Raw genomic sequence first — 57,166 nt, 5'->3', positions numbered from 1 at the left:
GATCGTTGTCTGTGTGAAGCACGTGCCCGACGCGACGGCGGACCGCACCTTCACCGAGGGCGGCACCACCGACCGCGCGTCGGTCGACTCACTGCTGTCCGAGCTCGACGAGTACGCGGTCGAACAGGCCCTGCGGATCGCCGAGTCGGACGCCGGCACCGAGATCAGCTATCTCACCGTCGGCCCCGACGACGCCAGGGACGCGCTGCGCAAGGCGCTGGCCATGGGCGGCGACTCGGCGATCCATGTCAACGACGCGGACATCGAGGGCAGCGACGCGTTCGGTACGTCGCTCGTCCTGGCCAGGGCGATCGAGCGGCACGGCTTCGATCTCGTGCTGTGCGGGATGGCCTCGACGGACGGCACCATGGGCGTCGTACCGGCACTGCTGGCCGAGCGGCTCGGCGTCCGGGCCGTCACCCATCTCGAAGAGGTCGCGGTCGAGGACGGAACGGTGACGGGCCGGCGCGAGGGCGACGGCGCGACCGTACGGATCCAGGGCGACCTGCCGGCCGTCGTGTCGGTGACCGACCGCTCCGGGGACGCCCGTTACCCGTCCTTCAAGGGGATCATGGCCGCGAAGAAGAAGCCGCTGGAGACCCTCGACCTGGCCGACCTCGGGATCGAGGCCGCGCAGGTGGGCCGGGCCGGCGCACGCTCGGCCGTGGACAGTGCGGCCAGGCGTCCGCCGCGCACCAAGGGCGAGATCGTCGTCGACGAGGGCACGGGCGCCGCCGGACTGGCCGTGTTCCTCACCGCCCAGAAGTTCATCTGACGCCGCTCAGCCCTGCCCCGACCCACCGCTGCCCCTTCCCCCGTTCCCGTTCCTGTTCCCGTTCCCCGGCAAGAGGAGTGCACCCCCGTGGCCGAAGTCCTCGTCCTCGTCGACCACACCGACGGCGTGGTCCGCAAACCGACCCTCGAACTGCTCACCCTGGCCCGCCGGTTGGGCGAACCCTCGGCCGTCTTCCTGGGGCCGGGAGCTGACACCGCGACCGAGACCCTCGGCCGGTTCGGCGCGCGGAAGATCTACGTCGTGGACGCCCCCGAGGTCGACGAGTACCTCGTGACCCCCGTCGTCGACGCCCTCACCCAGATCGCCGAGCGCACCGACCCGGCGGCGATCCTGCTGCCGTCCGGACCGGACGGCAAGGAGGCCGCCGCCCGGATCGCGCTCCGGCTCGACTCGGGCCTGATCACCGACGCCGTCGACGTCACCGCCGGGCCGGAAGGACCGGTGACCGAGCAGTCGGCGTTCGCGGCGACGCACCAGGTCACCGCCCACGTCACGCGAGGCGTACCGGTGATCACCGTCAAGCCGAACGCCACCGCGCCCGAGCCCGCCCCCGCAGAACCCGTCGTCGAGAAGCAGGACATCGTCTTCGGCCCGGCCTCCGCCGGTGTCCAGGTCCTGTCCCGCACCCGGCGGGAGCGCGGCGACCGTCCCGAGCTGACCGAGGCGGACATCGTGGTCTCCGGCGGCCGGGGCGTTAACGGGGCCGAGAACTTCGCCCTCGTCGAGCGGGTCGCCGACGCCCTGGGCGGAGCGGTCGGGGCGTCGCGTGCCGCCGTGGACGCGGGCTGGTACCCGCACAGCCACCAGGTCGGCCAGACGGGCACGCAGGTGTCTCCGCAGCTCTATCTCGCCGCCGGTATCTCCGGCGCGATCCAGCACCGGGCGGGCATGCAGACGTCCAGGACCATCGTCGCCGTCAACAAGGACCCCGACGCCCCCATCTTCGAGCTGGCCGACCACGGCGTCGTCGGGGACCTCTTCGAGGTGCTGCCCGCGCTGGTGGACGAGATCGAGCGGCGCCGAAGCTGATCTCTCACCCTTCCGGCCTTCCTTTCAGCCCGCCATACAACTAAAATCGCTAACTGATTACATCTATTGGCCCGAAGGAGCGTCATGTCGAAGATCTGGGTCAACTCCGGGGACTCCCACGTGATGGAGCCCGCCGACGTATGGACCGAGCGGCTGCCCGCACGGCTCGGGGCCCGCGCCCCCCGCAGTGAGCGCGGCGAGAAGTACGAGATGCTCTACATCGACGGCGAGCGCATCGACCGCCAGCTCGGCGACTTCATGGACGCCATGCGTCCGCCGGGCGCCTGGGACCTGAAGGTCCGCCTCAAGGACCTCGACCAGGAGGGCGTCTGGTCCCAACTGGCCTTCCCCTCCATGGGGTTCTGGCTCGTGTCGATCACCGACCGCGAACTCGCCCGGGAGACCGTCCGCGCCTGGAACGACTGGGCGCACGAGGAGATCCTCAGCAAGAACAAGCGGGTCATCACCACCGCCTGTGTCTCGACGGCCGACGTCGGCGACGCGGTCGCCGAGCTGGAGCGGGCGGCGGAACTGGGCTTCAAGGCGATCTTCCTGCCGTGCTCGACTCGGGAGGGCGAGGAGTACGCGCTCGACCGCTGGGAGCCACTGTGGACGGCAGCCGAGCGGGCCGGGATGGTGCTCGGCTTCCACATCGGCACAGGTGCCCAGAACGTCGTCTTCCGCGGACCCGGCGGCGCGGTCGTCAACTACATGGAGACGACCTATCCGGGGATGCGCGTGGTGTCCCACATGGTCGCGGGCGGCGCTCTGGACCGCCATCCCGACCTCAAGATCCTCATCGCCGAGGGCGGCGCCGGCTGGGTGCCGGTCATCGGCGACCGGATGGACGAGGCGTACCGCCAGCACGGCATGTTCGTCCGGCCGAAGCTGAGCCGACTGCCCAGCGAGATCGTCCGGCAGCAGGTGTACGCATCCTTCCAGCACGACCGCAGCTCGGTGGAGATCGTCGAGGCGACCGGCTACCGCAATGTGATGTGGGGCGACGACTACCCCCACCTGGAGGGCACCTACGGCCACACCCAGTCCACGCTCCGCGAGCTGTTCGACGGTGTGTCCGACGAGACCCGTGACCGTGTCACGCGCGGCACCTTCAACGAACTCTTCAAGCTGCCGGAGCAGACTCCCCAGGAGGCGGCCGTCTGAACGGCGCCGACGGCGGCCCTCCGGTGACCACTCCCCCGTACCCCGAAGACCCGCACGCCGGGGACTCCTACCCCGAGGACCTTGAACGGCCCGGGCTCGTCAGGACCGGGCGGTCGACCTTCGTCCGGCCGATCCGGCCGGAGGACGCCGACCGGCTGGTCGCGTTCGTCGGCGGGCTGTCCCGGGCCACCCTGGCCTACCGCTCGCTCGGCCCGGTGGTCCGCGCCCGCGACGACGTCATCCGGCGCGGCGCCCACGTGGACTATCTCAACGAGCTGGCCCTCGTCGCCCTGGCCGGTGACGAGATCGCCGGCCTGGTGCGCTACGTCCGCGACCCGGAGGAACCGGAGCACGCCGAGGTCACGTTCACCATCCGGGACGACCACCAGAGCGAGGGGTTCGGCCGGCTGCTCCTGGAGCACATCGCCGCCGCCGCCCGTGCCCGGGGCATCCGGGTGCTGGAGGCCGACGTCCTCGCCGACAACACTCGGATGATCAACGTCTTCCTCGGCTCCGGCTACCGGATCGAGGCCGGGCCGCCCGGTCAGATCATCCACTTCGAGATCGCCATCGACCCGCAGGCCCTGGCCGTGGCCCGCGCCGAGCGCCGCGAGCACACGGCCGTACGACGGTCGCTCAGGCCCTTGCTTGAGCCGGGGTCGGTCGCCGTGATCGGCGCCAACCGCGATCCGCTGACGATCGGCCACGAGATCGTCGCCAACCTGCTGCGGGGCGGCTTCGGCGGCGGCGTGTTCCCGGTGAACCCGCGGGCGGAACGGATCGCCGGGGTACGGGCGTACGCGAGCGTCCGGGACCTTCCCGAGCCGCCGGACCTGGCGCTGGTGGCCGTACGGGCGGGGGCGGTCCCCGATGTCGTACGGGAGTGCGCGGACGCCGGTGTCAGGGCGGTGGTCGTCGTCTCGACCGGCTTCGGGGAGACCGGGGCCGAGGGGCGGGCGACCGAACTGGAGCTGGCCCGCTTCGCCCGGGCCTCCGGGATGCGGCTGGTGGGCCCCAACTGCATGGGCGTGGTCAACACAACGCCCGCCGCGCGGCTGGCCGCGACCTTCTCGCCCGCTCTGCCGATGCCCGGCCGGGTGGCGATGTCCAGTCAGTCCGGGCCGTTGGGGCTCGCGGTGCTCGACTTCGCCAAGCGGCTGCGGCTCGGATTCTCCGGGTTCGTGTCGGTGGGGCACGCCGTGGACGTGTCCACCAACGACCTGCTCCAGTGGTGGGAGGAGGACCCGGGGACCTCGGTGATCCTGCTGCACGTCGAGACCTTCGGCAATCCGCGCCGGTTCGCCCGCGTCGCCCGCCGGATCGCCCCGCGCAAGCCGATCGTCGCGGTGCATCCGGGCCACGCGGACTCGGCGGTGAGTTCGCTGTTCGCCCAGTCCGGGGTGATCCGTACCCGGGGTCTCCAGGAGTTGTTCGACGTCGCCCTGCTGCTCGCCCATCAGCCTCCGCCGCCCGGCGACCGGGTCGCCGTCGTCACCAACGCGGGCGGACCGGCGGCGCTGACGGTCGGGGCGTGCGCGGCGAGCGGTCTGCGCGTACCCGCGCTCGCTGAGCGCACGCGAGCGACGCTCCGTTCGGCCCTGGCGCCCGGCGCGGACGTGGCCAACCCGGTCGACCTGACCCCGACGGCCACCGCCGCGCACTACCGGCAGGCCCTGGACGCCGTCCTGGCCGACGACGGCATCGACGCGGCCGTCGTCCTGTTCATGCCGCCGCTGGCCGACAAGCCCGACGAGGTGGCGTCGGCGATTCTCGACGCGGCCTCGGCCCGCCCCGACAAACCGGTGGTGGCCAGCTTCCTGGGCGACGCGGGCGTCGCCGACCTCCTGCACCGGGGCGACCTGGTGGTGCCGACGTACACGTTCCCCGAGGCGGCGGCCGTCTCCCTCGGACACGCGGCGGCGTACCAGGCCTGGCGCAGCACCCCTGCGGGCGTCATCCCGGACCTCGCGGGCGTCGACACCGAGCGCGCCCGCTCGCTGATCGCTGCCTGCACTCCCGGCCCGCTCCCTCCGGCGGTCGCCGCCGAACTCCTGGACGCGTACGGAATCGCCGTACGCGAGACCGAGCCACACCCAGATCCGCGACCCGGCCCGGACGCGTTCCTCTCCGTCCGTGCCGATCCGGTCTTCGGTCCGGTGGTCGCCTTCGGGCTCACCGGGGACTACGCCGACCTGATGGCGGATGTCGCGCACCGCGTCACCCCGCTCAGCGACCGCGACGCGCGGGAGATGGTCCGCTCGCTGCGGGCGGCTCCGCTGCTGGACGGCCGGGCGGGCGGCCCGGGGGTGGATCTGGCGGCGCTGGAGGAAACCGTCCTGCGGATCTCGGCGATGGTCGAGGACCTCCCCGAGATCGAGGCACTGGAACTGCGCCCGGTACGGCTGCTGCCGCCCGGGGACGGCGTGAGCGTCGCCCGCGCGACGGTCCGCCTGGCCGACGACAACACCAAGGGAGGTGGCCGCTCATGAGAGTCGGCATCTACTTCGACCTGCGCAATCCCCCGCCCTGGCAACAGAGTTGGTCCCGGGTGTACGGGTTCGCCCTGGAGATGTGCGAGGAGGCGGACCGCCTCGGCCTCGACTCGGTCTGGTTCTCCGAGCACCACGGCTTCGAGGACGGCTATCTCCCCCAGCCGCTCACCATGGCGGCCGCGGCGGCGGCCCGCACGCACCGGGTGCGTCTGGGCACCGCCGTCATCCCCGCACCGCTGCACGCGGCCCCGGAGATCGCCGAACAGGCCGCGATCGTGGACATCATCAGCGACGGCCGTCTGGATCTCGGCCTCGGCACCGGCTACCGGGTGCCCGAGTACCGGCTGTACGGCGGCGACCTCACCAGGCGCTACACGACGACCGACCAGCGGGTACGGGAGATCCGCGGCCTGTGGGCCGAGTCCCTGGTCACCCCCGGCCCGGTCCAGGATCCGCTGCCGATCTGGCTCGGCTACCAGGGCCCGCAGGGCGCCCGACGGGCCGGCCGGCTGGGCACGGGCCTGCTGTCGCTCAACCCCGCGCTGCTGACGCCTTACCGGGAAGGGCTCGCCGAGAGCGGGTACGACGTGTCGGCGGGCCGGATGCAGGGCTCGTTCACGACGTTCGTCACCGAGGACCCCGACGGCGACTGGCCGGTGGTCCGCAAGCACCTGGCGTACCAGTGGGACAGCTACCGCCGGTACATGGTGGAGGGCACCGACCAGCCCGCACCCCGGCCGATCGACCCCGAGCGATGGCGGGAGACGGGGCTGAGCGCGACCGGCGTCGGCCAGTTCCTGTACGGCACCCCGCAGACCGTCGCGGACGCCATCAAGGAGTATGTGGCAGGGCTGCCCGTCGAGGGTGTGTTCCTGTGGGCCTCCCTGGCCGGGATGCCGGAGGAGATGGTCGCCCGCCAAGTGCAGCTGATCGCGGGGAAGTTGCGCCCGCTGCTCGCCGACGCGTGACGGACAGACAGATGGACGGACAGACAGGCACCGAGGAGCACATCATGTCGACGACGGGATCCGGCGGGACCGGAGTGACGGCACCGAACGGGCACTGGGCGGGGACGGGCATGCCGGAGCCGCCCCGGACCGCCGAGGGCGTGACCCTCTGCGGTGGGTGCCGTGCCCTCGGGGCCTGCCGGCTCGGAGTGGAACGCGAGCGGCTCGACGAGGACGGCGTGGCGTGGTTCGAGCTGAGCTGCCCGCGCTCCCACGAGGGCGGGCCCGATGTCGCGCACGGCGGCTGGACGGCGGCCGTCCTGGACGACTGTCTCGGCCACCTCCCGCTGCTGCACGGAGTGATGAGCGTGACGGCCGAGCTGACGGTGAAGTTCGTGAAGCCGGTGCCGGTGGAACGGCCGCTGGAGCTGCGGGTGTGGGCCGACCGGCGTGAGGGGTCGCGCTGGTACATCACGGGTGAGCTGACGCTCGCGCCGGGCGGGGCCGTACTGGCCCGGGCCTCCGGGATCTGGGTGACCCGCGACCAGAGCCACTACGCGCGGCACGCGAAGTGGCTGGCCGGACAGGCGGAGGACTCCACAAGCGACACCGCGGGTCAGTAGGAGCGCAGCCCCATGCTCCGGGCGATCCCGTTGCGCTGGATCTGGCTGGTGCCCCCGGAGATGGTGGCGACGATCGACTCCCGGTAGCGGAAGCTCATCACGCTCTCCGTCGAAAAGCCGTGCCCCGCGCAGACCTGCATCCCGAGCCGGGCGGCGGCCACGTACGTCTCCGAACCCTTGAGTTTCGCCATCGACCCTTCGCGCGTGCAGGGCTTGCCCTGGGCCAGCAGCCAGGCGGCGCGGTAGGCGAGGAGCCGGGCGGAGTCGATCTCGGTCTGCAGATCGGCCATGGCGTGGGCGAGCGCCTGGAAGTTGCCGATCGGACGGCCGAAGGCGTGCCGGGTTCGGGAGTATTCGAGCATCTCGTCGAGCGTGGCCTGGGCGGCCCCCAGATAGCCGCCGCTGATGATCACCTTCTCCAGTTCGATATTGGTGAGCATCACCTTCCAGCCCTCGTCGCGCGGACCCACGAGGTTCTCCTTGGCCACCAGGGCGTCGTTGAAGAACACCTCGTTGGTGCCCAGGATGTGCCGGGCCAGCGTCGGCGTCCGGCGCACCTCGACACCCTCCGTCGACGGATCGACGAGCAGCAGGCTGATACCGCCGTGCTTGGGCTCGCGCGGCCCCGTGCGCACATAGGTGGCGATGGTCGTGTCGGGCAGTCCGCCGCCCGTGCACCACGCCTTCTGCCCCCGGACGAGAAAGTGGTCCCCGTGGTCCTCGGCGGTGGTACGCAGCGCGGCGGCGTCGGACCCGCTGTCCGGCTCGCTGAGTCCGACGGCGAGCCGATGGCGCCCCGTCATCACTTCGGCCCGGATGAAGTCGCGCTGTGCCTCGTTGCCCCAGCGGAACACCGTGAGCCCGGGGATGAGCACCCCGATGTAGCACATGGCGACATCGAAACTGGCCCGTCCCAGCTCCTCGGCGATGAGGACGAGTTCGAGCGGTCCGCCCCCGTCGCCGCCCTCCTCCTCGCTGAACGGCAGCGAGAACCAACCGAGTTCGGCCATCCCACGAAACAGCTCGGGCGGTACGGCGCTCTCCTCGTCCCACTGCTTGGCCTTCTCGGCCGGGCACACGTCGGCGACGAACTGCCGTGCCGTCGCGCGCAACAGGTCCTGCTCGTCGGTCAGCCCGAAGTCCACGGCCACTCCTCGCCAGCATCAGCCCATTCATCTACCTAATTATTCTATGTTAGCGGATAGAGGCAAGGCTGTCTCCGACCAGTCGCGCCACCGGCTGGGACATACCTGGCCATTCTTAACGGAGTCTTGACGCCCTCGGAGCGCTCTCCCGTGGGCCAAGACGTCACTCTCTGCTTACGCTGGTGCGGCCGTCCGCGTGATGGCCCGAACCCCGCGCCGAACCACGCACCAGGAGCACGCCGATGGCCATCACCGAACGACCACAGCGGCGTCTACGTGCATGGATGCTGGAAGGCCTGTCCGACATGGGCAAGCCGGCCGGCCACACCGGACCGCACGCCCAGCCGGCCCCCGTCCACAAGGGCCAGCCCTGGTACCGGGTCATGTGCCTCACCGGTGTCGACTACTTCTCCACTCTCGGCTACCAGCCGGGCATCGCGGCCCTCGCGGCCGGGCTGCTGTCGCCGATCGCCACCATCGTGCTGGTGATCGTCACTCTGGCCGGCGCTCTGCCCGTCTACCGGCGCGTGGCCGAGGAGAGTCCGCACGGCGAGGGCTCGATCGCGATGCTGGAGCGGCTGCTCTCCTTCTGGCAGGGCAAGCTGTTCGTCCTGACGCTGCTGGGCTTCGCCGCCACGGACTTCCTGATCACCATCACACTGTCGGCCGCCGACGCCTCGACCCACCTGGTCGAGAACCCGCATCTGACCAGTGCGCTGCACGACAAGCAGGTGCTGATCACCATGGTCCTGGTCGCGCTGCTCGGCGCGGTCTTCCTCAAGGGCTTTCTGGAGGCCATCGGCGTCGCGGTGGCCCTGGTCGCCGTCTACCTCGGGCTGAACGTCGTGGTGATCGCCGTCGGCCTGTGGCACGTCGTCACCGAGGGCCATGTGATCACCGACTGGTCCACCGCCCTGACCGCCGAGCACGGCAACGTCTTCGTGATGGTCGGCGTGGCGCTGATCGTCTTCCCGAAGCTCGCGCTCGGTCTGTCGGGCTTCGAGACCGGTGTCGCGGTGATGCCGCACGTCAGGGGCGACGACAGCGACACGGAGGAGAGCCCCAAGGGCCGTATCCGGGACACCAAGAAGCTGCTGACGGCCGCCGCGGTCATCATGAGCGTCTTCCTGATCGCCACCAGCTTCATCACCACCCTGCTGATCCCGGAGAAGGAGTTCGAGTCGGGCGGCCAGGCCAACGGCCGTGCGCTCGCCTTCCTCGCGCACGAGTACCTGGGCAGCGCCTTCGGCACGGTCTACGACGTGTCGACGATCGCCATCCTCTGGTTCGCGGGCGCCTCGGCGATGGCCGGCCTCCTCAACCTGATGCCGCGCTACCTCCCCCGCTACGGCATGGCCCCGCACTGGGCCCGCGCCGTGCGCCCGATGGTCATCGTCTTCACCCTCATCGGCTTCCTCGTCACCTGGATCTTCGACGCGGACGTCGACGCCCAGGGCGGCGCGTACGCCACCGGCGTGCTGGTGCTCATCAGCTCGGCGGCGATCGCCGTGACCATCGCCGCCCGCAAGGCCGGCCAGCGCAACTGGACCATCGGCTTCGCCGTCATCTCGGCCGTCTTCCTCTACGTCACCGTCGTGAACGTCATCGAACGCCCCGACGGTGTGAAGATCGGCGCCTGCTTCATCGCGGGCATCATCCTGGTCTCCCTGCTCTCCCGGCTGGCCCGCGCCTTCGAGCTGCGCGTGACACATGTCGAACTGGACGACATGGCGGAACGTTTCATCCGGGACATGGCCAGCCGCAAGATCCGCTTCATCGCGAACGAGCCCGACCAGCGCGACAAGGCCGAGTACCGCGACAAGATCGAGCAGATCCGGCAGGACAACGACATGCCGGACCAGGAGGACTTCGTCTTCGTCGAGGTCACGGTCACCGACCCCTCCGAGTTCGAGGCGGGTCTGACCGTACGCGGCGAAGTGCTCCACAACCGCTACCGCGTCCTGACCCTGGAGTCCGCCTCCATCCCCAACGCCCTGGCCGCACTGCTCCTGCACGTCCGCGACACGACCGGCTGCACGCCGCACATGTACTTCGAGTGGACCGAGGGAAACCCGTTCGCCAACTTCCTCCGCTTCTTCCTCTTCGGCCAGGGCGAGGTCGCCCCCGTCACCCGCGAGGTCCTGCGCGAGGCGGAACCGGACCGGGCCCGCCGACCGCGCGTGCACACCGGCTGAGGCGCCGGCCCGCGTCAGCGGTCGGCCGGCTCGGCCTCCCGGTCCAGGGCGAGTGGCTGGGCCGCGTAGGTGATGCGGACGACGCCATCGGGATGCTGCTCCGTGTCGCCCCGTACGCCGAAGACGCCCCGGAGGAGGTCCGGGGTCAGGACCTCCAGTACGGGTCCTGCCGCGACCACTTCACCTTCGTGCAGGACGACGAGGTGGTCGCAGAGCCGGGCGGCGAGGTCGAGGTCGTGCAGGACGGCCAGGGTGGTGATCCCGGTGGAGCGGATCAGGTCCAGGAGTTCGAACCGGGCCCGGATATCGAGGTGGTTGGTGAGTTCGTCCAGGACCAGCAGCTGAGGGCGTTGGGCCAACGCCCGGGCAAGCAGGACGCGTTGGCGTTCGCCGCCGGAGAGGGTCCTGTAGTCGCGGTGCGCGAACGGGGTGACGCCGCAGCGGGCGACCGCCTCGGCCACGGCCTCGCGGTCCTCGGCGCCGTCCCGGCCCATGAGGCCGTGGTGGGGCGTACGGCCGAGGGCGACGATCTCGGTGACCGTCAGGCCGGCCGTGGTACCGGAGTCCTGGAGGACGGCGGCCGTACGGCGGGCGGCGGTGCGGGCGGACAGCTCCCACACGTCGTCGCCGCCCACCCTGACCGCGCCGTCGGCCGGACGCAGCGAGCGGTAGACAGTGCGGAGCAGGGTGGACTTGCCGCTGCCGTTGGGGCCCACGAGCCCGACGATGTCCCCTTTGGCGGCCTCCAGGTTCACCTCACGGAGGATCGGCCGGCGGTCGAGGGTGATGTGGAGCTGGTCGACGGTCAGTTTCATATGGGTGTCTGTTTCATACGGAGTCCAGACCCTTGTCGCGGCGCAGCAGCCACAGGAAGAAGGGGGCGCCGAGCAGGGCGGTGAGGATGCCCAGCGGCAGTTCGTTGGGGCGGGTGAGGGTGCGGGAGAGCAGGTCGACGAGGACCAGGTAGATCGCGCCCAGGAGTGCGGTCAGGGGCAGCAGTCTGCGGTGGTCGGCGCCGGTGGTGAGGCGGACCAGGTGGGGGATCATCAGGCCGACGAAGCCGACACCGCCCGCGACGGCGATGACGGTTCCGGTGAGCAGCGCGCTGACGACCAACAGGATCGCGCGCAGCCGGTCGACGTCCACACCGAGCGCGGTCGCCGACTCGTCGCCGGCCAGCAGGGCGTTGAGCCGCCGTCCGAACAGGGTCAGCACGACGGTGCCTGTCAGGACCACCACGGCGACGATGGGCAGTTGGTCCCACTGGGCGCCGGCGACGCTGCCGAGCATCCAGAACATCACGGTCCGCAGTTCGGTGGGCGTCGCCAGCAGCTGGACGAAGCTGGTCATCGAGAGGAGGACGTAGCCGACGGCGACTCCGGCCAGGACCAGCCGCGTGGGGGCCAGTCGGCCCCGCCGCTGTCCCAGGGCGAACACCAGGACACCGGCCGCCAGCGCGCCGACGAACGCCGCGCCCGACACTCCGAGGCCGCCGAGTCCGCCGAGCGCCGCGCCGCCGAGGGTGATGACCAGTACGGCGCCCAGGGATGCGCCGTACGAGAAGCCCAGGACGACCGGGTCGGCGAGCGGATTGGAGACCAGGGTCTGGAGTACCGCGCCCACCACGGCGAGGCCCGCGCCGACCAGGGCGGCCAGGAGGACTCGGGGGGCGCGGAAGGTCCACACGATCTGGTCCAGCGCCGGATCGTCGACAGATTCCCCGCCGGTGAGGTGGTGCAGGAGGATCCCCCACACGTCCCCCACCGGAATGTTCACCGCGCCGATGCTCACCGCCACCACCATGACGGCGACGAGAACCAGGAGCAGCCCGGTGACCGCGAGCGGCAGGCGCGGACCGCTCAGAACTTGTCGGGGTGCAGTGCCTTGGCGATCTTCTCCACGGCCAGGTCGTTGCTCGGGCCGAGGTACATCGAGTCCGACAGCGCCACGTACGTGTTGTTCTTCGCGGCCGGCCACTGGGGGAACTCCTTCAGCAGTTTCCTGGCGTAGGCCGCCGGGTTCGGGTCGTTGTAGCCGATGACGACGAGCGCGTCGACGTCGGTGGCGGCCACCTTCTCCTTGCTCAGGTCGGCGAAGGAGGTCTTCGAGGCGTTCTCGAAGGCGTTGCTGCCACCGGCCTTGGCGAGGATGTCGTTGTAGATGCCCTTGGCGACGACCGAGCTGAAGTCGTTGCCGCCCATGGCCATGTTGGAGAACAGGACCATGACCTTCGGCGCCTTCTCGCCCTTCACCTTGGCGGCGACGGCGGCGATGCTCTGCTCCGACGCGGCGATGAGCTTCTCGGCCTCAGCGCTCTTGCCGAAGATCTTCCCCATGTCCCGCAGCAGCGTGTAGCTGTCGGCGATGGTCATCTTGGAGGTGTCCTGGTCGCAACCCTGCGGCGAGACATAGGAGTTGGCGCCCACCTCCGTGAGCTGCTCACGGGTGGCGAAGCCGTTCTTCTCGTCGAAGCCGTACGACGTCGTGGAGAGCACCAGGTCGGGGCGCAGCCCGATCATCGCCTCACGCGGGATGTCGTAGGCGTCGTTGAGTTTGACGTCACCGGTGGGCAGGGCCTTGATGGCTGCGGCTCGGCCCGCGACCTCGGACATGCCGTAGGTCTGCTGGTTGGCGACGATCCTGTCACCGACGCCGAGGGCGAGCAGGGTGGAGACCTCGGCGACCGAGGCGCCGTTCATGACGACGACCCGGCTGGGCGCCCCGGTGAACTTCTCGGACGTTCCGCAGTTCTCGAGGGTCACCGGGTAGCCGGAGGTACCCGCCTGCGCGGACGCCTTGCCGCTCGTCGCGGCGGTCTTCTCCGTCGAGTCGGCGCACGCCGTGGTGACCAGACAGAGAGCGCCGGCCAGGGCGAGGGCGACCGGCCGTTTCTTCGGCATTGCGGGCTCCTTGTTGCGGGGTGTTCGTGACGCGACGGGTTCCGTTGCAGTAGTCGGGGGGTGGTGTCCGTGAGTTCCCGGATGTGCCCAACTACTTTGCGGGGATGGGGAGATGAGCCTGTTGTCCAGCCGGTGCGGGGAGCGTTCCGGTGGCGACGCAGTGGTCGAGGTAGCGGAAGACGAGGTCCCGGTCGACGGGCGGACACGTGATGCCGCTGCCACGCAGGCCGTTCACGACGTTGTCGGTGCGGATGTGTCCCAGGCGCAGATCGGGCCCGGCGGTGTCGTCGGGGCCCGTGTCCCAGGAGTCGAGGAAGGCGAGCGTGGTCGCCGCGACGCCGGAAGCCGCCCGTGGAAGCTCGGCCCGCCACTGGGCCAAGGGCAGGCGACGCAGCCGATAGCCGTACTCCCCCACCCAGTCGTAGATGTCTCTCAGTCGTACGGGCGCGGTCGCGGCGTGGTTGAAGACCGTCGCGATGGGCGGCTGCTGCCCCAGGCTGAGGTGTACGAGGGCCTTGGCGACGTGATCGACCGGCGTCCAGGTCTCCTTCTCGAACAGTTCGGGGACGACGCCTGCGGGGACTCCGGCGCGCAGGACGCTCCACAGGAAGTCCCGCTCATTGACGTATCCGGTGGTGTGCGGGCCGACGATCCGGCCGAGCCGGTGCACGGTGACCGGCAGCCCCCGCTCGGCGGCCTGTTCGAGCAGGCGCTCGGCGGCCCACTTGGACTGCTGGTAGCCGTAGCGCAGTCCGAGGTGGGGCGGGAGGAAGCCCTCCGGTACCTCGGGGGCGAGGCCGAGGGGCGGGGCGACGGACAGGGTCGACACGAAGTGGAGGGGGATGGAGCGTACGGCCGCCAGGCGCAGCAGGTCCCGGGTGGACTCGGTGTTGGCGGCGCGGAGGGTGGCGTACTCGCGCATGATGCTGACGGTCGCCGCGTTGTGGAGGATCGCCGTGCAGGTGCGGGCGAGGTCGGCGAACGTCCCGTCGGCCAGCCCGAGTTGGGGGCGGGCGAGGTCGGCGGGGATGGTGGTGATGCGGGCGCGTGCCGTGTCCGGGAGGTCGAGTCGGTGGGTTTTCAGGGCCTGTTGGAGGCGTGCGGTGGCCTCGGCGGGGCTCGGGGCGCGGACGAGACAGACGATCTCCGCCGTGGTGCTCGCGAGGAGTTCGGCCAGGAGGTGTACGCCGACGAAGCCGGTGGCGCCGGTCAGCAGGATTCTGTGCGGTGCACTGTCCGCTCGGGGGTTGACGTCGCCGGGGCGGATGTCCGCGTCGAGGACGGTGTCGGCGAGGAGGGTCGCCGGGAAGGCGCGGGCCTCCGGCCGTGCGGGCGCCCGTTGTTGGAGGAAGGCGGCCAGTTCGGCGGGGGTCGGGTGCTGGAAGAGCCAGGCGACCTTCACCTCTCGGCGCAGTTCGACACCGAGTCGGTTGGCGACCTGGATGGCCTGGAGCGACTGGGCGCCCAGGTCGAACACGTCGTCGTGCGCGGAGACGGCGGCCACGCCCAGGACCCGCTGCCAGACGGCGGCGATGACGCGCTCCAGCGAGCTGCCGTTCGGGGCCTTCTGTGTACGGGGTTCAGGGACCATCGCCGTCCTGGCGAGCGCGTTCCTGTCGATCTTTCCTGAGCCGGTCAAGGGCAGTCGGGCCAGGAACTCGAAGGCCGAGGGGATCATCGCTGCGGGCAGGGTGGCCCTCAAGTGGGCCCGGAGCAGGGCGAGTTCCGGGGCGGGCCCGACCGGCACGACGTGGGCGACCAGGCGGCGCGTCCCGCCGGCGAGCACCTGTCCGACGACAGCGGCATCGCGGACTCCCGGGTGGGTCAGGAGGGCGCTCTCGATCTCGGCGGGATGGACGCGGTGTCCGCTGATCTTGAACTCTGTGTCCGAGCGTCCCAGGTGGCGCAGTTGCCCGTCGTCGCCGATCCGGACCAGGTCGCCGGTGCGGTAGGCGCGGGGTGCTCCGGGCAGCGCGTCGAGGGGAGCGAAGCGGGCGGCGTCGGGTGCGTGCGCTCCCCGGTAGCGGTAGCCGAGGGCCAAGTTGTCGCCCAGGAGGTGGAGTTCACCGTCGACGACGGCGGCGCGGGTGCCGGGCAGCGGGAGCCCGATGGGGACGTCTCCCGGGGCGAGGGCCGGATCGTGGAGGTCGGCGACGGTGGCGACCACGGTGGCCTCGGTCGGGCCGTACGTGTTCAGCAGCCGCACCGACGTACCGACGGACTCGCGCCAGCGGTTCACCCGTTCGGGGAGGGCCACTTCGCCACCGATGACGACGGTGTGCACTCCGGCAGGCAGGCTGGCCGCGCCGGTCGAGACGGCGTACGCCAGTTCGTGCCAGTAGGCGGTGGGCAGGTCGAGATAGCTGATCCGGAGGCGTGCGCAGGCGTCCAGGAAGCCGGGGACCGACTCGGTCATGTCGTCGGGGCGGACGACGAGGGTGGCGCCCGCGCAGAGGGTGAGGAAGATTTCCTCGACGCTGGTGTCGAAGTGCGGGGCGGCGAACTGCAGGACGCGGTCCTCGTGTTGGGGGCCGTAGCGGTGTGCGGCACCGGCGACGAAGTGCGCGAGGGCACGATGGCTGATCTCGACACCCTTGGGGCGTCCGGTGGAGCCCGAAGTGTGGATGACATAGGCGAGGTCGTCCGGCATGGGTGCGGTCGGTGGGGCTGGGGTGGTGTACGGCTCGTCGGGGGTCAGCACCGGAAGGTCCCCGAAGCCGCCGGCGTGCGCGTCGGTCGTCAGGACGAGGGCGGGACCGGCGTCGGCCAGCAGCTCTGTCCTCCGTGCCGGGGGTGCCGTCGGGTCGAGTGGGCAGTAGGCGGCGCCGGACAGGAGTACGCCCAGGATGGCGGTGATCGCGTCGATGCCCCGGGGTAGGGCGACGGCCACCAGTTCGCCGGGGCCGATCCGGCGGGCGGCCAGTCGTCCGGCGAGTGCACGAGCCGAGCCGAAGAGCTGGGCGTACGTGATGTGGCGTCCGTCGTGTTCGACGGCGACGGAACCGCCGCGTCGGGCTGCGTGGTCGGCGATCAGGGCGAGGACCGGGCGGGCCGGGGCGGGCAGCGGGCCTCCGTCCAGGACTGCGGTGGGCGGTACGGGCTCGTCGGGGCGCAAGTCGCCGAGGGGCCGGTCGGGTTCGGCGAGGGCCTGGCCTAGGAGGGTGAGCAGGTCGTCCCGCAACCCGGCGACGTCCGACTCCTCGTAGAGGTCGGGGTTGGCATCCACGGCGATGCGCAGGCCCGCGCCCTCGGAACGGTCGTACACGTTGACGGACAGGTCGTCGACGGGGCCCGCCGAGACGTTGTGGACGGTGCTGCGGTGTCCGGCGAAGCGCAGGTCGTACGCGAAGGGCATGATGTTGACGCCGGGACCCGACAACCGGCGCTGTCCGCCGACGAGTCGGAGGTCGCGCCGCAGCTGCTCGTAGCGGTAACGCTGGTGCGGCAGGCCTGCGCGCAGTTCACGGGAGATCCGGGTCGCGAGGTCGCGCAGACTGTCCGCGCCGGTGACCGTGACGCGCAGGGGCAGGATGTTGCGGACCGTGCAGGGGACGCGCAGCGATACGGAGCCCAGGCGCCCCATCGTCGGCAGGCTGAGGACGATCTCCGGTGCGCCGGTCGCGTGGTGCAGTTGGGCCACGGTCACCGCCAGCAGCACCTCCGACCACGTCACCCCGAGGTCTCGGGCGACCGTGCGCATGGTCTGCGTCCGCGCCGGGTCGAGGTCGGCCACCCGCCGGTGGAACGTGCGTGCGGGCAGCGCCGTACGGCCGACGGATGTCGCCACGGGCGGACGGTCCGCGAACCGTTCCGTCCAGTGGGCGCGGTCCTTGGCGAAGCGGGGCGACTCCCGGTAGGCATGTTCCTCGTCCCGTACCGATGCGAGGGTGCCGAAGCCGCTGTCGCCCACCGGATCGCCCGCCATCAGGGCCGTGTAGACATCGGCGACGCGGCGGGCGACCAGCGACAGGCCGTAGCCGTCGAGGGCGATGTGGTGCACGCGGTGGTACCAGAGGTATTCCTGCGGTGCGATCCGCAGCAGGGCGTGGCCGAAGACGGGGCCACGTGCGAGGTCGACGGGACGGACCATGTCCTGGTCCATCCAGGCCAGGGCCACCGCGTGCGGGTCGGGCTCGGCGGTGAGGTCGGCCGTGTGCAGTACCCAGTCGTCCGCCGGGGCTGCCGTCTCCCACGGCCGGCCCGTGTCGTCGACGACGTAGGCGACGTTCAAGGCCTCCGTCTCCGCGACCACGTGCTGCAGGGCGGCATCGAAGACGGCCGTGTCCACCGGGCCGTGGATGTGCGCGTACTCGGCCGTGTTGTACGCGGGACTGTCCACGTCGAACTGCTGGCCGGCCCAGATGCCTTCCTGGGCGGCCAGTAGCGGTTGACGCGCCGTCACGTGGTTCCCCCTCGACGTGATTGGTGTGCTTGGCGTGCGTCGAGCAGCTGCCACCACTGGGCGAACGACGTGCACTCGGCGAGTTCGACGAAGGTCACCTCCACGCCGGTCTCCCGCCAGCGTTCGATGAGGGTGACGATGCGCAGGGAGTCGATGCCCGCGTAGAGGGGGTTCTCGTCGAGGTCGACCTCGTCGGGCAGCTGATACAAGTACTCCGCCAGGTCCGCGCGGAAGCCGTCCAGCGTGAGGGGAGCAGGCATCTGGTTCTCTCAATCGGGCCTGTTTGAGGGGCAGTTCGAGGGTCAATTGACCTTGCGCGTGGAGTCGTCCCAGAAGCGGTCGCGCAGTTCGCGGCGGAGGATCTTGCCGCTGGGGTTGCGCGGGACGCTGTCGATGAACTCGTAGCGGGCGGGCAACTTGAAGCTCGCGAGCTGCGGGACGAGGAAGGTGTGCAGGTCCCGGGGGCTGGGCCGCTGCCCGGGTACGGGGACGACGAAGGCGTGCACGTACTCGCCCCAGCGTTCGTCGGGGGCGCCGACGACGACGGCCTCGGCGACGCCTGGGTGGCCTTCCAGGACGTTCTCGATCTCGGCCGGGTAGACGTTCTCACCGGCGACGAGGACGGCGTCCTTGATGCGGTCGCGGATGAAGACGTACCCGTCCTCGTCGATGTAGCCGGCGTCCCCGGTGTGGATCCAGCCGTCGACGAGGGTCTCGGCGGTCTTGTCGGGCAGCCCCCAGTACTCGACCATGCGGGCGGGCGTGGCCAGGCAGACCTCCCCGACGGCGCCCGGCGGGAGTTCGCGACCCTCGCCGTCGATCACCTTGCTGCGTACGCCCGGATAGGGGTGCCCGGCCGCCTGCATGAGGGGGCCGCCGGGGACATGGGCGGCGGGCGGCAGACAGACGGCGGTGTTGCCGGTCTCGGTGAGGCCGTAGATCTGGGCGAACTCGCAGTCCAGGACGGCGAGGCTCTCCTCCAGCAGGGCCTCGGAGATCGGGGAGCCGCCGTAGACCGTCTTGCGGAGCGTGGTGAAGTCCTTGGCGCCGACGCCGGGTTCGGTCAGCATCATGCGGAGCATGGCGGGGACCACGCAGGCGGTGGTGATGCCGAGGTCGCGGATGAGGTCGACGGCCTGACGGGCGGCGAAGGCGCGCATAGCGACGACGGTGGTTCCGGCGTTGAGGTTCTGGGTGGCCCACCACAGGCCGCCAATGTGGAATCCGGGGATACCGATCAGCGCGATGTCACCGGCCCGCCAGTCGATCCAGTCGAGCCCCTCGCTCGCCAGGGCGTCCCGGATCGCGAAGAAGCTGCGGTGGGCCAGGACCACGCCCTTGGGCAGTCCGGTGGTGCCGCTGGTGTAGAGCTGGGCGACGGGGGTGTCCTGGGTCGGGTCGAACTCCGTTTCCCCGTCGGCGTGTTGGGCACGCCACTCCCGTATCGACCCGAGAGGCACGACCGTCTCCGGGGGCGCGGTAGGCATCTTGTCGACGATCGGCCCGAACTCGTCCTCCAGGAACAGGAGTCGGGTGCCGGAGTCCTGGAGGATGTGGCCGACCTCGGGCGCGGTGAGCCGCCAGTTGACGGGGACGAGCACGGTGCCGCTCTTGGCACAGCCGAAGAGGATCTCGTAGTAGTGCTCGGACTCCTTGCCGAGGTAGGCGACCCGGTCGCCCGGTACGAGTCCGGCGGCCCGGAGTGCGTGGGCAACGCGGTTGCTCTCGCGGTGCAGTTGCCCGTACGTCAGGGTGCGGCCCTCGCAGAGGACGGCAGGGAGGTCGGGTTGGCGCTCGGCATGGTGGCGGGTGGTCTGGGCGAGGGTCTTCATGGGCGAACCCTTCGATGGTCAGAGGATGTTGACGAATGCAAGGGTCGCCTCGCCGTCGCAGCGGCCGGAGGCGGTGTCCCAGTAACGGAAGGCGGTGTCGGCGTACAGGAACGGACTGCCGTCGGGCGGGGTACGGCGGCTGACGGACCGGAACTCCATCTCCCCGGAGAACGCACGGGGGTCGACCGGTCGCCGGAAGTTCGACGTGAACCGGGCGATGAGAATGTCCGGGAGCTGGTGCTTGAAGAAGTCGTCCAGCGTCCAGTCGGCGAATCCCGAGCCGAGACCGTCCTGCACGGTTTTGGCGACCAGGAAATACATCATCTGGTTGTAGCAGATGTTCACCTCGACGGAATTCAGATGGCCGGTGTCGTCGATGTAGCACGACTCGGAAATCTCGAATTCGCAGCGGACGGAAACACGACCGTCGTTTTCGTTCACGACGGCCGAACGCAGGTATCTGCAGTGCGCCTTGTAAGGCGTGAGCACTCGCGCCAGCAGGGCTTCGTCCGTCATGTCCGTCATGCCGCCCGGATCCCGTCGTGGAGTTTGCGTTCGTCGTGGACGGTGACGCGGTAGGAGACGGTCGGCTCGGGCGTGGTCGTGTGCCGGGCACGGTGGATGAGGCTGCGGTTGTCCCAGACCAGCAGGTCGCCCTTTTCGAAGCTCTGCAGATGGATGTTCTCGTGCTCGAAACTCTCGTCGAGCTGGCCGGTGACGTCGAACAGCCGCTTGAGCAGCTCCTCGTCGAGCGGCCGGCCGTCCCGGTCCTCGATGCCGACCGTGAAGCCCTCGCTGATGTAGAGGACCGTCTCGCCGGTCATGGGGTGGGTGAAGGTGGTCGGCTGGACGACGGCGGGGGTCTTCCGCTCGACCTCCTCGATGATCTCGGAGAGGGGCCGGTAGACGTCGTGGGGCCGGATCTTGAAGTACTTGCGCACGGAGTGCCGGCAGTACGTCCCGCCGATCTCCTTCTTGAGCTCCTCGGGCAGCTTCTCGTACGCCCGGCCCATGTCGATGAAGTACGTGCCGCGGTTCTTCTCGGGAACGACCTGGGGGAGGATGAGGGTGATCCCGAAGGGGTCCGGCATGAACTGGTAGTCGGCGTGCCAGAACTTGCCCGTCTTGGGGACACCTATCTGCTTGCCGTTCTCCGGCACGTTGGAGGACACGAACACCTCCGGGACCTCCGGGTGCTTGTACATCGGCTCGTAGTACGTCTCCGGGCGGCCGAGCAGCCTGCCGAGTGCGAGGAACTCCTGAGGTGAGAGGTGCTGGCCCTTCAGGACGGCGATCTTCTTCGTGTAGACGGTGTTCTTGAGGGCCGCTACGTCGGCGTCCGTGGCGGTGGTGTGGTCGAATCCCTCGACCGTCGCGCCGATCGCGTTGCCGGGCTGTTCCTTGATCTGCATGGGTGTTGTTTCCTTCCGGGGGTCGGACGGCGTGGGGCAGACGGTCGTTCGGCGGGTGTCTCGGCGGGTGTCCACGAGTCCGGCGAGGTCGCCGAGGGTGAGGTCGGGCCGGAGTTCGTCGTCGCCGACGCGCACTCCGAGGTCGCGCTCGATGCGGATGCTGATCTCGACCGTGGTCAGGGAGTCGACGTCCAGTTCGCCGAGGGTCGCCTCGGGGCGGAGCCGGTCGGCGGGGGCGTCGTGGAGTCTCGCGAGGATCTCGACCAGTTGGCCGTACGTGGTGGTCATGGTGACGTCGTCCGTTCCTGTTGAGGGAGTGAGGGCCAGGTGAGGAGGCAGGAGCCCCAGGTGAGGCCGCCGCCGAAGGCGGTGAGCAGCAGCCGGTCGCCGGGGCCGACCGTCTGCCGGGCGGCGGCGTCGGCGAGGGCGAGCGGGATGGACGCGGCGCCCGTGTTGCCGACGGACTCGACATGGGTCACGCACCGCTCCCGTGGGAGGCCCAGGTCGTCGGCGACCGAGTGCAGGATCCGCAGATTGGCCTGGTGCGGTACGAAGTGGTCGACGTCGTCGATCTTCCATCCGGCCCGGGACAGCGTGGCCCGCGCGGACTCGGCCACACGGGTCACCGCGTGGCGGTAGACCTCCTTGCCGCGCATGGCGAAGTGCCGTTCCTCGCGGCTGGGTTCGCCCGGCGTGGAGCGCTGCCGGGAGCCACCTGCGGCGACCGTGATCAGGTCCTCGTGGACTCCGTCGCTGCCGAGGTCGAAGTGGCCGACGGCGCCGGGTTCGTCGGAGTGCCCGGCACGCAGGACGACGGCTCCGGCGCCGTCGCCGAAGATGATCGCGTTGGCCCGGTCCAGCGGGTCCACGATCGTGGAGTAGGTGTCCGCCCCGATGAGCAGGACCCGTTGGGCCACCCCGGCCGCGATCAGTCCGGCGGCCGAGGCGAGCCCGTACACGAACCCCGTGCACACGGCGCCGATATCGAAGGCCGCAGCCCCTGTCAGCCCTAGCCGTGCGGCAACCGCGGGCGCGGTGGCCGGGCAGGGACGGTCCGGGGTCGCCGTGGCGACGACGACGGCGTCCACCCGGTCCGTCGCGGCGGCGGCGAGAGCACGGCGGCCGGCCTCGACGGCCAGGTCCGAGGTGGCCTGGCCGGGGTCGACGACGTGCCGCCGGCGGATCCCGGTCCGGGACCGGATCCACGCGTCGTCGGTGTCGAGCCGACGCGCGAGCTGCTCGTTGGTCACCACCCGGGACGGCACCCATCCGCCCAGCCCGCACAGGACGGCGGCGGGAGGGGCGTGGAGACCGGCGGCGGTAGTGGACATGGGGGTTCTCCTGGCATGACGGAGGACGGACCGGGGGCCCGGACACGGGAACGGAGGTCGGGAAGGGAGGTCAGGAAGGGAAGGGGGCGAGCACGGGAGGCGGTCGGGAAGGCGGGAGGGGCAAGCGGGGCGGCGGGAGGGCAAGCGGGCGAGGTGAGCGGGCAAGTGGGGCGGGGCGGGCGAGGCAACCAAGCGGGCGGGCAAGTGGGGCGGGCGAGCGGGCAAGTGGGGCGAGGCCATCGAGCGGGGCAGGCGGGCGAAGTAGGCGAGCGGGCAAGGCAGGCGAGCAGGGAGGTCGGTCGGGAGGGGGGTGAGCGGGGCGGGCAAGCGGGCGAAACAGACGAGCGGGGAAGCGGAGCGGGGGCGAAGCAAGCAGGGCGGGCGGGATAGGCAAGCGGGCAAGCGAGGCAAGCAAGCGGGGCGAGCGGTAAGCGGGCGAGGCAGACGGACAGACGGGCAGACGGGCAGACGGGCAGACGGGCAGACGGGCAGACGGGCAGACGGGAAAGTCGAGCAGGGCGGTCGGGAAGGCAGGGCCTAAGGCCCGCTGGTCCGGGAAGTCTTGGCAGCCCGGCCACCCCGCCCAACCCGGGCACTCCGGCCGACCCGGCCGCCCCGCGCACCCCGGCCACCCCGGCCACCCCGGCCACCCCGGCCACCCCGGCCACCCCGGCCACCCCAGGCCGTACCCCCGAACACGCCCAACGCGATCGCCCCGCAACCGATGCCCGCCGCCGTCGCGAAGACGGCGGTACGGATGCCGTCGAGGAGCTCAGCCCCCGTGGCGCTCTGCCCCACTCCCCCGGCGACCGCCACGAGTAGCGCGAGGCCCACCGCGCCGCCCACCTGCAGGGTCGTCGATGCCAGTCCCGAGGCGATGCCCTGGTCGCCGGCTGCCACCCCGGCGGACGCGGCGATCCACATCCCCGTCCACACGGCGCCCTGGCCGAGGCTCAGCAGCACGATCCCCGGCAGCAGTGCGGGATACGAGCCGTCCGAGGTGAGGCCCAGACCGAGGGCTCCGGCTCCGGCGGCGCCCAGCGCCATGCCGCCGACCAGCATGCGGCGCACGCCGAACGCGGACACGGCCCGTTCGCCGGCCTGCGTACCGGCGGCCACCACCACGGCGGGCACGAGGAACGCGAGCCCGGTCGCGACAGCGCTGTAGCCGTGGACGGTCTGGAAGTACAGCGTCAGGAAGTACGGCACCGAACTGAACGTGGCACTGAACAGCGCGGTCACCCCCATCGCCACCAGCAGGCCCCGGTGGGCGAACAGCCGTGCCGGTACGAGTGGTTCACGGGAGCGGCGCTCCACGACGGCGAAGAGCGTCAGCAGGCAGACGGACAGCCCCGCGCTGGTGAGGGCCACCGGTGTGCCCCAGCCCTCGGCGGGAGCCTGGACCAGCAGGAACACCAGGAGTGTGGTTCCACCGGTCGCGGTCAGCGCGCCCGCCGCGTCGAAGTGCCGCGTACGGTCCCACGGTCCGTCCGCCGGGAAGAGCAGCCACCCGGCCACCGCGAGGACTCCGGCGATCGGCACGTTGACGAAGAACACCGACGGCCAGCCGAACGCCTCCACCAGGACCCCGCCGAGGAGGGACCCGAAGCAGAGGCCGCCGGCCCCGGCAGCGCCCCACACCGCCAACGCCCGGTTCCTGTCGGGCCCTTCGTCGTACAAGGTGGTGATCAGGGACAGCGTCGCCGGGAACAGCAGGGACCCGCCGATGCCCTGGACCGCCCTGACGGCGACCAGGAGGCCGGGCGTCTGGGACAGTCCGCCCACCAGGGACGACCCCGCGTACAGCAGCGCCGCCAGGACGAACATACGGCGTCGTCCGAGCAGGTCCGCCGCTCGGCCGCCCAGCAGCAGGAAACCTCCGGTGGCCACGACGTAGGCGCTCACCACCCACTGCAGGTCGTGGTCGGAGAACCCCAGTCCGGCGCCGATGTCGGGCAGGGCGACATACACGATGTTGTAGTCGAGCGAGATGACCAGCTGCGCCGATGCCAGAACGAGCAGAGGAAGACCGAGCGGCTTTCGGAGCGAGGCCTTTTCCGGATCTGTCGCGGACATCATCGATCACCTCCTCGGGAGCACAGAATTCGGAATTCCGGGTGACGGAATTCAACAGGTCGATAATTTCGAGTCACCGTAGCAGCACGGATCGGGCTTGGGAATGCCCAACTTCTCGACGCACTACGGGCGTTCACGATAATTCAGGGCAGCACTGAAATCCGACAGTCGGCGACCACCGAATGGCGACTGACGAAAAGCGGACTTCAGGAATACCGGGCAAAGTCGCGGCTATTTTCCGGGCATTGTCCAGAACCTTCCTCTTGCACACGGTGGCCGGCGGGTGACAGGACGCCCTGCCGAACCAGTAGTCGGCCGCGAGCGGGTTCGAGTTCCCGCGTCCACGGCCCATTTTCCTTTGCTGCGACGGCACTTGACGGGAACCAGCCAGGACCGTGGGCGAACATTGAGGCCGGGAACCGGAGTTACGCCCCGTCCTCGCCCGGGCGGACCACCACCGCCAGCGTCCTCACCGCTCCGCTGTGCTCGAAGTGCAGGGTGAAGGAGACGAGGTCACCGGGTTGCCAGCCGGCCCTGACCGGCACGATCACGTCGAGGCCGTCCGGGGACATGGCGAGGCGGTCTCCGGCGGGGATCTCGGCCGAGGTCACCGTCTCCGCGGAAGCGGTGCGCGCGCCGGTCATCAGGTGGCGGCTGAGGGTGAGGGCCCCCTTCCCGACCCCGGCGGACGTCACCTTCAGCAACCGGTCGGCCGATCCCCCGCTGTTGACGATCCGGAAGAAGGCCGCCGTCTCCGGGGTGTCTCCGGTGGGCAGGAACATCCGGCCCTCGGTGACCGCGACGCGCGGCGGGGTGCCGGCGTTGCCGTACGCCGTCCAGGTGCTCAGACCGCCGAGGGCGAGGCCGCACACGCCGACGGGCGCGAGCGCGGCGAGCAGGGCGTCGGTGAGCCGACGGCGCGTCGGCCGCCAAGGGGATCGGTCGCTCATGGGGTGTGTCTCCGGGAGGCGGGTGAGGGCTGCCAGGCGCGCAGCCGCAGGCTGTTGGCGACGACGAGCACCGAGCTGGCGGACATGGCGGCCGCGGCGAGCATCGGGTTGAGCAGACCGACCATGGCCAGCGGGACGGTGACGACGTTGTAGCCGAAGGCCCACACCAGGTTGACGCGGATCGTGCCCAGCGTGCGCCGGGCGAGCCGGACCGCGTCCGCGAGGGCCTCGATGTCTCCGCGCACCAGCGTGACGTCGGCGGCCCCGATGGCGACGTCCGTACCGCTGCCCATCGCGATCCCGAGGTCGGCGCCGGCCAGCGCGGCGGCGTCGTTCACGCCGTCCCCGACGACCGCGACCCGGTAGCCCTGTTCCTGGAGGTCCAGGACGAGTTCGGCCTTGCCCTCGGGTGTGAGGCGGGTGTGCACCTCGTCGATGCCCAGGGCGGACGCGACGGCACGGGCGGGCGCCTCGCGGTCGCCGGTGGCGAGCACGGGGTGCACACCGAGGCGCCGCAACCGTTCGACGGCACGGTAGCTGCCGGGTCGTACGACGTCACCGATCTCGATCAGCGCCTCGGACGTACCGTCCACCCGGACCAGCACGGGGGTGTGGGCGGCGGCTTCGGCCACGGCCAGAGCATCGGCGAGCGCGGCGGGCAACTCGTCGTCCGGCGCGAGGACTTCGACCAGCCGGTCCTCGACCCGGCCGCGGACACCCCGCCCCGGCAGGGCACCGAAGTCACTCACCTCCGGCAGCCATTGCTCACCCGACTCCCGCCGGGAGTACGCGGTGACAGCCCGGCCCAGCGGGTGTTCCGAGCCCGACTCGACGGCCCCCGCCAGGCGCAGCAACTCGTCGCGTCCGAGCCCGTCCGGTACGGCGGTGACCCGGGCGACGGTCATGTGTCCCGAGGTCAGCGTGCCGGTCTTGTCGAGGACGACGGCGTCGATGTGCTGAAGCCCCTCCAGCGCCTGCGGACCGGTGACGAGGACACCCAGCTGAGCGCCCCGGCCGGTCGCGGCCATCAGCGCGGTCGGGGTCGCGAGGCCCAGCGCGCACGGGCAGGCCACGACCAGGACGGCCACGCACGCGGTGATCGCCGCCTGCGGATCGGCCCCGGCGCCCAGCCAGAACCCGAGCACGGTCGCGGCCAGCGCCAGCACGACGGGCACGAAGACACCGGCCACCGTGTCGGCCAGCCGCTGGGCACGCGCCTTGCCGGCCTGAGCCTCTGTCACCAGCCGGGTGATGCGGGCGAGTTGGGTGTCGGCGCCGACGGCCGTTGCGCGTACGAGCAGCAGCCCGCCCGCGTTGACGGCACCGCCGACCACGGCCGAGCCGGGCCCGACCTCGACCGGTTCGCTCTCCCCCGTGACCAGGGACAGGTCCACGGCCGAACTTCCCTCGGCCACCTCGCCGTCGGTGGCGACCCGCTCCCCCGGCCGCACGACGAAGACCTGACTGACCGTCAACTCCTCGATGGGGACGAGCCGTTCGGAGCCGCCGTCCTCCCGGACCGACACCTCCTTGGCGGCGAGCCTGGCCAGCGACCGCAGTGCCGCCCCGGTCCCGTGCCGGGCCCGCGCCTCCAGGAAGCGGCCCGCGAGCACGAACAGCGGTACGCCGACAGCCGCTTCGAGGTAGATGTGGGCGACGCCGTCGGAGGCGGACGGCAGGAGCGTGAACGGCATCCGCATGCCGGGGGCGCCGGCACCACCGAGGAAGAGCGCGTACGCCGACCAGGCGAAGGACGCCACGACGCCCAGCGAGACCAGGGTGTCCATGGTCGCGGCGGAGTGCCGCAGTCCCCGTACCGCCCGCTCGTGGAAGGGCCAGGCGCCCCACACGGCGACGGGCGCGGCCAGTACGAAGCACAGCCACTGCCAGTTGCTGAACTGGAGCGCGGGCACCATCGACAGGACCAGCACGGGCACCGCGAGCAGGGCCGTCACGGCCAGCCGGTCCCGTTCGCGCGTCGTCTCCTCTGGCTCACCGTCGTCCGTGGCCTGCCGTTTCCTGGGCGGTTCGGGGAGGGCGGCCGTGTAGCCGGCCTTCTCCACGGTCGCGACGAGTTCGTCGGGGCTGACGTCCGCAGGGTGGCTCACCCGGGCCCGCCCGGTGGCGAGATTCACGGTGGCCGTGACGCCGTCCAGCCTGCCGAGCTTCTTCTCGACGCGGGTGACGCAGGCCGCGCAGGTCATGCCGCCGACGGTCAGATCGGTGGTCACCAGGACGGTCGTGGGTTCGGCACCCATCAGTTGCCTCCTCCGCTCATGTCCATGTCGCCCATGTCGTCCAGGTCGTCGATCTCGCCGGTACCGCCGCCGCCCGTGCCTGTGCCGGTGTCATGCATGCCGGGCGCGACGGGTCCGGAGGCGGTCCCGGCGGCGTAGGACACCGTGAAGATCAGGGCCAGCAGCAGGAGGAAGCCGCAGAGTGCGGGCGGGGGCGCCGCTCTCCGCAGGACCGCACCCGCACTGGATAAGGAGGATTGCCGGGACTCGTCCATCAACCGCGTCTCCAAGTCACGTCGTACGACGTCGCTCGGATCGCGCCGTACCGGTTGAGTAGTCGGACCGGATGTGGGCCGGGTTCCGGGGCAGCCGTATGGTGCACGTCACATATGCCGGACGTGATCCACCGCGCCCGGGTGCTGCCCCTTAGGCTGGTCCGTGCAGCTGGTTCGCCCCGTCCGCCAGGCGGGATGCGTCGTAAGAGGGAACCCGGTGGGAATCCGGGACTGCCCCGCAGCGGTGAGCGAGAACGACCGCCGTCATACGCACTGGATCCGGTGAACAGGGTCTGGGAAGCGACGGCCAGTAGGTGTCCTCCGGTCGGAGGGCGTGCTCGCGAGTCCGAAGACCTGCCCGTTGCCCGCGTACGAAGCACTCGTGCGCGGACATCCCGGTGACCTCGTGGGCGGGTCGGCGTACATATCCGGTGGGACGGCCGTCGTGCGTCCGCCCGGTGTGTCGTTCCCTTCGCGCCCTCGTCCCGTCCCGGGATCCCAGGGAGATATCTCGCGAAGGAGATTTCCGTGACAGCGAAGTCCGCAGCCGCGGCAGCACGGTCCACCGTGTACGGCTACCCCCGTCAGGGCCCGAACCGGGAACTGAAGAAGGCCATCGAGGGCTACTGGAAGGGCCGTTCCGGCGCCGACGCCCTCCGCACCACCGCGACCGAGCTGCGCGCCACCAACTGGCGCCGGCTCGCCGACGCCGGCATCGACGAGGTCCCGACCGGCGACTTCTCGTACTACGACCACGTCCTCGACACGACCGTGATGGTCGGCGCGATCCCGGAACGCCACCGCGCGGCCGTCGAGGCCGACGCGCTGGACGGCTACTTCGCGATGGCGCGGGGCACGCAGGACGTGGCGCCGCTGGAGATGACCAAGTGGTTCGACACCAACTACCACTATCTCGTCCCGGAGTTGGGCCCGGGCACGGTCTTCACGACCGACTCGGCCAAGCAGGTCACCGAGCTGGGCGAGGCCCTGGCGCTGGGCCTCGCCGCCCGCCCCGTCCTCGTGGGTCCCGTCACCTATCTGCTGCTGGCCAAGCCCGCGCCCGGTGTCGCCGCCGGCTTCGACCCGCTGACGCTCCTGGACCGGCTGCTGCCGGTGTACGCCGAGGTCCTCGCCGATCTGCGGGCGGCGGGCGCCGAGTGGGTGCAACTCGATGAGCCGGCTCTGGTCCAGGACCGCACTCCGGCCGAGCTGAACGCCGCCGCCCGCGCCTACCGTGACCTCTGTGGGCTCACCGACCGGCCGAAGCTGCTGGTCGCGTCCTACTTCGACCGGCTCGGCGACGCCCTGCCCGTCCTGGCCAAGGCGCCCGTCGACGGACTCGCGCTGGACTTCACCGACGCCGCGGCCGCCAACCTCGACACCCTCGCGGCCGTGGGCGGGCTACCCGGCAAGCGTCTGATCGCCGGGGTCGTCAACGGCCGCAACATCTGGGTCAACGACCTGGAGAAGTCGCTGTCGACGCTGGGCACCCTGCTCGGCCTGGCCGACCGGGTCGACGTGTCGGCGTCCTGCTCCCTCCTCCACGTGCCGCTCGACACGGCCCTGGAGCAGGACATCGATCCGCAGATCCTGCGCTGGCTGGCCTTCGCGCGGCAGAAGACCGCCGAGATCGTCGCCCTCGCCAAGGGCCTCTCCCAGGGCACCGACGCGATCACCGGCGAACTGGCCGCCAACCGCGCTGACTTGGCCGCCCGGGCCACCTCGCCGATCACCCGCGACCCCGCCGTACGGGCCCGTACGGCCGCCGTCACGGACGCCCACGCCCGCCGCTCACAGCCCTACGGCGAGCGTGCCAGGACCCAACGCGCGCACCTGCGCCTGCCGTTGCTGCCGACCACCACCATCGGCTCCTTCCCGCAGACCGGCGAACTGCGCACCGCCCGCGCCGACTTGAGGACGGGCCGGATCGACCAGGCGGCGTACGAGGATCGCATCAGGACGGAGATCGGCGAGGTGATCGCCTTCCAGGAGAAGACCGGCATCGACGTCCTCGTCCACGGCGAACCCGAACGCAACGACATGGTCCAGTACTTCGCCGAGCAACTGACGGGGTACCTCGCGACGCGGCACGGCTGGGTGCAGTCCTACGGCACCCGCTATGTCCGCCCGCCGATCCTGGCCGGCGACATCTCCCGCCCCGAACCGATGACGGTGCGCTGGACGACGTACGCCCAGTCCCTCACCTCACGCCCGGTCAAGGGCATGCTCACCGGGCCGGTCACCATGCTGGCCTGGTCCTTCGTCCGCGACGACCAGCCTCTCGGCGACACCGCCCGCCAGGTCGCCCTCGCCCTGCGTGACGAGGTCAACGACCTTGAGGCAGCCGGGACTTCGGTCATCCAGGTGGATGAGCCCGCCCTGCGCGAGACGCTGCCGCTGCGGGCCGCCGACCATTCCGCCTACCTGGTCTGGGCCACGGAGGCGTTCCGGCTGAGCACCGGCGGTGTCCGGCCGGGCACCCAGATCCACACGCACATGTGCTACGCCGAGTTCGGCGACATCGTCCAGGCGATCGACGACCTGGACGCCGACGTCATCAGCTTGGAAGCCGCCCGCTCCCACATGCAGGTCGCCCGCGAACTCGCCGCCCACGGCTACCCGCGCGAGGCCGGACCCGGCGTCTACGACATCCACTCCCCGCGCGTCCCGAGCACCGAGGAGGCCGCCGACCTGCTCCGCACCGGCCTCAAGGCGATCCCAGCCGAGCGCCTCTGGGTCAACCCCGACTGCGGCCTGAAGACCCGCGGCTGGCCCGAGACCCGCGCGTCGCTGGAACACCTGGTCGCGGCAGCCCGCACGGTCCGTGAGGAACTCTCCGCGCCCTGACGGCAGGCGCCCTAGGCCGGGGAAGGGCTGCGGGCGGGGGAGCATCTCTGTTCCTCCTCCCCTGTGGTCCTCCCCCGGCACCGGCATCGCGGAAGACGGGCCCATCGAGTTCATGCCGCCGCGCAGTGCGGCGGCCGAGGCCAGGCTCTGGACGGCGATCCGGCGCCTGGAGGCCCTGTCGCCCACGTTCGTCGTGATCCGCTTCCGACCGCGTGGCTGCCAGCGGCCCGTCGTAGCGTCCCGGCAGTCACAGCCCGTCCTGCGGAGCGGAAGGTGGTGCCGGGCGCCGGCTCGGCTCGGGTCCGGCGGCACCGGCCGTGGGGGTCTGCCAGGCCTGGAGCAGACGACACAGGCGACGAGCCGGTGTCTCGCTGGGGACGAAGAGTACTGCCGCCACCAACGCGAGTCCGCCTACGGCGAGTGCTCCGGCCGCCCATGCGGTCAGCCCTCCCTGCACCATGGCCGTCACGAACGCGGCCACTGTCCCGAGGACGGCACCCAGTCGCGCCGCCCCGCTCGTCATCGCGGTTCCTGACGTAAGGGGCGGCGCAGCATCATCGACAGTCGGGGCGTGCCCAGCAGGACGCGGAGCGTGAAGCGGGTGCGGGCGTGGCGGGTGGCGTGGGTGGCCAGGTCTGCGCTCCATTCCTCCTGCCAGCGTGCGCGTTGCCCTGCGGGCAGCAGCAGAGCGCATGCGGTCAGGAGCCGTCCCGTGACGGCATAGGACGACGGTGCCGGTCGCAGGACCGCCGAGGCGAGGTCCCGCAGTTCACGGCCGACCGTCTCCAGGCCCGCCGCGGAGGCCACGGGCACGAACACCTCAAGGGTTTCACGGGCCTTGAGAAGCTGCCTGGCCCTGGCCAGGAATGTGATGGTGCGCATGTTGTGAAGCCGGTCGGCGAGTCGGACGGCCAGCACGGCCATCGCCGGTGACGGGTCGGCGGCATCGGACGCGGGCATCGTGGCCTTGCCGTCCTGCCAGTACCAGGAGACCTCGGCGGCTCCGACCGCCGCGATCAAGTCGGCGACTTCTGGGCCGAATTGGTCGGCGATCCGTTGCGGAGGACAGGCCGTGTCGTCCAGCACGTCGTGAAGGAGCGCCGCGCACACCACGTGCGGGGGCAGCCGGAGATCGGCGACGATGGCGGCGACGGCGAGACAGTGGGTGACGTAGGCGTCTCCGCTGCGGCGCCGCTGGCCCTCGTGCCAGAAGGCAGCCTCGGCATAGGCGCGTTCCACCGGGGCGGTGTCGGACTCGGGGTGGTGTGCGCGGACAGCGGCGAGCAGGCCGTCGAGGGACGACGGTGCCGTGCCCGCCCGTACGACGCGGCGCGACCCTGACCGGCGGCGGGCCTTCATGACGGGCCTCCCTCGGTCGCCGGGCGGACGGCCGCCCAGCCGGGCAGGGGTTTCTTCCGGGACCGGTAGACGCGGGCCAGGGCGTCGCGGGCCTGCTCGGCGCCGTCCCGGGTGATCCGGTAGAAGCGGCGGCGTGGGCGCCCGGCCGTCTCATGGACAGCCGGGTCCTCCCAGACGCTGTCCACCCAGCCCACCTGCTCCAGCCGGGCGAGGATCGGATAGATCGTGCCCGACGGCAGTCCCGCCACCTCGCACAGCTCCAGGCCGTACCGCTGCTTGGCGGGATCCTCCAGCAAAGCCCGCAGGACCAGTTGGGTCTGCAGGGTCATACGCGGCGTACCCATACTCGTACTCTACATAGCCCATATACGGGCTGACTAGAGGTGGGGGCAGGCGTCCACTCGCTCCCGACAGTAATCGTTTACGTCATAAGCGGTCGCACGCCTCTTGATGTGTGTCACTGGTCTCACCTAGCTTGGCAGCAAACGATTACTACGATCGATTCCTCAATCGACCTGGACCTGACGACGACCGCACCCGGAGCCGCAGCATGTCCGACAGACGTCACCAGCCGTCGTACGCCCAACGCCCCTCCCGCCGTACCGTCCTCGGCGCCATGACCGTCGGCGCCGCCGCGCTCGGCCTGCCCGCCGTGGCGCCGGGACGCGCCATGGCCGACGAGGCGCCGGCCGACGACGGTCTGCCCGTCCTGCGCACCTGGCGCAGCCTCAACGGTTTCGTCCACCCCGGCATCGGCGTCTCGGCCGGCAACCTCCGTCTCGCCCGCGCCCAGGTGCTCGCCGGCAGCGAACCCTGGGCGAGCTACTACGCGGCGATGCGGCAGACGTCGTACGCCTCCACGACGCTCAGGTCCAAGAACCTGGGCAGCGTCCTGGACCTGCCGGGCACCGACACCTTCGCCTCCCAAGGCACGGAGTCGAAGCTCATCGAGGACTCCTGGGGCGTGCTCACCCAGGCGATCCTGTACTTCGTCACCGGCGACCCGGTCTACCGCGCCAACGGCATGCGGATCATCCGGATCTGGAGTCACATGGCCCCGGACAAGTACGCCTACTACGCCGACGCCCAGATCCATTCGGGCGTTCCGCTCTATCGGCTGCTGGCCGGGGCGGAGATCTTCCGCGCGACCGACTTCGACGCCGCGTCCACCCCGTACGCCGATTACGACATCGTCTGGCACGACTCCGACACCGCGAATCTGACGGCCAATCTCGTCGTCCCGATGACGGAGACGTTCCTGCACAAGAACACCTACTACTACAACCAGCATCTCTACCCGCTGGTCGGCGCCCTGGCCGGCTACATCTTCACCGACAACCTCGACCGCTATCGCGAGGGCGTCGAGTGGTACACCGTCAACTCCACGACCACGAGGCCCGAGCAGAACGGCGCGATCGCCTCGCTCTATCCGAGGATCGACAGGAAGGACCCGCTCAACACCTTCGGCCGTTCCTTCGTCCAGCTCCAGGAGATGGGCCGCGACCAGGCACACGCCGAGGACGACGTCTATGCGGCCACCGGCCTCGCCCGCATTCTCACGGTCCAGGGCACGCGGGTCGACCCGGTCAAGGGCACCGTCTCCACGGCCCGTGACGCCGTCAGTCCGTACCGCTTCCTCGACAACCGTCTGCTGACTGGCAACGACCCCTTCTACCGCTACATGCTGGGCCACGCGATCCCCTGGATCGACACCACCGGCGGCCCCGGCAAGGTCTCCGAGGCGTATCGCGGACGGCTGTTCAACCCGCTCGACGAGCTGTACTACGTGTACACCTACGAGCAGCCGGCCGACCTTCGGAAGGAGGCGCCGGGCCTGCTGGAGACGCACCGCAACGCCGAGGGTCCGACCTACTACTACGGCAGCTCGCTCGCGAACTTCTGGGGCGGCATCCAGCCCAATCCCGAGTACTGGCTGTCCCTGCCCCGGGCCGTCGCCGGTCAGACCCCGCCCGAGCCCAGCGGCCCGAACGTGCCGTTCGCGACCAAGAGCATCCTGCTGGACGGCCGTTCGAAGGTGCGGGCCGAGGACGGGCACGAGTTCGTCCGGGTCCGACCCTCGAAGAAGGGGAGCGTCGTCGCCATCCGGCAGTTGATGTACGGCGACACCTCGAAGTACTACCCGGTCGGCGTGCGCTTCCGTACCACCGCCTCCGCGACCCTGGAGATCAGCCGCGACCGCGGCAGCGCGCCCTACTGCACACTCACCGTGCCCGACACGCACGGCCAGTGGCGCTACCTCACCTACAACCTCCAGGCATCCGTCGTCCCCACGACCGTCGTCGGGAACTACATCGCCTACTACCGGATCAAGGGCCGGCCGCACGGGACCGTCGACCTCGACCACGTCAACCTCCTGGCGGTCAGCCAGCTTTCACCGCCGCTGTTCCCGCAGGGCCTCGCCACGACGATCATCGGGCTCAAGGGCGCTCCCCTCACCCGCTCCCTAGCTGCCACCGACCCGAACTCCTCGGACACGGTCACGTACGAGGCCGAGGGACTTCCGACGGGCGCGCGGCTCGACGCGGCGACCGGCACGCTGACCTGGACCCCTGGTGCCTCGCAGACCGGCCCGCACACCTTCCACGTCGTCGCCTCGGACGGCACGGTCGACACCGTCCTCGACGTGACCCTCCCGGTGGCCGCCGACCGGACGTCCGCCTACCAACTCGCCCTCGCCGCCTACGACACCACGGCCACCTACACCACCGCCTCCCTCGCCGTCTTCCAGCCCGTCGCCGACTCCGTCAGGGCGTCGATCGACACGGCCGACGACGAGACGTTCCTCGCGAACCTGGCCACCCTCCAGGCCGCGGTGACGAAGCTTCAGCTCCTCTCCCCCCGCCTTGCCGATGACGGCAGCCTGGCCTATCCCTCCCTGGTCTCCTCCCCCACCCTGACCGCCGCCGCCATCGCCAACATGACCGACGGCGATTTCAACACCACCAGCGGCGATCTGCGGGCCCCGTTCGTCCTCGACTTCGGCGTCGACCACCGCTTCTCCGCGACCGCGTTCGGCCTCCAGGCGCGCTACAACTTCGCCAACCGCTCGCAGGGCGCCAACGTCTACGGCTCCAACGACAAGGTCACCTGGACGAAGCTGACGGTCAGGGAGACGACCGACACCACGGACGACGACTTCGCCCTGGAGACCATCGACGTCTTCGGCCAACTGCGCGGCGAGCAGTACCGGTTCCTCAAGGTCCAGGTGGATTCCCCGGGCGTCCCCACCGATCCCGCCTACCCGGGCATCTCCTCCTTCGCCGAACTCCGCGTCCACGGCAACCGGCACGAGGCCGTCAACAGGATCTCCTCGGCGGTCCTCTCGTCGGACAACGCGCTCCCGGGCCGTGCCGTGGGCGGCGACACCGTCACCCTCACGCTCACCACGAAGGAGGCCGTCACCGATGTCGCGGTGACCATCGAGGGACACCCGGCCGAGGTCACACGGGACGGAGACACCACGTTCCGCGCGCGGGCCGTCCTGCCCGACGCCATCGACTCCGGCCGCCCTCTCCGCTTCAGCGTCGACTACACGACCGCGACCGGCGCCAAGGGCTCGACCCTCTACGCCACCACGGACGACTCGTACCTCTATCTCTCCAACGAACAGAACATCGTGAACGACGTCATCGCCAAGGCGGACCTGGTGAGCCTCACCGGGACGTCCGAGTCGTCCAAAGCGGCCGCCACCGCGCTGCTCTTCGACGCGAAACTCACCACGTACACCGACACCCGCGCGGTGAACGGCCAGTACTACATCGTCTGGGACTTCCGCGAGGGCGGCTCACTCGCCCTCGACCGCGCCGATCTGATCGTGCGCCAGGACTCGTACGGCACCACCCGCGCCGCCGGGCTCCAACTCCTCGGCTCCCACGACCTCGTCACCTGGACGACCATCACCACCAAGGCCCAGGCGACCCTCCAGTGGCAGAACCTCGCCCGCACCGACACCACCAACACCACCGTGCCCTACCGGTACATCCGCCTCTCCAACACGAACATCATCAACGTCGCCGAGCTGCGATTCTTCGGCACGTATACGGCACCCGACTCCAACTGACCCAACCTGCACGCGTGTTCTCCGGCCGTCCGCGTCGTTGGACGGATCATGCAGACCAGTCGTGAGCCGGTGACCTCAGGGGTGGTTGACTCGCAGGCGATCGATCTGCGGGCCGTGCAGAGCCAGGTCGACGCGGTGCTCGATGGCTTCCTCGCGGGCAAGGCCTGTGCGGCGGCCGGCCGGGGGCATCCACCGGAAGTGGTGCAGACCGTACGGGACTTCCTGGCGGCCGGTGGGAAGCGGATCCGGGCGCAGCTGTGCGTGGTGGGCTGGCATGCCGCGGGTGGGCAGGGTGACGCCACGTCGGCGCTGCGGGTGGCGGCGGCGCTGGAGTTGTTCGTCGCCTTCGCGCTCATCCACGACGACATCATGGACGACTCGGCCAGGCGCCGGGGCCGTCCCGCTGTCCACCGTGCGCTGCGGGCCCGGTTGGGTGCCGACGAGCGGGCCGAGCGGCTGGGCGCGGGCGGTGCGCTGCTGGTCGGCAATCTCGCGCTGATGTGGGCTCAGGAGCTGCTGCACACCGCCCAGTTGGAGCCCGGGCGGCAGCGGTTGGTGCACGGGCTGTTCGACGCGATGCTGGAAGAGGTGATGTACGGCCAGTATCTGGACGTGATGGGTACGGGCTGTGGTGCCGACGACGTCGAGGCCGCCTTGCGGATCATCCGCTACAAGACCGCGGGCGCGACCGTCGAACGGCCGCTGCAGTTGGGGGCCGCTGTCGCCGGGGCCGGTGCGGCCGAGATGGAGGTGCTCACCCGGCTGGGCCTGCCGTTGGGCGAGGCGTTCCAGCTCAGGGACGACCTTCTGGACGTCTTCGGCGGTCCGGACGGTGTGTGTGCGCCGGGCTCCGGTGATCTGCGCGAAGGCAAGCGGACGGTTCTGCTGGCGCTGGGACTGCGGCGCGCCGGCCGGGTCGAGCGGGAGCGGCTGGTCCGTCTCGTGGGCCGGGCCGACCTGGCGGAACGCGGAGCGGCCGAGGCGCGGCGCATTCTGCGGGACACCGGGGCCCGGGAGCGGACCGAGCAGATGATCACCTCCCGCTACGAGGAGGTGCTGCAGGTCCTGGACGGGGCCGGCTTCCCGCAGGCCGTGGACCGTGCGCTGCGCGACCTGGCGGTCACGGCGACCCGGTACACGTCCTGACACACCGCCACGGCCACGCCGGTGGTGAGGGTGCCATGATCACCGCTGTCGCGTCGTGAGCGTGTCCTTGTCCCCGTACAGGAGGGTCTTGTCTTGATCGAGCAGGTTCTGGAGCGTGTCGCCGGTTACGAGCACCGGTTCAACGCTCTCTTCGAGGGGTACTTCGACACGCTGGCCGCCAGGCTCGACACTCCGCCGTTCAGCCGTTTCACTCCCGAATGCCTGGAGTTGCTGCGGGAGTTGTCCTTGCGCGGTGGCAAGCGGATACGGGTGGTCCTGCTGCACGAGGCGGCCGGTCTGGTGACCGGCGAGCCGGTCGAGGGGCTGGACGCGGCGGCGTTGAGCGTCGAGTTGCTGCAGACCCATGGCCTGGTGCACGACGATCTCATCGACGACAGCCCCACCCGGCGGGGCGGCGCGTCCACGTACTACGCCTACCGGGAGCGGTTCCCCGATCATCCGCAGGTGGCCCTCGGCCTCACCGTGCTCGCGGGCGATTTGGCGCTCGCCCTGTCCTGGCAGGCTCTCCTGGACGCGAAGGTGCCTGTGGCGGTGCGTCAGGCCATGGTGGAGGTGCAGACGCGGGCGGCGGCCGACACGTTCGTCGGCCAGATCATCGACCTGGAGCGGGACTTCACGGCCGCCCCGGGCGAGGAGGTTCTGCACGGCGTCGCCGACTACAAGTCGGCCCGCTACTCGATTCTCGCGCCCATGCAGCTCGGGCTCCTCGCGGCGGGTGCGCAGCCGGCGCTCTTCGAGGACGAACTGCGCGCCTACGCACGGCTGGTGGGGATCTGCGGGCAGATGCGCGACGACTATCTGGACCTGTTCGGGGAGGCGGACGCCATGGGCAAGCCGACCGGCACCGACATCCGCGCCGGCAGGCACAGTTACACCGTCAGCGCCCTGCTGTCCGCCGTGAGCGGCGCCGAGCGCACGATGGTGGAAGCGGCACTCGGGGACCCGTTGTGCACGCCGGAGACGGTCGCCGCCGTCCGGGAGACGGCCGAACGGAACGGTGTGGCGGCCGGGATGCGGGCGGACATGCGGCGCCATGCCGAGCAGGCTTCCGCGGTGGCAACCGGCTGGCGGTCCCGGTGGCGTCCGGAATCGGTCTCCTTCTTCGAACTCCTGCCGCTGTGGAGCGTTGAACGAGCCGTGTGAGCAGCGCATGCATGCACCCACAGCGGATGTCACCTCAGGAGGTCGAAGACAGACGCGCCAACTGCCGCGCCGACAAGTGCCCCTACGGTGACCTGGCCGACGGTGTGGCAGCGCAGCCGTACGCGTGACCAGGCGATGAGCGCCACCAAGGGTACGAGTACGAGCGTCCCGGGCCCGAAGACCGAGGTGAGGACGGCGACGGCGGCGGAGGCGACCGCCGAGTGCACGGACACCTTCCAGAAGAAGGTGATCGCCAGCAGGGCGAGCAGGACGGCAAGCATCGCCGTCACCAGGGCCGTGACCGCACGGGGCGCGTCGAACCCGTACAGCAACCCCAGGATCAGCGTGGGCAGCACGGCGGTGAACACCACCGAGGTCATCCCCCAGCCGAGGCCCGCCCATCCCCCGGTGTGCCGGCCCAGCAGCGGGGCCAGGAGGAGCATCCAGTTCCGTGGCTCGCCGCCGTCGCGGTCTGTCCGGGACCCGCCGGAGCTTCGCCGGGGAGCAGGTTGTCGGAGGAACGGATGTGAACTGCCATACGCACGAGGGTCGTTGGGACATAGGTTGTGCGTCGAACCACCCCTGCCATGCCCCAAGCCCCATGCCCCAAGCCCCATGCTCTGGCTAAGGACGGAACGCTGCCCATGGACGAGAAGGCCGCCACGCCCCGACCGGCGGAACACCGGACGATCGACACGTCCGTGCCGCACTCGGCACGGATCTGGAACTACTGGCTGGGAGGGAAGGACAACTACCCCGTCGACAGGGCGGCCGGTGACGCCTACACGGACGTCTTTCCCGGCATCGTCGCCATCGCCCGCGGCAGCCGTGCCTTTCTGGCCCGCAACATCACCCATCTGGTTGCCGAGGCGGGCATACGGCAGTTCCTGGACGTCGGGACCGGGCTGCCCAGCGCCGACAACACCCACCAGGTCGCCCAGCGCATCGCGCCCGAGACCCGGATCGTCCATGTCGACAACGACCCGATGGTTCTCGTGCATGCCCGTACCCTGCTCCACTCCACGCCGGAGGGGGCGACCGCGTACATCGAGGCCGACGTCGTGGACACCGACCGCATTCTCAAGGCCGCCGCGCAGACGCTCGACCTGTCCCGGCCGACCGCGCTGATCCTCAGCAACATCCTCGGGCATGTGGCCACTTACGAGCAGGCCCTGTCGATCGTCACCGACCTGATGGCCGCGCTGCCGTCCGGCAGTTACCTCTCCGTCAACGACGGTTCGGCGGGTATCGATCCCGTCTTCGAGCAGGCGCAGAACGCGTACAACGAGAGCGGCGCCGTCCCCTACAACCTGCGTACCGTCGAGGAGATCACGTCCTACTTCGACGGTCTGGAGCTGCTCGATCCCGGGATCGTCTCCGTCCCGCTCTGGCGGCCGGACACCACCGCGCCCGCGCCTCAGGTGGTCGCCGAACACGGCGGGCTCGCCCGCAAGCCGTGACCCGGGGTGGGAAGAACGGCCGGTCTCAACTGCCGGGATGCGTACGGGCGCTTGTCCGTCACTCGTCCTCGATCACCAGCCCTTTCGCGGCGAGCAGCGGTGCGAGACCGCACATCTCGACGACTGTCCTGCCCGCCCGGTACGCGGCGATGTATCCGGCCTCGGCGTCGACCCGTTCCTGGGACGCGGTGACCGCCTGGGCGGCGTCCTCGCGGCGGACGACGACCACGCCGTCGGCGTCGGCGCGCATCACGTCGCCGGGGCGGACGAGTACGCCGCCGACGGTGACCGGCTCGCACATCGGTCCGACGGTCTCCTTGACCGTGCCCTTGATGGACACGCTGCGGGAGAAGACGGGGAAGCCGAGGGTGCGCAGGTCCTCGGTGTCCCGGACGCCCGTGTCGGTGATCAGGCCGCCGAGTCCCTTGGCCTGGCAGGCGTTGGCGAGGACGTCCCCGAAGGAGCCCGCCTCCTCGTAGTTGCCGGCGGACACGACGACGACGTCGCCGGGGCGGGCGTAGGCGATGGCGGTCTGGAGCATGAGGTTGTCGCGCGGGGCGCACTGGACGGTGAAGGCGGGGCCGCACAGGGACATGGTGTGGTCGACCGGCTTGATGGCCGAGTCCAGTGCGCCGAGGCGGCCCTGTGCCTCGTGGATGGTGGCCGAGGAGAAGGCGCTCAGCTGCTTGACCAGGGCGTCGTCCGGCCGCTCGAACTTGGTGCTGACGCGGATCATGGTGACCTTTCAGACGGAGGGTGCGGTGGCGGAGGTCAGTGCAGCGCAGGCCGTCGCGATGCGTTCGCATGCCTCGGTGAGGACGTCCGTCGACGTGGCGAACGAGATACGGAAGTAGCCGGGCGCGCCGTACGCGGTTCCGTGGATCACCGCGACCTGCTGGTCGTCGAGGAGGTGGCGGGCGAAGCCCTCGTCGTTCTCGATCCGGGTTCCGTCGGGTGTGAACTGCCCTATGGCCGCCTGGCAGTTGACCAGGAGGTAGAAGCCGCCGTCCGGGACGGTGCAGCCGAGCTGCGGAACGTCGTTGATGAGCTTCACGGTCTCGTCGCGGCGGGCCCGGTAGACGCGCACGGTGTCCTGGACGAAGTCCTGCGGTCCCGTGAGCGCGGCAGCGGCGGCGGCCTGGCTCACGGAGGAGGGGCAGGAAGAGGTCTGGGACTGGAGGGTGTTGATCGCGGTGACCAGGTCCGCCGGACCGACCCCGTATCCGAGGCGCCAACCCGTCATCGCGTACGTCTTGGAGACGCCGTTGGTGAGGAACACCCGCTCGGCCAGGCGGGGTTCGACGGCGGCCAGGGACGGGGCGGACTCCTCGCGGTACCAGATCTCGTCGTAGATCTCGTCGGTGAGGACACTCACGTGCGGGTGCGCCAGCAACACCTGGGCGAGCGCGTGCAGTTCGGCGGTGGAGTAGGCCGATCCGGTGGGATTTCCCGGGGTGTTGAGGACGACCCAGCGCGTGCGTGCGGTGATCGCCGCCGCGAGCCGCTCCGGCGTCAGCTTGAAGCCGTCCGTCTCGGGGCAGTCGACGACGACCGGGGTGCCGTCGTTCGCGCGGACCATGTCCGGATAGGACACCCAGTAGGGGGCGGGGACGATGACCTCGTCCCCTTCGTCCAGGGTGGCCATCAGGGCGAGGAAGATGACCTGCTTGGCTCCCCCGCCGACCGTGATCTGCGCGTCGGTGCAGTCGATGCCGTGGCGGGCGCGGAGTTTGCCGGTGATGGCGGCGCGCAGCCGGGGGGTGCCGTTCACGGGGGTGTACTTGGTCTCGCCCGCCTCGATGGCCGCGATCGCGGCGGCCTTGACATGGTCGGGGGTGTCGAAGTCGGGCTCGCCGACGGTCAGGTCGAGGATGGTGAGGCCCTGGCTCTTGAGCTCGCGTACGCGCTGCGCCGCCGCCGTGCTGGGCGAGGGCTTGATACGGCGTACGCGCTCGGCGATGTTCGCAGGCATGGCCTCAGTCCTCGCGGCGCTCGAAGTTGAGGCCGCCGGGGACCTGGAAGGTGGGCAGGATCTCGATGTGGCCGAGGTTGACGTGCCGGGGCGCGTCGACTGCGAACTCGATGGAGTCGGCGATGTCCTCGGGCTTGAGGGACTCGTAGCCGTCGTAGTACTGCCGTTGGGCCTCCTCCATGTCGCCGATGAGGCGGCCGAAGATCTCCGTCTCCACGCGCCCCGGGCAGATCTCGGTGACCCGGATCCGGCGGCCGTAGCCGTCGACCCGCAGCTGGCGGGAGAGGGTGTGCACGGCTGCCTTGGTGGCGTGGTAGATCGTGTTGCCGCCGAAGTTGTAGACACCGGCGATGGAGCTGATGTTGACGATGTGGCCGAGGTCCCGTTCGACCATGCCGGGCATGAGCAGGCGTACGAGGTGCAGGACGGCCTGGATGTTGACGGCGATCTGCTCGTCGACGGCGAACGCGTCAGCGGTCAGGATGTTGCCGGTGCGTGAGACGCCCGCGTTGTTGACGAGGACGTCGATCTCCAGGCCGTCCAGGGCGGCGGTGAGCGCCTCGGTGTCAGTGATGTCGATCGCGTGCGGGATGCAGCCGGTGGCGTCGGCGAGGGCGTCGAGCCGTTCGGCGTTGCGGGCCACGGCGTGGACTTCGAGGCCGCGCTTGGCGAGTCGCTCGACGACCACGGCTCCGATGCCGGTCGACGCTCCGGTGACGAGGGCCGTCCTGTAGTCGGAGATGGGCATGCTGATGTGCTCCTTGGTGTGCGGGGTACGGAGTGGGGGGTGTGCGGGTGCCGGGTGCCGGGGGGTCTGTCAGGCGTCGCGCAGGGGCAGGTGGGCCCGGTCCTTCACCCGTGAGACCGCGACGAGGGTGCCGAGGGCGGTGAGGACGGCGTAGAAGGCCGGCATGTTGACGTTGTCCGTGCGGTCGATGAGGTAGGTCATCAGCAGGGGTGCGGTGCCGCCGAAGAGTGCGGCGGAGACGTTGTAGCCCAGGCCGTAGGCGGAGTAGCGCACCCGGGTGGGGAACAGTTCGACGAGCAGGATGTGGATGACGCCGGTGTGCCCGGCGAACACGACGGCCATGACGCAGGCGCCGAGGACCGCGAGGGCGACGTTGCCGGTGCCGATCAGGAGGTAGCAGGGGACGCCGATGGCGGCCATGGCGATCGCGGCTCCGGCGATGACCTTCTTGCGTCCGACCCGGTCGGAGAGGCGCCCCATGTAGGGGATGGCGATACAGATCGCGACCAGGCTGGAGGCGGTGACGAGGAGTCCCTGGACCTTGGTGAATTCCAGCTCGCTGCTCATGAAGGTGGGCATGTAGCCGAACAGGACGTAGTACCCGGAGCCGTTCATCAGGGGGATGAACAGGGCGAGCAGCATGGCGCGGCGGTGCTCGGCGGAGGCGAAGGCCTCCTTGAGGGGGTTCTTCGACAGGCCGCCCTCTTCCTTCAGGCGCGTGAAGTTGGGCGTGTCGCTGATGCGCTTGCGGATGTAGATACCGGTGATGCCGAGCGGGACGGCGAGCAGGAACGGTATGCGCCAGCCCCAGGACTCCATGCGTTCCGTGCCGAGTCCGCTGGTCAGGGCGGCGGCGATCAGGGTGCCGGTGAGCAGGGAGAGGAACGAGGCGATCTGCGCGTAGCTGGTGTAGAGGCCGCGCTTGCCCTCCGGGGCGTGCTCGGCGAGGAAGCTCATCGCCCCGGACGCCTCGCCGCCGACGGAGAAGCCCTGGGCGACGCGGAGCAGGATCAGCAGGGCGGGGGCCGCGATGCCGATGCTGGCGTAGGTGGGCAGGACACCGATGGCGGCGGTGGCGACGCTGATGAGCAGGATGACGAAGACCAGCATCCGCTGGCGTCCGATGCGGTCGCCGAGGTGGCCGCAGATGATGCCGCCGAGGGGGCGGAAGAAGAAGGAGACGGCGTAACCGAGGAAGACGAGCTGGATGGCGTTGTCGGAGCCGGGGAAGAAGACGGCGGCGAGCGTTCCGGCCATGAAGCCGAAGATGCCGTTGTCGTACAGCTCGGCGAAGATGCCGACGCATCCGGCGAGGGTGACCTTGCGGGCTGTTCTGGGGTCGACGGTGTTGGGGACTGGCTGGGCGGCCACGGCGGTCATGGCTCTCCTCTGTCTGGGAGCAGGCTGGGGACGGGGGACGTGCGGCTCCGTGCGGGTGCTTCCAGCGGGTTGGCGGGGAGCGGGTGAGCGGGTGCGGGTGGGTTTGTGTGCGGGTGAGCTATGTGCGGGAGGGCGGAGGTGAGTGGATTTCGTGCGGGCCGGTGGGGGCTGGTCGCGCAGTTCCCCGCGCCCCTTCGTAAGCGGGCCTGTGTGAAGAGGCGCGGGGCGTCAGGCCCCGGCGGGAACCCGTGCCGGTCATCAGGCCCCCGCGGGGGCGCGGATGCGCAAGGCCTCGAAAGCCGTACGGACCCTGGATCTCAGGGCTTCGACGGCGGTGCGCTGTGCGCGGTGGGCGGTGACCGCCTGGTCGAGGGTGCGGTGGCGGAAGCGGACGGTCTGTCCGGGGCGGACCTGTCCCAGGGCGGACAGTCCGGTGGCGGTGACGACGGCGAGGACGGGGTAGCCGGCCGTGACACCGCGGCCGCGGTGCAGTACGAGGAGTTCGTCCCCGGCGGGCACTTCGACGGCGCCGATGGGGACGCCACGGGAGAGGACCTCGCCCCGGGTGACCCGGCGGGGCACGTCGCCCCGCAGCCGCAGACCGATGTGGTTGCTCTGCGGACCGACGCTGAAGGGGGCGTCGTAGAGGCGGCGTCCGGTGTCTCCGAACTCGGCCCGGTCGGGGCCGTCGGTGACGTCGATGGTCCAGGTGGCGGGGAACGGGAGGACGGGGGCGTTGAGGCGGAACAGCGGGATGCGGGAGAAGGGGTGGTCGATGGGTGGGCAGGAGGTGCGCAGGGCGAGTTCGTCGCCGGCGCGCAGGGCGGGGCCGAATCCCAGGATGGTGTCGGGGGCGCAGCTGCCCTGAAGGTAGTCCGCCTCGAACGAGCCGAGGACGGCGAGGTAGACGCGCAGTCCGCGCCGGATGCCGGTGACGCGGATCGTCTCCCCGGCCCGTACGGAGAGCGGTTCCCACTGCGGGCGGGCCACTCCCCCGACGGTCACGTCGGCGGGGGCGCCGGTCACGGCGACGAGGGTGTCGGCGGAGGGAACGCAGGCGAAATCGAGTGCCGTGATCTCCAGCAGTGGTGCTCGGTCGTCGTTGCCGCACAGGACGTTGGCGACGCGCGCCGAGTGCTGGTCGGCGGCCCCGTTGGCGGGCAGACCGTAGCGGGAGCGGCCGACGCGGCCAAGGTCCTGGACGGTGACGATGCCCGCGGTGCGGATCGTGAGGGTGTCAGCCATGGCAGGCCGCCAGCGGCAGGTCGGCGTACTCGTCCCACTGCTGGGGTGCGATGGGGCGGAACCGAAAAGTGTCGCCGGGCCGGTAGGCGGTGATCGGGTCGCTGTGGAGGTCGAGGACGCGTACGGGGGTGCGGCCGAGGAGGGGCCAGCCGCCGGGTGAGGGCATCGGGCAGATGACGGCCTGCCGGCCGGCGACGGCGACCGAGCCTGGGTCGACGCGGGTGCGGGGCGAGGCCAGCCGTGGCACGGGCCTCGGGAAGGGCGGGCCGTCGGTCATCGGCGCCCCGGCGGGCGCGCCGAGGCAGCGTACGGTCAGGTCGGACCCGGAGTGGAGGGCGACGACCTCGCTCTCGGTCAGGTCGAGTTGACGCGCGACCTCGGGCAGGTCGGGCCCGTGCTCGCCGCCGTAGACGACGGGGACGACGAAGCGGCGCGGAGGTGTCGTCGGCGCGGGGTCCGGGCCGAGACGCGCCGCCTCGCGCGACAGGACACGCCGTACGGTGTCGTGGTCGGTGGCGGTGCAGTCGAACTCCACGAGCAGGGCGTCGTAGGTGGGCACCACGTCGTGTACGCCGGTGAGCCGTACGGCGTGCAGTGCGTCGGCGAGGGCATGGACGAGCCGCCAGGCGTCCTCGGTGTCGAGGCCCACGGCCTTGGCGACCAGGGCGGAGTCGCCGCAGTCCGTGACGGTGACGTGGCCGTTCATGTCAGACGCCCTTCTCGCTCAGCACCTTGTCGAGGGAGGTGATCCCGACTCCGGCGGCGAGAAGCTGCTCGCGGATACGGCGGGCCAGCGCGATCGCGCCGGGGCTGTCCCCGTGCAGCAGGACGGTGTCGCAGGCGACCGGGACGTCCTTGCCGTCGACGCTGCGGACGACCCCCTCGGTGACCATGCGCAGGGTGCGCCGGGCGACCTCGTCGGGGTCGTGGATCACCGCGCCGGGTTCGGAGCGGGGGACGAGTGTCCCGTCGTCGCGGTACGCGCGGTCGGCGATGCCGACGATGCCCACGCGCAGGCCTCGGGCGCGGGCGGCGTCGGCGAGTTCACCGTCCTGCGCGAGGACGATGAGGGAGTCGTCCAGAGCTGCGACGGCCTCCACGACGGCGTTGGCGTAGTCGGCGCGTACGGCGACCAGGTTGCCCAGGCGTCCGTGCGGGGCGACATGCCGTACGCGGGTGCCGTGCGCGACGGCGAACGCCTGGAGGGCGCCGATCTGGTACAGCACGTCCGTACGGACCTCCTCCGGCGTGAGGTCCATCGCACGGCGGCCGAAGCCGGCCAGGTCGGGAAAGCTCGGATGGGCGCCGACGGCGACCTCTTTCTCCGTACAGCTGCGGACGGTCGCGTCCATGATGCGGGGGTCTCCGGCGTGGAATCCGCAGGCTACGTTGGCGGAGGTCAGCATCTCCAGGAGGGCTTCGTCGTCGCCCATCGAATAGGCGCCGAATCCCTCGCCGAGATCGGCGACGAGATCAACCATGGGGGTCATGACGGCCTCCGGGAGAGAATATGGGCAAGGAAAAGCGATCGCGCCTCGGTGATATTCCGGGAAATATCCAGGGCCGGATGTTCCGCTCAACGTAATCCCCGGCTCACATGACCGCCAATATCCGTTCGGTCTGGCGTTATCGCGAACGGCTATGACCCACGGCACACCTGAGGCCCACCGGGGCTGTGCTTCGGGATGGCCCCTCCCTACGATGAGGCTCCGCTCCCCGTGGAAGGCCCCGCATGGACACCAGGCGTCTGTACTCGTTCATCAAGATCATCGACGCGGGGAGCATCACGCGGGCGGCCGACATCCTGCACATCGCGCAGCCCGCACTCAGCCAGCAACTGTCCGCGCTGGAGGCGCAGTTCGGGCAGCAGCTGCTGATCCGCAGCAAACGCGGGGTCGCCCCGACCGAGGCGGGCCGGGCGCTGTACCGGCACGCCCAGCTGATCCTGCGGCAGGTGGACCTCGCGCACGCCGCCGTCGGGGTGTCCGGCCGGGCCCCCGCCGGCAGTGTGTCAGTGGGCCTCGCGCCGTACAGTCTCGGCGCGGCGCTCGCGCTGCCGCTGCTCAAGAGCGTGCGCGAGCGCTATCCGGACATCCTGCTGCACATCAACGAGAACTTCGGCGGGGTGATCAGCGAGGCCATCATGACCGGGCGGATGGACATGGCGTTCATCTACGGGGCGGGCCCGTTGAGGGGTGTGCAGTTCGAACCGCTGCGCACGGAGGACCTGTTCCTGATCGGGGCACCCGGCGGGACGGCTCCGGCGGGCGAGAGCGATGGCGAGGGCGAGGGCGAGGGCGAGGGCGAGGTGAGCCTGGAGGAGCTGAAGGATGTGCCCCTGCTCCTCCCCAGCCGCATTCACACGATCCGGCAGGTGGTAGAGACCGCCTTCCAGCAGGCTTCGCTGGAGCCGAAGGTGGTGGGCGAGGTCGAGTCGGCGCTCACGCTCGTCAACGCGGTGGACGCGGGCCTGGGCGCCACCGTGCTGCCCTGGTCGGCCGCGCAGGCCATTCTCGACGTACGTTCGTTGCCGGTGCGCCGCATCGTGGATCCGACGATCCAGGTCAAATTGTCACTGGTGACCTCCGACAATCAGCCTCTGTCCGAACCCGCACTCGCTGTGCACGATCTGTTTCTGGAACTCATCGCGGCCTTCGATAAGGATCGGCAATAGCGTCACACATAACCGATCTTTGTTTCCGGAGAGTGTCACCGCTAGTGTCCGGGAAATGAAATTCCGCGTGCTCACCACCCGTGAAAACCTGCCCGGCCACGGTCCGCACCGCCTTTCCGAGGCGGCGGACGTCGTGTCCTGGCCGGGGACCGGCAAACCCGACGCCTCGGATCTCGCCACGCTCGCCCCCGGAGCGAACGGTGTTCTCGCCCTGGGCAACGACCCGGTGGACGCCGCACTGATGGACGCCGCAGGCCCCTCGCTGCACGTCGTCGCGCTGGCGAGCATGGGCTTCGACAACGTCGACCGGGCCGCAGCCGCCGAGCGCGGCATCGTCGTCACGCACACCCCCGGGGTGCTCGCGGAGACCACCGCTGACCTCACCTTCGCCCTGATCCTCACCGCCCGCCGTCGGATCGGCGCCGCCGGCGCGTCTCTGGCGTCGGGTTCCTGGGGGCTGTTCCGGATGGACGACTACCTCGGTCTGGACGTCCATGGGGCCACTCTCGGGCTGGTCGGCTACGGCCAGATCGGCCGCGCGGTGGCCCGCCGGGCCCACGGTTTCGGCATGCGGGTGCTCCACCACGACCCGTACGCACCCGACGACGACCTGTCGGCCTCGGTGGATCTGCCCACGCTGCTGGCCGAGTCCGACGTCGTGTCCCTGCATGTGCCGCTCACCGAGGAGACGCGGCACCTGATCTCGGCCCGTGAACTGGCCGCGATGAAGCCGACGGCCACGCTGGTCAGCACCGCGCGCGGCGGTGTCGTCGACGAGGACGCCCTGCTGCACGCCGTACGGGAAGGGCGGCTGCACTCCGCCGGGCTCGACGTCTTCGAACGCGAGCCGATGGGGGCGGAGTTGTCGCCGCTGGTGGCCGAGCCCCACGTGATCACGCTCCCCCACATCGGGTCGGCGACCGAAGCCGCCCGGGCCGCGATGGTCGACCTGGCGGTCGACAACGTCCTCGACGTCCTCGCCGGACGCCCGGCCCGGACTCCCCTGCCCGGCAGTTCGGCCGTGCCGGGCGCGCCTGCCGGGGTACGCGTGTGAGCCACGTGTTCTTCGACGCCGCCAGAGGGACGGCCCTGGTCACCGGCTCCAGCCTCGGCATCGGCGTGACGGACCCGTCGGTCGCCGTACTGCCGGCACGGCTCCGCCCGGCGCCGAGCCGGCCGGCGCAACTCGGCAGTCGCACAGCTCAGTAGAACTCGACGGTGTTCACCCGGTTCAGCAGACTGTCCCCGTCGAGCAGCCGGGTGGCGTTGGCGGCGAAGAGTTCGGCGATGAGCCGGTCCTCCGCGGCGTTGAGGGCGGCGGTGTGGGGGCTCACCAGGACGTGGTCGTGGTCCCAGAGCGGGCTGTCGGCAGGCAGCGGTTCCGTCTCGAAGACGTCCAGCGCGGCGAAACCGACCCGGCCGGAGTCGAGGGCGTCGATCAGGGCGGCCTCGTCCACGACGGTTCCGCGGCCGACGTTGACGAGGGTCGCGCCGGGCCGGAGGGCGTCGAAGAACCGCTTGTCGAGCAGGCGCTCTGTCGTCGCGGTGCCGGGGAGTGTGTTGACGACGGCGTCCACGGTCGGCGCCACCTCGACGAGACGGCCGGGATGCACGACCTCGGCGACGCCGGGGACATCGACGTCCCGTCTGCCGGTACCGACGACTCGTGCGCCCAGGGCGTGCAGTTTCGCAGCGACGACCCGGCCGATCCCGCCCAGGCCGAGCACGAGTACGGTCTGCTCGCTCACCTGGTTCATCGTCCAGCGGCCGCTCCACTCGCGGTCGCGCTGCTGACTGCTCAGGCGGGGCAGACCCTTGGCGCCCGCGAGCACGCCGAAGACGGCGAACTCGGCGAGGGGCTGTCCGTGCACACCGGCCGAGGTCGTGAAGGCGACCCGGTCGAGTTCTGCGGGGCCGAGTCCCGCCGCCTTGACCTGACTGCCGCCGCCGGCCGCCATGATGTGCACCCAGCGCAGCCCCGGGTTGGCGCGGACCACCCGGGCCAGGGCCGCCGGGTCCACATCGGGGATGCCGTACAGGGCGTCGGCGGAGTCGAGCAGAGCCTCGTACGTTTGTTGCTGTCGCGGTGTGCGGCGCCAGGCCGGATCGCCGGCGAAGTCGGCCGGCCAGCGCATCGGGGGCAGGAGCGCGTGGTCGACGACGAGATCGATCCGCGGCTCCGACTGCCGTACGCGCGAGCAGTTCTCCTCGGAGAGCGGCGCGGCGACGGCGACCCGGAGCCGGCCTGCCGCCCCCATCAGGCGACCCGCTTCCGCAGCGCCTCGACCTCGGCATCCAGGTCGGCCTCGCGGGCGACGATCTCCTTGACCGCCGCGAGGGCCTCCTCGGCGCGGTGCGGCGGGATGACGATCACACCGTCGGCGTCGGCGGCGACGATGTCGCCGGGGTTCACCACGACCCCGCCGATGGCGACCGGTTCGCCGATGGTGCCAGGCCCGTTCTTGAAGGGGCCGGCGGGTGTCAGGCCGCGCGCGAAGACGGGGACGCCGAGCTTCTCAATGATCGCGCCGTCGCGTGCGTAGCCGTCGATGACCGCGCCGACGGCGCCGTAGACGTCGAAGCGCTGGGCCAGGTTGTCCCCGACGATGGCCCGGCCCTCGTAGCCGAAGGCGTTGATGACGAGGATGTCGCCGGGGCGGATGTGTTCGAGCGCGGCGATCACGGCCTTGTTGTCGCCCGCGACGGTGAGCACCGGGAGTGCGGTGCCGACCGCCCTGGCCCCGTTCCAGATGGGCGCGATGCCCCCGTCGACGATGTTCAGCCGGTCGAGAGCGTCGCCGAGGTTGGCCACGGAGTGCTCACGGAACTGGTCGAGTACGTGACGGTCGACACGGTCCCATTCCGTGGTGACGCGTACGTTGTCCTGGGTCATCGCAGGACCCCCTCCAAGAAGTGCGAAAGACTTCGCGTTTTGAGGTGTCAGTCTGCATCGCGCCACACCACCGAGCAAGGGGCCGTACCCGCTCAGCTAGCTGCAACAACCATGGAAACATGGCGGAATCGCAAGGTTGACATGGATGCAACTTCACCCCTTGACCGCCCCGAGAATGCGAACTTATTCTCATTCGCGATTCAAGTCGCACCTCGGCTCGAGACCGGAAGTGGGCCCATGGCAACGTCAGATCGGCTCGGCATCACCACAGAACCAGATCCCTCGGAGACAGCGGTCGACGTCGTCGCCGCACAGGACAAGGTCGTCCGCAAGGCCACCGTCGCGGGCGCCGTCGGCTCGTTCGTCGAGTGGTACGACTACGGCATCTACGGCCTGCTCGTCACCTATCTCGCGCTCAACATCATGGGCGAGGCGGAGGCCGGAGGGCTCTTCCTCACCAACGTCGGTTTTCTGATCAGCTTCCTCGCGCGCCCCTTCGGCAGTGTGATCTGCGGTTACCTCGGGGACAGGATCGGGCGCAAGTCGCTTCTGGCCACTCTCCTGGTGCTCATCTCCGGAGCGACGGCCGCGATCGGCCTCATCCCCTCCCACGCCGTCATCGGCGTCGCCGCGCCCACCCTTCTGGTCCTGCTCCGCGTGCTCCAGGGCTTCTCGGCGGGCGGCGAGGTGGCGGGTGCCATGTCGTTCGTCGGCGAGTACGCCCCGGACGCGCGCCGCAACTTCATGATGAGCTTCATCGCCGTCGGCTCGTTCGTGGCCCTCATGTTCGGCAGCACCCTCTCCGCCGTCCTCATCACGACGCTCGGCGACGACGCGATGACCTCCTGGGCCTGGCGGGTGCCGTTCCTGCTCGCCGTACCGCTCGGCTATGTCGGCTTCTACATCCGCAGCCGCCTTGAGGAGACCCCGCACTTCACCGCCCTGCGTGAGCAGAACACCGTCGCCCGCAACCCGCTCCGGGAGGCACTGACCTCCAAGCGGCACCTCAAGGCGATCGCCCTCACCATCTTCCTGCCGGCGCTCAACGGCCCCGGCTACTACCTGCTGTTCGTCTACATGCCGACGTATCTGAAGACCTCGCTCGGCGACCACAACTTCTCGATGGTGCGGGCGCTCATGGTCACCGCGTGCAGCCTGGTCGCCATCGTGATCAGCATCCCGCTCATGGCACGGCTGTCGGACCGGATCGGCCGCAAGCCCGTGCTCGTCATCTCCGCCGTCGCCATGGGCGTGGTCTCGTACCCGATGTTCCTGCTCATCACCACCGGCGAGTTCGGGCTCGCATGTATCGGCACCGTCGTCCTCGCCGTCGCCTTCTCCGGTCACGCGGCCGTGGTCCACACCGTGCTCGCCGAGATGTTCCCGACCAGCGTGCGCTACTCCGCGTACAGCATCGGATTCAGCATCTCGACGATCATCTTCGGCGGCAGCGCCCCGCTCGTGATGACCGAACTCATCGAGTCGACGGGCTCCAACCTCATACCGGCATTCGCCTCGATCATCACCGCGACGATCACCCTGGTCACCGTGGCGTTCCTGCGGGAGACCAAGGGCCGGCCGCTCGCGTCCCACTGAACCGAACCGCACTTCGGGAGACACACCATGGCATCCGGAATCAACTCGGTGGCAGTCGTCGCCGACCTCGGCGAGAGCTTCGGCAACTACACGATCGGCGACGACGGCGCCCTGCTCGGCCTGGTCACCGCGTCGAACATCGCCTGCGGCTTCCACGCCGGCGACCCGCGCATCATGGACCGGACCGTCCGTGACTGCGTCGAGCGCGGCATCGAACTCGGCGCCCACCCCGGCTACCCCGACCTGGTCGGCTTCGGGCGTCGGCTCATCGAGGCGTCGGAGGAGGAGATCCGTACCGACGTCCTCTATCAGCTCGGCGCACTCGACGCCTTCGCACGGGTGCACGGCGGCACGATCAGCCATGTCGCCCCGCACGGCCGGATGGGGTCGATAGCGCAGACCGACGCCAAGCACGCCCGCGCCATCACGGACGCGATCGCCGCGTACAACAAGGAGTACATCGTCATCTGTCAACGCGGCCTGCTCGCCGAGGAGTCGTACAAGCGCGGCCTCGACGTCGGCTACGTCTTCCTGGCCGACCGCGGCTACGGCGACGACGGCATGCCCGTCCCGCGCTCGCACGAACAGGGCCTCATCTACGACCCCGAGGTCATCGGCGAGCGCTGCGTGCAGGTCGTACGGGAGGGCACCGTGCGCTCGGTGGACGGCAACGTCGTACCGCTCGGCCACGACGTCGACGTACTCCTGCTGCACGGCGACCACCCGTCCGTGCTCGCCAACGGCACCGCGCTGCGGACCGGGCTGGACGCGGCGGGTGTCAACGTCACAGGGCTCAAGGACGTCTTGGCCGAGAAGGCGAAGGCCCTGGTCTGAGGACATCGATGACCTCCGCACAGGTCCCCGCCGTCAGCGTCGAGCCCTTCGGGGACTCGGCGGTGATGGTGACCGTCCCCCACCCCGACCCGGTGATCCGCAGGACCGCGATCGTCGCCTTCCGCGAGCGGTTCCTCGCGCATCGCCCGCCCGGCGTGCTCGACGTCGTCTCCGGCCTGGAGTCGCTCCTCGTCGAGTACGACCCGCTGGCGACCGCGCCCCGGCACATCGAGTACGCGATACGGCTGCTGGCGGAGCGGATGCCCGCCGAGCAGCCGTCCGTGGAGTCGCGTACGGCTCTCCGGTTCGCCGTGCCGGTCGTGTTCGACGCGGAGACGGGACCCGATCTGCTCTCCGTCGCCGATGAGGTGGGTCTGGCGCCCGCCGAAGTGGTCGACGCGATCGCGGAGTCCACGTTCACGATCTCTCTCCTGGGCGCGGCGATGGCCCCGATGATGGACGGGCTTCAGGTGCCCCGGCCGGTCCGTCGACGCGCCGAGCCACGTACCGATGTGGCGCCCGGAGCGATCATGATCGCGGGCACCAACGCGATCATCCAGCCGTTCCCGGGGCCGACGGGCTGGCGGGTGGTCGGACGCACTCCGTACACCATCGTCGACATCACGCGCCAGGACCCGGTGTCGTTCGGCACGGGTGACGTCGTGCGGTTCGTCCCGGTCAGCCGGGACGAGGCGGCGGCGCTCGACGCGGGCTTTCTGCTGCCGGTGGAGGAGGTGCCCGTATGAGGACCGTGGGCCTCGACATCACCGGTACGGGGTGGGTCACGACGTTCCAGGATCTCGGCCGGCGCGACACCGAACGCCGTGGCGTGCCCACCGGCGGCGCGGCCGACCAGCACTCGGCGGCCGTGGCGAACGCCCTCGTGGGCAACCCGCGCGACGCGACGCTGATCGAGAACCTGGGCGGCGAGTTGGCGTTCGTGCCCGACGCCGACGTCCTGGTCGCCGTGACCGGCGCGCCCGCGCGGGTGACCGTCTGCGGTGCGCCCGTCGACACCTGGTCGCCGGTGGTGGTGCCTGCGGGCCAGGAGATCCGGGTGCGCGGGGACATGAGCCTCGGCGCCCGCAACTACCTGGCCGTGAGCGGGGTGCTCGCCGCGGAGACCCTGCTGGGCAGCGCCGCCCCGGACGCGCGCATGGGCTTCACGCAGGCTCTCGGGGCACGGGTCCTGCTGGAGTCCGGGTTCCGGGGATTCGGGCGCAGCCACTTCGCTCCCCCGCTCTTCCGCCTCCCCGTCCCCGTTCTGCGCTGTACGCCGGGCCCCTGGGTCGTCGATGTCGTGGAGAGCTACGGTGCCCGCTCGATCCCCGGGGTCCGTGAGCTGATCGCGGAGTCGTCGTACGTCGTCACCGCGCGCTCGAACCATGTCGGGCTGCGGCTCGACGGGCCGGTGCTGCACCCGGACTCGGACGCCGAGATCGTGTCGCACGGGGTGCCGGTGGGGGCGCTCCAGATCCCGCACGCGGACGAGCTGATCGTCCTCGGCCGGTACCGGAGTCTGACGGCCGGCTACCCGATCGTCGGCGTCGCCTCCCGGGCCTCGCTCCCGCTGCTCGGGCAGGCCGGGCCCGGCCGGGAGCTGCGGTTCCGATGGGTGGACCGGGAGACCTCGGTACGCCGGTCCGCCGAACGGGAGAGCGCGGTACGGGAGTTGGAGCGGGCGACGGCCGAGGCGTTCGGGGCGCTCGGCGTCACGGCGCAGCGCGTCCGGTGAGGATTGCGTGCTTGATCCGGCACCATATGAGAAACTATTCTCACTTGATACAGGCATCGCACATGGAGGAGGAACGGTGACGAGGACAGCGCTCATCACAGGCGCCGGCAGCGGAATGGGCCTGGAGACCGCACGCCTCCTCGCCCGCGACGGCATCGCCGTCGTCCTCGTCGGCCGCCGCCAGGAGCCCCTCGACAAGGCCGCGGCGGAGATCGGCGCCGAGGGAGGGACGGCCCTCGCACTGGCGGCGGACATCACCCGCGCCGATGACGTGACCCGCGTCCTCGACCGGATCCACGCCGAACTCGGCCCGGTCGACGTCCTCGTCAACAACGCGGGCAGCGCGTCGTCGGTGCTCAACCCGCAGTGGCTGCCGCACGAGGAGTGGCGCCAGGTCCTCGACGTGAACCTCACGGCGGTCTTCCAGCTCACCCAGGCCGTGCTGCCCGACATGCTCGGCCGCGACGGCGGCACGATCGTCACGGTCTCCTCGCTCGCCGCCGTCAACCCCAACCTGCTCGGCGGGGCCGCGTACGGAGCGGCCAAGGCCGGTGTCCGCAACTTCATGACCTTCCTGCACAACACCTTCCGCAACCAGGGCCTACGGGCGATCACCGTGCTGCCCGGCGAGGCGGACACCCCGATCCTGGACAACCGGGCCCGGCCCCCGGCCCCGGAGGAACGCGCCCACATGCTCCAGCCGGAGGACGTCGCGGAGGCCGTCCGCCTCGCGATCATGCTCCCCCAACGGGTCGTCCTCCAGGAGATCGTCGTCGCCCCGACCCGGCAGCGCGACACCTCGGCCGACCTCGAGATCAGCCGCTGGACGGGCGCTCCCGCCGACGCCGGACCCGGGAAGCGGTCCGGCGACGCCGACCCCAGGACCCGATCCGGCGACGCCGCGTCCCGGGTCCACCCGGCGGACGCCTCACGGCAGGTCGACCCAGCCGACGCCGCGCCACGGCTCCACTCGACAGCCGCCCCACCACGAGTCAACCCAGTCGGCGCCTCGCCACGGATCCGCCCGGCCGACGCCCTGGCGCAGGGCCGTCCGGCCGGCACCTCACCAGAGGCCCACCCGACAGACACCGCGCCGCAGGTTGCCTCGGCAGACGCCCCACCACGGATCCACCCGGCAGACGCCTCGCCACGGATCCGCCCGACAGACACCGTGCCGCAGGTCCGTCCGGCAGACACCGCGTCCCCGGCCCCTCCCGCCGACGCCGACCCTCAGGTCTGACCACCTCTGCCCTGCCTCCAGGAGGAGCGCATGCCGCCCACCGCCGTCACCACCACTCCCCCCGCGTTCGCGCCCGCCGCGGCCGCCGCCCGGATCGCCGCCGCCTCCCGCCGGACGCAGCAGCCGCAGTCCGGAGGCGACCTCGTCTCCCTCGCCATGGGCGAACCCGACTTCGACACACCGCAGCAGGTCACCGAGGCGGCGGAGGCCGCACTCCGCGCCGGCCGCACCCACTACTCGCCCCTGCTGGGCGAACCGGCCCTGCGCGAAGCACTCGCCGACAAGCTCACGGGCATCGCCGGCACACCCGCCTCCCCCGCCGACATCCTGATCACCCAGGGCGGCACCGCCGGTCTCGCCGCGTCGATCCTCGGCATCGTCGACCCGGGCGACAAGGTGGTGATCCCCGATCCCACGTACTCCCTCTACGCCGACCTGGTCAGCATGGCCGGCGGAGTCGTCGTCCCCGTCCCGCTCGCCCCCGACCTGCACTGGGACCTCGACCGACTGGCCGACGCCCTCGACGGGGCGAAGCTCTTCGTGTTCTGCAACCCGGGCAACCCCACCGGAATCGTGCACAGCCGCGCCGAGCTGGAGGCGCTCGCCGATCTGCTCGACGGCACATCCACCCTCGTCATCTCGGACGAGGCGTACGCGGACCTGGACTTCACCGGTCGCCCCTTCACCTCCGCGCTCGCACTCGACGGCCTGCGCGACCGTACGGTCTACTGCCAGACCTTCTCCAAGAGTTACGCGATGACCGGCTGGCGCGTGGGCTACCTCTGGGGCCCCGCTCCCCTGATCCAGGCCGCCGCACGCATCCACAACACCTTCAACGGCTCGGTGAACACGGTCGCCCAGGACGCGGCGCTCGTCGCCGTACGGACCTGTGGCCCCGACATCGCGAGGATGCGGGCGGAGTACGAGACACGCCGCGAGATCATGCGGACGGAACTCGCCAAGATCCCTGGCCTCACACTGAGTTC

Annotated in this window: 48 protein-coding genes, 1 pseudogene and 1 riboswitch; of the genes and pseudogenes, 21 read left to right on the top strand and 28 right to left on the bottom strand. The window is 70.6% G+C overall.

Annotated features, from left to right (window positions below; translation table 11 throughout):
* Positions 1 to 13 precede the first annotated feature (13 nt).
* From ACWCRB_RS03320 to ACWCRB_RS03295, 6 genes are all read left to right on the top strand, one after another.
* Positions 14 to 775, top strand: a complete 762-nt coding sequence (locus ACWCRB_RS03320; RefSeq protein ID WP_450994472.1) for an electron transfer flavoprotein subunit beta/FixA family protein — start codon at positions 14 to 16, stop codon at positions 773 to 775.
* A gap of 87 nt (positions 776 to 862) precedes the next feature.
* On the top strand, positions 863 to 1,825 hold the full coding sequence (locus ACWCRB_RS03315; RefSeq protein ID WP_450994384.1) for an electron transfer flavoprotein subunit alpha/FixB family protein: 963 nt from the start codon (positions 863 to 865) through the stop codon (positions 1,823 to 1,825).
* Positions 1,826 to 1,909: 84 nt separating this feature from the next.
* Positions 1,910 to 2,989, top strand: coding sequence for an amidohydrolase family protein (locus ACWCRB_RS03310; protein ID WP_369031403.1), 1,080 nt, complete (start codon positions 1,910 to 1,912; stop codon positions 2,987 to 2,989).
* Positions 2,990 to 3,012: 23 nt separating this feature from the next.
* Positions 3,013 to 5,478, top strand: coding sequence for a bifunctional acetate--CoA ligase family protein/GNAT family N-acetyltransferase (locus ACWCRB_RS03305; RefSeq protein WP_450994383.1), 2,466 nt, complete (start codon positions 3,013 to 3,015; stop codon positions 5,476 to 5,478).
* Positions 5,475 to 6,449, top strand: a complete 975-nt coding sequence (locus ACWCRB_RS03300) for an LLM class flavin-dependent oxidoreductase (protein WP_450994382.1) — start codon at positions 5,475 to 5,477, stop codon at positions 6,447 to 6,449. Before ACWCRB_RS03305 ends, ACWCRB_RS03300 begins: the two co-directional genes overlap by 4 nt.
* A gap of 11 nt (positions 6,450 to 6,460) precedes the next feature.
* A complete protein-coding gene (locus ACWCRB_RS03295) occupies positions 6,461 to 7,051 on the top strand; it encodes a PaaI family thioesterase (RefSeq protein WP_450994381.1) in 591 nt (196 codons plus the stop codon).
* Here the strand turns inward: ACWCRB_RS03295 and ACWCRB_RS03290 are convergent.
* Positions 7,045 to 8,196 carry an acyl-CoA dehydrogenase family protein gene (locus tag ACWCRB_RS03290; RefSeq protein WP_389346993.1) on the bottom strand — a complete coding sequence of 384 codons (1,152 nt, stop codon included), beginning with the start codon at positions 8,194 to 8,196 and terminating at the stop codon, positions 7,045 to 7,047. The genes ACWCRB_RS03295 and ACWCRB_RS03290 overlap by 7 nt on opposite strands.
* A 242-nt stretch (positions 8,197 to 8,438) precedes the next feature.
* On the opposite strand from ACWCRB_RS03290, the gene ACWCRB_RS03285 reads away from it, so the two are divergent.
* On the top strand, positions 8,439 to 10,391 hold the full coding sequence (locus tag ACWCRB_RS03285; RefSeq protein WP_450994380.1) for an APC family permease: 1,953 nt from the start codon (positions 8,439 to 8,441) through the stop codon (positions 10,389 to 10,391).
* 14 nt (positions 10,392 to 10,405) lie between these two features.
* Here the strand turns inward: ACWCRB_RS03285 and ACWCRB_RS03280 are convergent, their stop codons facing one another.
* The 14 genes and pseudogenes from ACWCRB_RS03280 to ACWCRB_RS03215 form a co-directional block, all read right to left on the bottom strand.
* Positions 10,406 to 11,206, bottom strand: coding sequence for an ABC transporter ATP-binding protein (locus tag ACWCRB_RS03280; RefSeq protein WP_450994379.1), 801 nt, complete (start codon positions 11,204 to 11,206; stop codon positions 10,406 to 10,408).
* Positions 11,207 to 11,219: 13 nt separating this feature from the next.
* Complete coding sequence (locus tag ACWCRB_RS03275; RefSeq protein ID WP_450994378.1) at positions 11,220 to 12,194, bottom strand: FecCD family ABC transporter permease; 975 nt, start codon at positions 12,192 to 12,194, stop codon at positions 11,220 to 11,222.
* Between the two features lie 56 nt (positions 12,195 to 12,250).
* The gene (locus tag ACWCRB_RS03270; protein ID WP_450994377.1) at positions 12,251 to 13,291 is read right to left on the bottom strand and encodes an ABC transporter substrate-binding protein; all 1,041 of its coding nucleotides are present in this window, start codon (positions 13,289 to 13,291) and stop codon (positions 12,251 to 12,253) included.
* A gap of 91 nt (positions 13,292 to 13,382) precedes the next feature.
* Positions 13,383 to 17,693 carry an amino acid adenylation domain-containing protein gene (locus ACWCRB_RS03265; protein ID WP_450994376.1) on the bottom strand — a complete coding sequence of 1,437 codons (4,311 nt, stop codon included), beginning with the start codon at positions 17,691 to 17,693 and terminating at the stop codon, positions 13,383 to 13,385.
* A complete protein-coding gene (locus tag ACWCRB_RS03260; protein WP_450994375.1) occupies positions 17,690 to 17,953 on the bottom strand; it encodes a phosphopantetheine-binding protein in 264 nt (87 codons plus the stop codon). The genes ACWCRB_RS03265 and ACWCRB_RS03260 overlap by 4 nt, the downstream gene beginning before the upstream one ends.
* Positions 17,954 to 17,995: 42 nt before the next feature.
* Entirely contained in the window at positions 17,996 to 19,525 is a 1,530-nt protein-coding gene (locus ACWCRB_RS03255; protein WP_450994374.1) for a fatty acid--CoA ligase, read from the bottom strand.
* Positions 19,526 to 19,543: 18 nt separating this feature from the next.
* Complete coding sequence (gene scoD / locus ACWCRB_RS03250) at positions 19,544 to 20,050, bottom strand: (2E)-enoyl-ACP glycyltransferase (protein WP_450994373.1); 507 nt, start codon at positions 20,048 to 20,050, stop codon at positions 19,544 to 19,546.
* Positions 20,047 to 20,937 (bottom strand): (3R)-3-[(carboxymethyl)amino]fatty acid oxygenase/decarboxylase, encoded by an 891-nt coding sequence (gene scoE / locus ACWCRB_RS03245; RefSeq protein WP_450994471.1) that lies wholly within the window; start codon positions 20,935 to 20,937, stop codon positions 20,047 to 20,049. The genes scoD and scoE overlap by 4 nt, the downstream gene beginning before the upstream one ends.
* An 87-nt stretch (positions 20,938 to 21,024) precedes the next feature.
* Positions 21,025 to 21,225, bottom strand: a pseudogene (locus ACWCRB_RS03240) (acyl carrier protein); the annotation flags it as partial.
* Positions 21,222 to 22,268, bottom strand: coding sequence for a beta-ketoacyl-ACP synthase III (locus ACWCRB_RS03235; RefSeq protein WP_450994372.1), 1,047 nt, complete (start codon positions 22,266 to 22,268; stop codon positions 21,222 to 21,224). The gene ACWCRB_RS03235 and the pseudogene ACWCRB_RS03240, both read right to left, overlap by 4 nt.
* Positions 22,269 to 22,805: 537 nt before the next feature.
* The gene (locus ACWCRB_RS03230) at positions 22,806 to 24,344 is read right to left on the bottom strand and encodes an MFS transporter (RefSeq protein WP_450994470.1); all 1,539 of its coding nucleotides are present in this window, start codon (positions 24,342 to 24,344) and stop codon (positions 22,806 to 22,808) included.
* 425 nt (positions 24,345 to 24,769) lie between these two features.
* On the bottom strand, positions 24,770 to 25,294 hold the full coding sequence (locus ACWCRB_RS03225) for a copper chaperone PCu(A)C (RefSeq protein ID WP_450994371.1): 525 nt from the start codon (positions 25,292 to 25,294) through the stop codon (positions 24,770 to 24,772).
* The gene (locus ACWCRB_RS03220) at positions 25,291 to 27,552 is read right to left on the bottom strand and encodes a heavy metal translocating P-type ATPase (protein WP_450994370.1); all 2,262 of its coding nucleotides are present in this window, start codon (positions 27,550 to 27,552) and stop codon (positions 25,291 to 25,293) included. The genes ACWCRB_RS03225 and ACWCRB_RS03220 overlap by 4 nt, the downstream gene beginning before the upstream one ends.
* The gene (locus tag ACWCRB_RS03215; RefSeq protein ID WP_450994369.1) at positions 27,552 to 27,806 is read right to left on the bottom strand and encodes a hypothetical protein; all 255 of its coding nucleotides are present in this window, start codon (positions 27,804 to 27,806) and stop codon (positions 27,552 to 27,554) included. Before ACWCRB_RS03215 ends, ACWCRB_RS03220 begins: the two co-directional genes overlap by 1 nt.
* Before the next feature lie 153 nt (positions 27,807 to 27,959).
* Positions 27,960 to 28,182, top strand: a riboswitch (cobalamin riboswitch).
* Positions 28,183 to 28,334: 152 nt separating this feature from the next.
* Between ACWCRB_RS03215 and metE the strand changes: the two genes are divergently transcribed.
* Positions 28,335 to 30,653 (top strand): 5-methyltetrahydropteroyltriglutamate--homocysteine S-methyltransferase, encoded by a 2,319-nt coding sequence (gene metE, locus ACWCRB_RS03210; protein ID WP_450994368.1) that lies wholly within the window; start codon positions 28,335 to 28,337, stop codon positions 30,651 to 30,653.
* Between the two features lie 247 nt (positions 30,654 to 30,900).
* On the opposite strand, the gene ACWCRB_RS03205 is transcribed toward metE, so the two are convergent.
* From ACWCRB_RS03205 to ACWCRB_RS03195, 3 genes are read right to left on the bottom strand one after another with little or no spacing between them, the layout of a single operon-like run.
* Positions 30,901 to 31,176: a hypothetical protein gene (locus ACWCRB_RS03205; protein ID WP_450994367.1), complete on the bottom strand. Its 276-nt coding sequence runs from the start codon at positions 31,174 to 31,176 to the stop codon at positions 30,901 to 30,903.
* A complete protein-coding gene (locus ACWCRB_RS03200) occupies positions 31,173 to 32,012 on the bottom strand; it encodes an HD domain-containing protein (RefSeq protein ID WP_450994366.1) in 840 nt (279 codons plus the stop codon). The genes ACWCRB_RS03205 and ACWCRB_RS03200 overlap by 4 nt, the downstream gene beginning before the upstream one ends.
* On the bottom strand, positions 32,009 to 32,356 hold the full coding sequence (locus tag ACWCRB_RS03195; RefSeq protein WP_450994365.1) for a PadR family transcriptional regulator: 348 nt from the start codon (positions 32,354 to 32,356) through the stop codon (positions 32,009 to 32,011). The genes ACWCRB_RS03200 and ACWCRB_RS03195 overlap by 4 nt, the downstream gene beginning before the upstream one ends.
* Positions 32,357 to 32,562: 206 nt before the next feature.
* On the opposite strand from ACWCRB_RS03195, the gene ACWCRB_RS03190 reads away from it, so the two are divergent.
* The 3 genes from ACWCRB_RS03190 to ACWCRB_RS03180 all read left to right on the top strand — a co-directional run bounded on the left by ACWCRB_RS03190 (position 32,563) and on the right by ACWCRB_RS03180 (position 38,403).
* Entirely contained in the window at positions 32,563 to 36,093 is a 3,531-nt protein-coding gene (locus tag ACWCRB_RS03190; RefSeq protein ID WP_450994364.1) for an Ig domain-containing protein, read from the top strand.
* 48 nt (positions 36,094 to 36,141) lie between these two features.
* Positions 36,142 to 37,239, top strand: coding sequence for a polyprenyl synthetase family protein (locus ACWCRB_RS03185; RefSeq protein WP_450994363.1), 1,098 nt, complete (start codon positions 36,142 to 36,144; stop codon positions 37,237 to 37,239).
* Positions 37,240 to 37,332: 93 nt separating this feature from the next.
* A complete protein-coding gene (locus ACWCRB_RS03180; RefSeq protein WP_450994362.1) occupies positions 37,333 to 38,403 on the top strand; it encodes a polyprenyl synthetase family protein in 1,071 nt (356 codons plus the stop codon).
* Between the two features lie 29 nt (positions 38,404 to 38,432).
* Here the strand turns inward: ACWCRB_RS03180 and ACWCRB_RS03175 are convergent, their stop codons facing one another.
* Positions 38,433 to 38,846, bottom strand: a complete 414-nt coding sequence (locus tag ACWCRB_RS03175) for a hypothetical protein (protein ID WP_450994361.1) — start codon at positions 38,844 to 38,846, stop codon at positions 38,433 to 38,435.
* Positions 38,847 to 39,047: 201 nt separating this feature from the next.
* Here ACWCRB_RS03175 and ACWCRB_RS03170 point away from each other — a divergent pair, with 201 nt between their 5' ends.
* Positions 39,048 to 39,863: an SAM-dependent methyltransferase gene (locus ACWCRB_RS03170; protein ID WP_450994360.1), complete on the top strand. Its 816-nt coding sequence runs from the start codon at positions 39,048 to 39,050 to the stop codon at positions 39,861 to 39,863.
* Positions 39,864 to 39,921: 58 nt separating this feature from the next.
* Here the strand turns inward: ACWCRB_RS03170 and ACWCRB_RS03165 are convergent, their stop codons facing one another.
* The 7 genes from ACWCRB_RS03165 to ACWCRB_RS03135 all read right to left on the bottom strand — a co-directional run bounded on the left by ACWCRB_RS03165 (position 39,922) and on the right by ACWCRB_RS03135 (position 46,698).
* Positions 39,922 to 40,599 carry a 4-carboxy-4-hydroxy-2-oxoadipate aldolase/oxaloacetate decarboxylase gene (locus ACWCRB_RS03165; RefSeq protein WP_450994359.1) on the bottom strand — a complete coding sequence of 226 codons (678 nt, stop codon included), beginning with the start codon at positions 40,597 to 40,599 and terminating at the stop codon, positions 39,922 to 39,924.
* A 9-nt stretch (positions 40,600 to 40,608) separates the two neighbouring features.
* On the bottom strand, positions 40,609 to 41,835 hold the full coding sequence (locus ACWCRB_RS03160; protein WP_450994358.1) for an aspartate transaminase: 1,227 nt from the start codon (positions 41,833 to 41,835) through the stop codon (positions 40,609 to 40,611).
* Positions 41,836 to 41,839: 4 nt separating this feature from the next.
* Entirely contained in the window at positions 41,840 to 42,583 is a 744-nt protein-coding gene (locus tag ACWCRB_RS03155; protein WP_450994357.1) for an SDR family oxidoreductase, read from the bottom strand.
* A gap of 69 nt (positions 42,584 to 42,652) precedes the next feature.
* Positions 42,653 to 43,963 (bottom strand): MFS transporter, encoded by a 1,311-nt coding sequence (locus tag ACWCRB_RS03150; RefSeq protein ID WP_450994356.1) that lies wholly within the window; start codon positions 43,961 to 43,963, stop codon positions 42,653 to 42,655.
* Positions 43,964 to 44,221: 258 nt separating this feature from the next.
* A complete protein-coding gene (locus tag ACWCRB_RS03145) occupies positions 44,222 to 45,208 on the bottom strand; it encodes a 5-oxoprolinase subunit C family protein (protein ID WP_450994355.1) in 987 nt (328 codons plus the stop codon).
* The gene (locus ACWCRB_RS03140; protein ID WP_450994354.1) at positions 45,201 to 45,914 is read right to left on the bottom strand and encodes a 5-oxoprolinase subunit B family protein; all 714 of its coding nucleotides are present in this window, start codon (positions 45,912 to 45,914) and stop codon (positions 45,201 to 45,203) included. Before ACWCRB_RS03140 ends, ACWCRB_RS03145 begins: the two co-directional genes overlap by 8 nt.
* A gap of 1 nt (position 45,915) precedes the next feature.
* Positions 45,916 to 46,698: a LamB/YcsF family protein gene (locus ACWCRB_RS03135; protein ID WP_450994353.1), complete on the bottom strand. Its 783-nt coding sequence runs from the start codon at positions 46,696 to 46,698 to the stop codon at positions 45,916 to 45,918.
* Between the two features lie 242 nt (positions 46,699 to 46,940).
* Between ACWCRB_RS03135 and nac the strand changes: the two genes are divergently transcribed.
* From nac to ACWCRB_RS03120, 3 genes are read left to right on the top strand one after another with little or no spacing between them, the layout of a single operon-like run.
* Positions 46,941 to 47,882, top strand: a complete 942-nt coding sequence (gene nac, locus ACWCRB_RS03130) for a nitrogen assimilation transcriptional regulator NAC (RefSeq protein WP_450994352.1) — start codon at positions 46,941 to 46,943, stop codon at positions 47,880 to 47,882.
* Positions 47,883 to 47,937: 55 nt separating this feature from the next.
* Positions 47,938 to 48,936: a 2-hydroxyacid dehydrogenase gene (locus ACWCRB_RS03125; RefSeq protein WP_450994351.1), complete on the top strand. Its 999-nt coding sequence runs from the start codon at positions 47,938 to 47,940 to the stop codon at positions 48,934 to 48,936.
* Complete coding sequence (locus ACWCRB_RS03120) at positions 48,933 to 49,091, top strand: hypothetical protein (protein ID WP_450994350.1); 159 nt, start codon at positions 48,933 to 48,935, stop codon at positions 49,089 to 49,091. The genes ACWCRB_RS03125 and ACWCRB_RS03120 overlap by 4 nt, the downstream gene beginning before the upstream one ends.
* On the opposite strand, the gene ACWCRB_RS03115 is transcribed toward ACWCRB_RS03120, so the two are convergent.
* Together ACWCRB_RS03115 and ACWCRB_RS03110 are read right to left on the bottom strand one after the other, a co-directional pair.
* Positions 49,085 to 50,140 carry a D-2-hydroxyacid dehydrogenase gene (locus tag ACWCRB_RS03115; RefSeq protein ID WP_450994349.1) on the bottom strand — a complete coding sequence of 352 codons (1,056 nt, stop codon included), beginning with the start codon at positions 50,138 to 50,140 and terminating at the stop codon, positions 49,085 to 49,087. The genes ACWCRB_RS03120 and ACWCRB_RS03115 overlap by 7 nt on opposite strands.
* Positions 50,140 to 50,775, bottom strand: a complete 636-nt coding sequence (locus ACWCRB_RS03110; protein ID WP_450994348.1) for an RraA family protein — start codon at positions 50,773 to 50,775, stop codon at positions 50,140 to 50,142. The genes ACWCRB_RS03115 and ACWCRB_RS03110 overlap by 1 nt, the downstream gene beginning before the upstream one ends.
* Before the next feature lie 237 nt (positions 50,776 to 51,012).
* Here ACWCRB_RS03110 and ACWCRB_RS03105 point away from each other — a divergent pair, with 237 nt between their 5' ends.
* From ACWCRB_RS03105 to ACWCRB_RS03080, 6 genes are all read left to right on the top strand, one after another.
* Complete coding sequence (locus ACWCRB_RS03105; RefSeq protein WP_450994347.1) at positions 51,013 to 52,371, top strand: MFS transporter; 1,359 nt, start codon at positions 51,013 to 51,015, stop codon at positions 52,369 to 52,371.
* Between the two features lie 27 nt (positions 52,372 to 52,398).
* Positions 52,399 to 53,205, top strand: coding sequence for a LamB/YcsF family protein (locus ACWCRB_RS03100; protein WP_450994346.1), 807 nt, complete (start codon positions 52,399 to 52,401; stop codon positions 53,203 to 53,205).
* 8 nt (positions 53,206 to 53,213) lie between these two features.
* Positions 53,214 to 53,951, top strand: a complete 738-nt coding sequence (locus tag ACWCRB_RS03095; protein WP_450994345.1) for a 5-oxoprolinase subunit B family protein — start codon at positions 53,214 to 53,216, stop codon at positions 53,949 to 53,951.
* Positions 53,948 to 54,940 (top strand): 5-oxoprolinase subunit C family protein, encoded by a 993-nt coding sequence (locus tag ACWCRB_RS03090; RefSeq protein WP_450994344.1) that lies wholly within the window; start codon positions 53,948 to 53,950, stop codon positions 54,938 to 54,940. The genes ACWCRB_RS03095 and ACWCRB_RS03090 overlap by 4 nt, the downstream gene beginning before the upstream one ends.
* A 76-nt stretch (positions 54,941 to 55,016) precedes the next feature.
* Complete coding sequence (locus ACWCRB_RS03085) at positions 55,017 to 56,180, top strand: SDR family NAD(P)-dependent oxidoreductase (protein WP_450994343.1); 1,164 nt, start codon at positions 55,017 to 55,019, stop codon at positions 56,178 to 56,180.
* Between the two features lie 30 nt (positions 56,181 to 56,210).
* A partial coding sequence (locus tag ACWCRB_RS03080) for a pyridoxal phosphate-dependent aminotransferase (protein ID WP_450994342.1) occupies positions 56,211 to 57,166 on the top strand: 956 nt, incomplete at its 3' end.

It is taken from the genome of Streptomyces sp. NPDC002156 (assembly GCF_053593675.1).
The sequence above is the reverse complement of the archived record's forward strand: the minus strand, read 5'-3'. Positions and strand labels throughout refer to the sequence as shown.

Coding starts and splice junctions, on each gene's coding strand:
- ACWCRB_RS03110 (WP_450994348.1), bottom strand. CDS start 50,775: ATGACCCAGGACAACGTACGCGTCACCACGGAATGGGACCGTGTCGAC.
- ACWCRB_RS03300 (WP_450994382.1), top strand. CDS start 5,475: ATGAGAGTCGGCATCTACTTCGACCTGCGCAATCCCCCGCCCTGGCAA.
- ACWCRB_RS03095 (WP_450994345.1), top strand. CDS start 53,214: ATGACCTCCGCACAGGTCCCCGCCGTCAGCGTCGAGCCCTTCGGGGAC.
- ACWCRB_RS03175 (WP_450994361.1), bottom strand. CDS start 38,846: ATGCTCCTCCTGGCCCCGCTGCTGGGCCGGCACACCGGGGGATGGGCG.
- ACWCRB_RS03195 (WP_450994365.1), bottom strand. CDS start 32,356: ATGGGTACGCCGCGTATGACCCTGCAGACCCAACTGGTCCTGCGGGCT.
- ACWCRB_RS03230 (WP_450994470.1), bottom strand. CDS start 24,344: ATGTCCGCGACAGATCCGGAAAAGGCCTCGCTCCGAAAGCCGCTCGGT.
- ACWCRB_RS03125 (WP_450994351.1), top strand. CDS start 47,938: ATGAAATTCCGCGTGCTCACCACCCGTGAAAACCTGCCCGGCCACGGT.
- ACWCRB_RS03235 (WP_450994372.1), bottom strand. CDS start 22,268: ATGTCCACTACCGCCGCCGGTCTCCACGCCCCTCCCGCCGCCGTCCTG.
- ACWCRB_RS03170 (WP_450994360.1), top strand. CDS start 39,048: ATGGACGAGAAGGCCGCCACGCCCCGACCGGCGGAACACCGGACGATC.
- ACWCRB_RS03185 (WP_450994363.1), top strand. CDS start 36,142: ATGCAGACCAGTCGTGAGCCGGTGACCTCAGGGGTGGTTGACTCGCAG.
- ACWCRB_RS03200 (WP_450994366.1), bottom strand. CDS start 32,012: ATGAAGGCCCGCCGCCGGTCAGGGTCGCGCCGCGTCGTACGGGCGGGC.
- ACWCRB_RS03100 (WP_450994346.1), top strand. CDS start 52,399: ATGGCATCCGGAATCAACTCGGTGGCAGTCGTCGCCGACCTCGGCGAG.
- ACWCRB_RS03215 (WP_450994369.1), bottom strand. CDS start 27,806: ATGGACGAGTCCCGGCAATCCTCCTTATCCAGTGCGGGTGCGGTCCTG.
- ACWCRB_RS03260 (WP_450994375.1), bottom strand. CDS start 17,953: ATGCCTGCTCCCCTCACGCTGGACGGCTTCCGCGCGGACCTGGCGGAG.
- ACWCRB_RS03155 (WP_450994357.1), bottom strand. CDS start 42,583: ATGCCCATCTCCGACTACAGGACGGCCCTCGTCACCGGAGCGTCGACC.
- ACWCRB_RS03090 (WP_450994344.1), top strand. CDS start 53,948: ATGAGGACCGTGGGCCTCGACATCACCGGTACGGGGTGGGTCACGACG.
- ACWCRB_RS03285 (WP_450994380.1), top strand. CDS start 8,439: ATGGCCATCACCGAACGACCACAGCGGCGTCTACGTGCATGGATGCTG.
- ACWCRB_RS03280 (WP_450994379.1), bottom strand. CDS start 11,206: ATGAAACTGACCGTCGACCAGCTCCACATCACCCTCGACCGCCGGCCG.
- ACWCRB_RS03150 (WP_450994356.1), bottom strand. CDS start 43,963: ATGACCGCCGTGGCCGCCCAGCCAGTCCCCAACACCGTCGACCCCAGA.
- ACWCRB_RS03310 (WP_369031403.1), top strand. CDS start 1,910: ATGTCGAAGATCTGGGTCAACTCCGGGGACTCCCACGTGATGGAGCCC.
- ACWCRB_RS03270 (WP_450994377.1), bottom strand. CDS start 13,291: ATGCCGAAGAAACGGCCGGTCGCCCTCGCCCTGGCCGGCGCTCTCTGT.
- ACWCRB_RS03115 (WP_450994349.1), bottom strand. CDS start 50,140: ATGGGGGCGGCAGGCCGGCTCCGGGTCGCCGTCGCCGCGCCGCTCTCC.
- ACWCRB_RS03145 (WP_450994355.1), bottom strand. CDS start 45,208: ATGGCTGACACCCTCACGATCCGCACCGCGGGCATCGTCACCGTCCAG.
- ACWCRB_RS03275 (WP_450994378.1), bottom strand. CDS start 12,194: ATGGTGGTGGCGGTGAGCATCGGCGCGGTGAACATTCCGGTGGGGGAC.
- ACWCRB_RS03105 (WP_450994347.1), top strand. CDS start 51,013: ATGGCAACGTCAGATCGGCTCGGCATCACCACAGAACCAGATCCCTCG.
- ACWCRB_RS03220 (WP_450994370.1), bottom strand. CDS start 27,552: ATGGGTGCCGAACCCACGACCGTCCTGGTGACCACCGATCTGACCGTC.
- ACWCRB_RS03160 (WP_450994358.1), bottom strand. CDS start 41,835: ATGCCTGCGAACATCGCCGAGCGCGTACGCCGTATCAAGCCCTCGCCC.
- ACWCRB_RS03205 (WP_450994367.1), bottom strand. CDS start 31,176: ATGACGAGCGGGGCGGCGCGACTGGGTGCCGTCCTCGGGACAGTGGCC.
- scoE (WP_450994471.1), bottom strand. CDS start 20,937: ATGCAGATCAAGGAACAGCCCGGCAACGCGATCGGCGCGACGGTCGAG.
- ACWCRB_RS03225 (WP_450994371.1), bottom strand. CDS start 25,294: ATGAGCGACCGATCCCCTTGGCGGCCGACGCGCCGTCGGCTCACCGAC.
- ACWCRB_RS03165 (WP_450994359.1), bottom strand. CDS start 40,599: ATGATCCGCGTCAGCACCAAGTTCGAGCGGCCGGACGACGCCCTGGTC.
- ACWCRB_RS03140 (WP_450994354.1), bottom strand. CDS start 45,914: ATGAACGGCCACGTCACCGTCACGGACTGCGGCGACTCCGCCCTGGTC.
- ACWCRB_RS03255 (WP_450994374.1), bottom strand. CDS start 19,525: ATGAAGACCCTCGCCCAGACCACCCGCCACCATGCCGAGCGCCAACCC.
- ACWCRB_RS03295 (WP_450994381.1), top strand. CDS start 6,461: ATGGACGGACAGACAGGCACCGAGGAGCACATCATGTCGACGACGGGA.
- scoD (WP_450994373.1), bottom strand. CDS start 20,050: ATGACGGACATGACGGACGAAGCCCTGCTGGCGCGAGTGCTCACGCCT.
- ACWCRB_RS03190 (WP_450994364.1), top strand. CDS start 32,563: ATGTCCGACAGACGTCACCAGCCGTCGTACGCCCAACGCCCCTCCCGC.
- ACWCRB_RS03135 (WP_450994353.1), bottom strand. CDS start 46,698: ATGACCCCCATGGTTGATCTCGTCGCCGATCTCGGCGAGGGATTCGGC.
- nac (WP_450994352.1), top strand. CDS start 46,941: ATGGACACCAGGCGTCTGTACTCGTTCATCAAGATCATCGACGCGGGG.